At 54.8% G+C, this 56557-nt stretch carries 62 protein-coding genes and 1 pseudogene (2 of these 63 only partly in view); 1 reads left to right on the top strand and 62 read right to left on the bottom strand.

Annotation, left to right across the window (positions count from 1 at the left end):
- The 56 genes and pseudogenes from fliR to NFU03_RS01255 all read right to left on the bottom strand — a co-directional run.
- Positions 1-615, bottom strand: partial view of a flagellar biosynthetic protein FliR gene (gene fliR, locus NFU03_RS01530; protein ID WP_251635510.1) — the 5' portion only. 159 nt of this gene lie to the left of the window's left edge; the window shows 615 of its 774 coding nt (coding positions 1-615); its start codon is at positions 613-615; the stop codon falls past the left edge of the window.
- 5 nt (positions 616-620) lie between these two features.
- Positions 621-890 carry a flagellar biosynthesis protein FliQ gene (fliQ, locus tag NFU03_RS01525; protein ID WP_251635509.1) on the bottom strand — a complete coding sequence of 90 codons (270 nt, stop codon included), beginning with the start codon at positions 888-890 and terminating at the stop codon, positions 621-623.
- 12 nt (positions 891-902) lie between these two features.
- Positions 903-1568 carry a flagellar type III secretion system pore protein FliP gene (fliP, locus tag NFU03_RS01520; protein ID WP_251635508.1) on the bottom strand — a complete coding sequence of 222 codons (666 nt, stop codon included), beginning with the start codon at positions 1566-1568 and terminating at the stop codon, positions 903-905.
- Entirely contained in the window at positions 1565-2269 is a 705-nt protein-coding gene (locus NFU03_RS01515; protein WP_251635505.1) for a flagellar biosynthetic protein FliO, read from the bottom strand. The genes fliP and NFU03_RS01515 overlap by 4 nt, the downstream gene beginning before the upstream one ends.
- Complete coding sequence (locus NFU03_RS01510) at positions 2250-2612, bottom strand: response regulator (protein ID WP_251635503.1); 363 nt, start codon at positions 2610-2612, stop codon at positions 2250-2252. Before NFU03_RS01510 ends, NFU03_RS01515 begins: the two co-directional genes overlap by 20 nt.
- Positions 2613-2630: 18 nt before the next feature.
- Entirely contained in the window at positions 2631-3845 is a 1215-nt protein-coding gene (gene fliY, locus NFU03_RS01505) for a flagellar motor switch phosphatase FliY (RefSeq protein WP_251636203.1), read from the bottom strand.
- Positions 3838-4839, bottom strand: a complete 1002-nt coding sequence (gene fliM, locus NFU03_RS01500; protein ID WP_251635501.1) for a flagellar motor switch protein FliM — start codon at positions 4837-4839, stop codon at positions 3838-3840. The genes fliY and fliM overlap by 8 nt, the downstream gene beginning before the upstream one ends.
- 34 nt (positions 4840-4873) lie before the next feature.
- Positions 4874-5302, bottom strand: coding sequence for a flagellar basal body-associated protein FliL (fliL, locus tag NFU03_RS01495; RefSeq protein ID WP_251635499.1), 429 nt, complete (start codon positions 5300-5302; stop codon positions 4874-4876).
- Entirely contained in the window at positions 5292-5513 is a 222-nt protein-coding gene (locus NFU03_RS01490) for a flagellar FlbD family protein (protein ID WP_251635497.1), read from the bottom strand. The genes fliL and NFU03_RS01490 overlap by 11 nt, the downstream gene beginning before the upstream one ends.
- 83 nt (positions 5514-5596) lie before the next feature.
- Positions 5597-6472 carry a flagellar basal body rod protein FlgG gene (gene flgG / locus NFU03_RS01485; RefSeq protein WP_251635495.1) on the bottom strand — a complete coding sequence of 292 codons (876 nt, stop codon included), beginning with the start codon at positions 6470-6472 and terminating at the stop codon, positions 5597-5599.
- Between the two features lie 96 nt (positions 6473-6568).
- Positions 6569-6943 (bottom strand): TIGR02530 family flagellar biosynthesis protein, encoded by a 375-nt coding sequence (locus NFU03_RS01480; RefSeq protein ID WP_251635493.1) that lies wholly within the window; start codon positions 6941-6943, stop codon positions 6569-6571.
- A gap of 22 nt (positions 6944-6965) precedes the next feature.
- Positions 6966-7613, bottom strand: a complete 648-nt coding sequence (flgD, locus tag NFU03_RS01475; protein WP_251635491.1) for a flagellar hook assembly protein FlgD — start codon at positions 7611-7613, stop codon at positions 6966-6968.
- 3 nt (positions 7614-7616) lie between these two features.
- Complete coding sequence (locus tag NFU03_RS01470; protein ID WP_251635488.1) at positions 7617-9005, bottom strand: flagellar hook-length control protein FliK; 1389 nt, start codon at positions 9003-9005, stop codon at positions 7617-7619.
- Positions 9006-9050: 45 nt separating this feature from the next.
- Complete coding sequence (locus NFU03_RS01465; RefSeq protein ID WP_251635486.1) at positions 9051-9656, bottom strand: MotE family protein; 606 nt, start codon at positions 9654-9656, stop codon at positions 9051-9053.
- 4 nt (positions 9657-9660) lie between these two features.
- Positions 9661-10113 carry a flagellar export protein FliJ gene (gene fliJ / locus NFU03_RS01460; RefSeq protein ID WP_251635485.1) on the bottom strand — a complete coding sequence of 151 codons (453 nt, stop codon included), beginning with the start codon at positions 10111-10113 and terminating at the stop codon, positions 9661-9663.
- Positions 10110-11441 (bottom strand): flagellar protein export ATPase FliI, encoded by a 1332-nt coding sequence (gene fliI / locus NFU03_RS01455; protein WP_251635483.1) that lies wholly within the window; start codon positions 11439-11441, stop codon positions 10110-10112. The genes fliJ and fliI overlap by 4 nt, the downstream gene beginning before the upstream one ends.
- A gap of 2 nt (positions 11442-11443) precedes the next feature.
- Positions 11444-12220 carry a flagellar assembly protein FliH gene (fliH, locus tag NFU03_RS01450; protein WP_251635481.1) on the bottom strand — a complete coding sequence of 259 codons (777 nt, stop codon included), beginning with the start codon at positions 12218-12220 and terminating at the stop codon, positions 11444-11446.
- Positions 12213-13226, bottom strand: coding sequence for a flagellar motor switch protein FliG (gene fliG / locus NFU03_RS01445; RefSeq protein ID WP_251635479.1), 1014 nt, complete (start codon positions 13224-13226; stop codon positions 12213-12215). Before fliG ends, fliH begins: the two co-directional genes overlap by 8 nt.
- Positions 13227-13239: 13 nt before the next feature.
- Positions 13240-14838, bottom strand: coding sequence for a flagellar basal-body MS-ring/collar protein FliF (gene fliF / locus NFU03_RS01440; protein WP_251635476.1), 1599 nt, complete (start codon positions 14836-14838; stop codon positions 13240-13242).
- Between the two features lie 63 nt (positions 14839-14901).
- Complete coding sequence (gene fliE / locus NFU03_RS01435) at positions 14902-15168, bottom strand: flagellar hook-basal body complex protein FliE (RefSeq protein WP_251636201.1); 267 nt, start codon at positions 15166-15168, stop codon at positions 14902-14904.
- Positions 15169-15229: 61 nt separating this feature from the next.
- The gene (flgC, locus tag NFU03_RS01430) at positions 15230-15691 is read right to left on the bottom strand and encodes a flagellar basal body rod protein FlgC (RefSeq protein WP_251635474.1); all 462 of its coding nucleotides are present in this window, start codon (positions 15689-15691) and stop codon (positions 15230-15232) included.
- A gap of 2 nt (positions 15692-15693) precedes the next feature.
- Positions 15694-16086 (bottom strand): flagellar basal body rod protein FlgB, encoded by a 393-nt coding sequence (flgB, locus tag NFU03_RS01425; protein ID WP_251635472.1) that lies wholly within the window; start codon positions 16084-16086, stop codon positions 15694-15696.
- 349 nt (positions 16087-16435) lie between these two features.
- Positions 16436-17212: a GTP-sensing pleiotropic transcriptional regulator CodY gene (gene codY, locus NFU03_RS01420; protein WP_251635470.1), complete on the bottom strand. Its 777-nt coding sequence runs from the start codon at positions 17210-17212 to the stop codon at positions 16436-16438.
- A gap of 80 nt (positions 17213-17292) precedes the next feature.
- Entirely contained in the window at positions 17293-18690 is a 1398-nt protein-coding gene (gene hslU / locus NFU03_RS01415) for an ATP-dependent protease ATPase subunit HslU (RefSeq protein ID WP_251635467.1), read from the bottom strand.
- Positions 18687-19232, bottom strand: coding sequence for an ATP-dependent protease subunit HslV (gene hslV / locus NFU03_RS01410; protein WP_251635466.1), 546 nt, complete (start codon positions 19230-19232; stop codon positions 18687-18689). Before hslV ends, hslU begins: the two co-directional genes overlap by 4 nt.
- A gap of 11 nt (positions 19233-19243) precedes the next feature.
- Positions 19244-20143 carry a tyrosine recombinase XerC gene (xerC, locus tag NFU03_RS01405; RefSeq protein WP_251635463.1) on the bottom strand — a complete coding sequence of 300 codons (900 nt, stop codon included), beginning with the start codon at positions 20141-20143 and terminating at the stop codon, positions 19244-19246.
- A 309-nt stretch (positions 20144-20452) separates the two neighbouring features.
- Positions 20453-21769 carry an FADH(2)-oxidizing methylenetetrahydrofolate--tRNA-(uracil(54)-C(5))-methyltransferase TrmFO gene (gene trmFO / locus NFU03_RS01400; RefSeq protein WP_251635461.1) on the bottom strand — a complete coding sequence of 439 codons (1317 nt, stop codon included), beginning with the start codon at positions 21767-21769 and terminating at the stop codon, positions 20453-20455.
- Between the two features lie 24 nt (positions 21770-21793).
- Complete coding sequence (gene topA, locus NFU03_RS01395) at positions 21794-23872, bottom strand: type I DNA topoisomerase (RefSeq protein WP_251635460.1); 2079 nt, start codon at positions 23870-23872, stop codon at positions 21794-21796.
- Positions 23873-23992: 120 nt separating this feature from the next.
- The gene (gene dprA / locus NFU03_RS01390; protein WP_251635458.1) at positions 23993-24844 is read right to left on the bottom strand and encodes a DNA-processing protein DprA; all 852 of its coding nucleotides are present in this window, start codon (positions 24842-24844) and stop codon (positions 23993-23995) included.
- Between the two features lie 66 nt (positions 24845-24910).
- Positions 24911-25813, bottom strand: coding sequence for a succinate--CoA ligase subunit alpha (gene sucD / locus NFU03_RS01385; RefSeq protein WP_251635456.1), 903 nt, complete (start codon positions 25811-25813; stop codon positions 24911-24913).
- Positions 25814-25831: 18 nt separating this feature from the next.
- The gene (gene sucC, locus NFU03_RS01380; RefSeq protein ID WP_251635454.1) at positions 25832-26992 is read right to left on the bottom strand and encodes an ADP-forming succinate--CoA ligase subunit beta; all 1161 of its coding nucleotides are present in this window, start codon (positions 26990-26992) and stop codon (positions 25832-25834) included.
- Between the two features lie 127 nt (positions 26993-27119).
- Positions 27120-27401 carry an EscU/YscU/HrcU family type III secretion system export apparatus switch protein gene (locus tag NFU03_RS01375; protein WP_251635452.1) on the bottom strand — a complete coding sequence of 94 codons (282 nt, stop codon included), beginning with the start codon at positions 27399-27401 and terminating at the stop codon, positions 27120-27122.
- Positions 27398-29407, bottom strand: a complete 2010-nt coding sequence (locus NFU03_RS01370) for a hypothetical protein (RefSeq protein ID WP_251635449.1) — start codon at positions 29405-29407, stop codon at positions 27398-27400. Before NFU03_RS01370 ends, NFU03_RS01375 begins: the two co-directional genes overlap by 4 nt.
- Complete coding sequence (locus NFU03_RS01365) at positions 29404-30186, bottom strand: ribonuclease HII (RefSeq protein ID WP_251635447.1); 783 nt, start codon at positions 30184-30186, stop codon at positions 29404-29406. Before NFU03_RS01365 ends, NFU03_RS01370 begins: the two co-directional genes overlap by 4 nt.
- A 111-nt stretch (positions 30187-30297) precedes the next feature.
- A complete protein-coding gene (ylqF, locus tag NFU03_RS01360) occupies positions 30298-31152 on the bottom strand; it encodes a ribosome biogenesis GTPase YlqF (RefSeq protein ID WP_251635445.1) in 855 nt (284 codons plus the stop codon).
- A gap of 16 nt (positions 31153-31168) precedes the next feature.
- A complete protein-coding gene (lepB, locus tag NFU03_RS01355) occupies positions 31169-31726 on the bottom strand; it encodes a signal peptidase I (protein WP_251635443.1) in 558 nt (185 codons plus the stop codon).
- A gap of 102 nt (positions 31727-31828) precedes the next feature.
- Complete coding sequence (rplS, locus tag NFU03_RS01350; protein ID WP_251635441.1) at positions 31829-32173, bottom strand: 50S ribosomal protein L19; 345 nt, start codon at positions 32171-32173, stop codon at positions 31829-31831.
- A gap of 124 nt (positions 32174-32297) precedes the next feature.
- Complete coding sequence (trmD, locus tag NFU03_RS01345; protein WP_251636200.1) at positions 32298-33032, bottom strand: tRNA (guanosine(37)-N1)-methyltransferase TrmD; 735 nt, start codon at positions 33030-33032, stop codon at positions 32298-32300.
- Positions 33032-33547, bottom strand: a complete 516-nt coding sequence (gene rimM / locus NFU03_RS01340; RefSeq protein WP_251635439.1) for a ribosome maturation factor RimM — start codon at positions 33545-33547, stop codon at positions 33032-33034. Before rimM ends, trmD begins: the two co-directional genes overlap by 1 nt.
- 92 nt (positions 33548-33639) lie before the next feature.
- The gene (locus NFU03_RS01335; RefSeq protein WP_251635437.1) at positions 33640-33873 is read right to left on the bottom strand and encodes a KH domain-containing protein; all 234 of its coding nucleotides are present in this window, start codon (positions 33871-33873) and stop codon (positions 33640-33642) included.
- 15 nt (positions 33874-33888) lie between these two features.
- Positions 33889-34161, bottom strand: coding sequence for a 30S ribosomal protein S16 (gene rpsP, locus NFU03_RS01330; protein WP_251635435.1), 273 nt, complete (start codon positions 34159-34161; stop codon positions 33889-33891).
- A gap of 102 nt (positions 34162-34263) precedes the next feature.
- Positions 34264-35619, bottom strand: a complete 1356-nt coding sequence (gene ffh / locus NFU03_RS01325) for a signal recognition particle protein (RefSeq protein ID WP_251635433.1) — start codon at positions 35617-35619, stop codon at positions 34264-34266.
- Between the two features lie 79 nt (positions 35620-35698).
- Positions 35699-35965 (bottom strand): annotated as a pseudogene (locus NFU03_RS01320) (putative DNA-binding protein); the annotation flags it as partial.
- Positions 35966-36028: 63 nt separating this feature from the next.
- Positions 36029-37045 (bottom strand): signal recognition particle-docking protein FtsY, encoded by a 1017-nt coding sequence (gene ftsY, locus NFU03_RS01315; RefSeq protein ID WP_251635428.1) that lies wholly within the window; start codon positions 37043-37045, stop codon positions 36029-36031.
- A gap of 24 nt (positions 37046-37069) precedes the next feature.
- Positions 37070-40633 carry a chromosome segregation protein SMC gene (smc, locus tag NFU03_RS01310; RefSeq protein ID WP_251635426.1) on the bottom strand — a complete coding sequence of 1188 codons (3564 nt, stop codon included), beginning with the start codon at positions 40631-40633 and terminating at the stop codon, positions 37070-37072.
- 2 nt (positions 40634-40635) lie between these two features.
- Positions 40636-41403, bottom strand: a complete 768-nt coding sequence (gene rnc / locus NFU03_RS01305) for a ribonuclease III (RefSeq protein WP_251635424.1) — start codon at positions 41401-41403, stop codon at positions 40636-40638.
- Positions 41404-41527: 124 nt separating this feature from the next.
- Positions 41528-41764: an acyl carrier protein gene (locus NFU03_RS01300; RefSeq protein ID WP_251635422.1), complete on the bottom strand. Its 237-nt coding sequence runs from the start codon at positions 41762-41764 to the stop codon at positions 41528-41530.
- Between the two features lie 405 nt (positions 41765-42169).
- The gene (gene fabG, locus NFU03_RS01295) at positions 42170-42916 is read right to left on the bottom strand and encodes a 3-oxoacyl-[acyl-carrier-protein] reductase (protein ID WP_251635421.1); all 747 of its coding nucleotides are present in this window, start codon (positions 42914-42916) and stop codon (positions 42170-42172) included.
- Entirely contained in the window at positions 42916-43857 is a 942-nt protein-coding gene (fabD, locus tag NFU03_RS01290) for an ACP S-malonyltransferase (RefSeq protein ID WP_251635420.1), read from the bottom strand. The genes fabG and fabD overlap by 1 nt, the downstream gene beginning before the upstream one ends.
- Positions 43854-44846 (bottom strand): phosphate acyltransferase PlsX, encoded by a 993-nt coding sequence (gene plsX, locus NFU03_RS01285; protein ID WP_251635419.1) that lies wholly within the window; start codon positions 44844-44846, stop codon positions 43854-43856. Before plsX ends, fabD begins: the two co-directional genes overlap by 4 nt.
- Positions 44843-45421 carry a transcription factor FapR gene (gene fapR / locus NFU03_RS01280; protein ID WP_251635418.1) on the bottom strand — a complete coding sequence of 193 codons (579 nt, stop codon included), beginning with the start codon at positions 45419-45421 and terminating at the stop codon, positions 44843-44845. The genes plsX and fapR overlap by 4 nt, the downstream gene beginning before the upstream one ends.
- A gap of 163 nt (positions 45422-45584) precedes the next feature.
- Positions 45585-47717: an ATP-dependent DNA helicase RecG gene (gene recG / locus NFU03_RS01275; RefSeq protein ID WP_251635417.1), complete on the bottom strand. Its 2133-nt coding sequence runs from the start codon at positions 47715-47717 to the stop codon at positions 45585-45587.
- On the bottom strand, positions 47614-48522 hold the full coding sequence (gene sdaAA, locus NFU03_RS01270) for an L-serine ammonia-lyase, iron-sulfur-dependent, subunit alpha (protein ID WP_251635416.1): 909 nt from the start codon (positions 48520-48522) through the stop codon (positions 47614-47616). The genes recG and sdaAA overlap by 104 nt, the downstream gene beginning before the upstream one ends.
- A 14-nt stretch (positions 48523-48536) precedes the next feature.
- Positions 48537-49199 (bottom strand): L-serine ammonia-lyase, iron-sulfur-dependent subunit beta, encoded by a 663-nt coding sequence (sdaAB, locus tag NFU03_RS01265; RefSeq protein ID WP_251635415.1) that lies wholly within the window; start codon positions 49197-49199, stop codon positions 48537-48539.
- 137 nt (positions 49200-49336) lie between these two features.
- Entirely contained in the window at positions 49337-51001 is a 1665-nt protein-coding gene (locus NFU03_RS01260; RefSeq protein ID WP_251635413.1) for a DAK2 domain-containing protein, read from the bottom strand.
- Positions 51002-51018: 17 nt separating this feature from the next.
- Positions 51019-51381, bottom strand: coding sequence for an Asp23/Gls24 family envelope stress response protein (locus NFU03_RS01255; protein ID WP_251635411.1), 363 nt, complete (start codon positions 51379-51381; stop codon positions 51019-51021).
- 204 nt (positions 51382-51585) lie between these two features.
- On the opposite strand from NFU03_RS01255, the gene rpmB reads away from it, so the two are divergent.
- The gene (gene rpmB / locus NFU03_RS01250; RefSeq protein WP_025785101.1) at positions 51586-51774 is read left to right on the top strand and encodes a 50S ribosomal protein L28; all 189 of its coding nucleotides are present in this window, start codon (positions 51586-51588) and stop codon (positions 51772-51774) included.
- Between the two features lie 35 nt (positions 51775-51809).
- Here rpmB and spoVM read toward each other — a convergent pair whose 3' ends face one another.
- The 6 genes in view from spoVM to NFU03_RS01220 are tightly spaced (at most 14 nt apart) and all read right to left on the bottom strand, a layout consistent with a single transcriptional unit that may run on beyond the window.
- Positions 51810-51968 (bottom strand): stage V sporulation protein SpoVM, encoded by a 159-nt coding sequence (spoVM, locus tag NFU03_RS01245; RefSeq protein ID WP_251635409.1) that lies wholly within the window; start codon positions 51966-51968, stop codon positions 51810-51812.
- 13 nt (positions 51969-51981) lie between these two features.
- Positions 51982-52635 carry a thiamine diphosphokinase gene (locus tag NFU03_RS01240; RefSeq protein WP_251635406.1) on the bottom strand — a complete coding sequence of 218 codons (654 nt, stop codon included), beginning with the start codon at positions 52633-52635 and terminating at the stop codon, positions 51982-51984.
- Complete coding sequence (gene rpe / locus NFU03_RS01235; protein ID WP_251635404.1) at positions 52632-53300, bottom strand: ribulose-phosphate 3-epimerase; 669 nt, start codon at positions 53298-53300, stop codon at positions 52632-52634. Before rpe ends, NFU03_RS01240 begins: the two co-directional genes overlap by 4 nt.
- Positions 53301-53304: 4 nt before the next feature.
- The gene (gene rsgA, locus NFU03_RS01230) at positions 53305-54186 is read right to left on the bottom strand and encodes a ribosome small subunit-dependent GTPase A (RefSeq protein ID WP_251635402.1); all 882 of its coding nucleotides are present in this window, start codon (positions 54184-54186) and stop codon (positions 53305-53307) included.
- Between the two features lie 14 nt (positions 54187-54200).
- Positions 54201-56174, bottom strand: coding sequence for a Stk1 family PASTA domain-containing Ser/Thr kinase (gene pknB / locus NFU03_RS01225; protein ID WP_251635400.1), 1974 nt, complete (start codon positions 56172-56174; stop codon positions 54201-54203).
- Positions 56171-56557, bottom strand: the 3' portion of a protein-coding gene (locus NFU03_RS01220) for a Stp1/IreP family PP2C-type Ser/Thr phosphatase (RefSeq protein WP_251635398.1). It continues 372 nt past the right edge of the window; the window shows 387 of its 759 coding nt (coding positions 373-759); its start codon lies off the right edge, out of view — the gene reads right to left on this strand; the stop codon is at positions 56171-56173. Before NFU03_RS01220 ends, pknB begins: the two co-directional genes overlap by 4 nt.

The following is a 56557-nucleotide window of genomic DNA, read 5'->3' as shown; positions in this document are numbered from 1 at the left end:
CACTGTCCGCGCGGTGATACCGAGCGCCAGGTCGACGAGGAACAATGTCGCAACGATCGGGATCGCCATCTGGAACGAAATCGCAAATACAGCGGCTACCGTCTTCAGCACAAGTTCCGCCGCGTTGCCATTGCCGAAGTGCGGCCATACTTGATCGATCGGCAGGAACTGGTAACTGTAGAACATGCCGTCCAGCAGCACGTGGTGTCCATTGACGGCGAGCAGCAGCAGCAGCGCCAGGGAGTTGAAGAACTGCCCGAGCAGCGGCGACTGGGTGCCCGTCTGCGGATCGATGACGTTCGCGATGGCGAACCCCATCTGGAAGTCGATCAGTCCGCCGGCCACTTGGATTGCCGCCATGACGATGAAAGCGATGACCCCGATCGACAGGCCGATGACCGCTTCCTTCAGGACGAGCAGAATGTACTCCCCGTTTATATCCACGCCCGTCGTGTCCAGCGTGAAGACGATCACCCAGGAAAGCAGGACGGCGATTCCGATCCGCATGACCGGCGGGATCGCCCGGTAGGAGAACAGCGGCATCGTGACGAAGAAGGCCGCGATGCGCGTCAGGACGAGCAGATAGACGGAGACGAAAGGTACGAACGCTTCCATGCCCGTCAGCCTACATACCGTGACAAGTTGTCAAAGATGTCCGCCGCATACGCCGTCACTTTCGACAGCATCCACGGACCGAAAAAGACGATCGCCACCATGACGGCGATGATCTTCGGCACGAACGCGAGTGTCTGCTCCTGGATCTGCGTTGTCGCCTGGAAGATACTGACCGCAAGCCCTGTCACGAGGGCGACGATGAGCAGGGGCCCGGATGCCATCAGAATGACCCAGATGGAACGTTCCGCAATCTCGATTATCAGTTCTCCTGTCAACCTGAACCCCTCCTAGAAGCTTTGCAGCAGTGATTTTACGATCAGATACCAGCCGTCGACGAGCACGAACAGCAGAATTTTGAATGGCAGTGAAATCATGACCGGCGGCAGCATCATCATCCCCATCGACATGAGGACACTGGCCACAATCATGTCAATGACGAGGAAAGGGATGAACACCATGAAGCCCATCTGGAACGCGGTCTTGATCTCGCTCAGGGCGAATGCCGGAACCATCATCGTGAGCGGGATATCCTCCATCGTCTCCGGACGGTCGGCATTGTTGTACCTGAGGAACAGCTCCAGGTCTTTCTGGCGGGTATGCTTACCCATGAATTCCTTGAACGGTACGCTCGCTTTCGCATACGCTTCGTCGAGCGAGATCTCCTCATTGAACAGCGGGGTCAGCGCCTGGTCGTTCACTTGCTGGAACGTCGGCGCCATGATGAAGAACGTCAGGAAAAGTGCTAACCCGACGAGCACCTGGTTCGGCGGCATCTGCTGGGTGGCGAGTGCCGAGCGCACGAACGACAAAACAATAATGATCCTGGCGAACGAAGTCATCAGGATCAGGATCGCAGGCGCCAGCGAAAGGACGGTCAGAAGAAGGAGCATTTTGACGGATGTCGATACGGCACCCGGATCACTATCCGAAAAAAATTGCATGAAGTCAGTCATTCTCGATTGCGCTCCTTCTCCGTCAGCTGATTCAGCTTCCGCTTCCTCTCATTCTCGATTTCAGCCAGCTTGGTTTTGAAAACGTCCCCGAAATCTGCGGGACTTTCTTGTTCCTGGTATGGATTCCGTTTTGCATTTTTCAGCCGGTCCAGAAGAGCGAGGATTGGGCTGTGCTGTCCGCCTTCCTCTTCGTCGGCATAATACGCTGTCAGCGCGGCGATTTCATCCGAATCTGTCAGCTCTTTCAGCAGCCGGACATCTTCCCCGACTCCGACAAGATAATAACGCTCTCCGATCTGGACGAGCTGGATCGATTTCTGCTGGCCGAGCGACAGGCCGCCCATGTTTTTCATGAGCTTGCCATGCCGGGTGATCCGGTTCCGGGTATTGACCACTTTCACCATGCCATAGATGAGCGCAATGACGAACAGCAGGGCAAGACCCGTCTTCAAGTAATCCCAGAATGACAGGCCGACTCCGGGAGCTGCAGCAGGCGGTTCCTCGGATGCCGGCGGCTGCTTGGTCCCTTCAGGTGCCTTGTCCTTCCCGCTGTTCTCCTTCAGATAATCCGTCACCGAGGAGTCCTTTTCCGCATGGGCGGACTCCGCCGGCAGGCAGACTGCAAGAAAGAAGACGGAACAGGCGATCAGCAGGCCGATCAGCCGGGACGCGCGCGCTGGATCAGCTGAGCGCTTTTTCAATGGCTTCTACTACCCGGTCTGCCTGGAACGGCTTGACGATGAAATCCTTCGCGCCTGCCTGGATGGCGTCGATGACCATTGCCTGCTGCCCCATCGCCGAGCACATGATGACTGTTGCGTTCGGATCTTTTTCCTTGATCGCTTTCAAAGCGGCGATGCCGTCCATTTCGGGCATTGTAATATCCATTGTGACGAGGTCGGGCTTGAGTTCGAAGTACTTTTCGACAGCCTGGACACCGTCTGCTGCTTCACCGACGACTTCAAAGTTGTTTTTTGACAGAATATCTTTCACCATCATGCGCATGAATGCAGCATCGTCCACTATGAGAATACGTTTTGACATATCAATGACCTCCAAGTTTTAGCGTAAATTGTTCAGACGTTCTGTTTGGCTTAAAATATCGGTGATGCGCACCCCGAAGTTTTCATCGATGACGACAACTTCCCCTTTGGCGATCCTCCGGTTGTTCACGAGAATGTCGACAGGCTCTCCGGCCAGTTTGTCGAGTTCGATGATCGAACCGCTCGACATCTCCAGGATCTCTTTCACCGAACGCTGGGTCCGTCCGAGTTCAACGGTCACCCGCAGCGGGATATCCAGCAGTAGGTTCAGATTGGAGGCTTCGGACTGAGACAGCGAAGGCGCATCGAAACTCGCGAACTGCGCCTGCTGGACGTCCAGATGCTGAGGTGCCTGCTGGCGCTGCGGCATCTGCTGAGGCGGCTCCGTATAAGCCGGCTGTGCCGCTGCACTCGGCTGCTCGTACGCCGGCTGCCGGTAAACAGGTTCCTCCTGGCGGACGGGTTCCTGCATAGGTGCTGATGACTGGTGCGGCGCCCGCGCTTCCGGTTCCGCAGTGGTCGGCGCTGCCTCTGCTGCTGCATCACCGACAAGCGAGGCGACAAGTTCCTTCCCGAGATTGAGAGGGAACAGCTGCATGATGTTCGAGTCGATGAGCTCTCCGACTTTCAAGTTGAAGGACACCCGGATCAGCAAGTTGTCTTGCGGAATGCTGTCCGTCCCTTCATCCGCCTGCACGTTCAGCAGTTCGATCGTCGGCGGTGAAATGTCGACCTTCTTATTGAAGACGGTGGACATCGATGTCGCCGCCGACCCCATCATCTGGTTCATCGCTTCCTGGACTGCGCTCAAGTGGATCTCGCCGAGGTTCTCATCAGGCGACAGTCCGTCGCCGCCGAGCATGAGGTCCGCGATGATCGCTGCATCGCTCTGCTTGATGACGAGCAGGTTCGTTCCGCTCAGCCCGACAGTGTACTCGACACCGACCGCAACGTACGGATGGACGAATTCCGTCTCGAGGTCATCCCGGTGAATGACCGATATCGTCGGCGTTGTAATTTCCACTTTCTGGCCAAGGAGGCCGGAGAGGGCGGTAGCCGAACTGCCGAACGAGATATTGCCGATCTCGCCGAGAGCATCCTGCTCCATTTCATCCAGATAGTCTTCCGTCCGGATCGGTTGCTTCCCGCCCGGCTCCGCTTCGCCTCCTGTGTTAATGGATTCTCCGCGCAGCAGGGCTTCGATTTCTTCCTGTGAAAGGATATTGTCACTCATCATCTTCGTCATCCCCTCCAATCAGGGTATCTAGTATTTGGACTGCCATCCGGTTCCGTAAATGGCCGGGCTGTGCAGTGAATTTCGGGACGCCGCTCACTTCGATCGTCAGCGGATCATCGTGGGCGGTATCCAGCTGAATGACGTCTCCCTGCTGCAGATACAGCAGATCTTCGACCGTCATCTTCCCTTCCCCGAGCTGCGCTACGACAGGGAGGTTCGCTTTCCTCAGTCGCTGTTCGAGCACGACGCTCTGTTCAGGCGTCGGCTCCTTCTTGTTCGTCTGCATCCAGTATTGAACGGATAAGTTCGGGATGATCGGCTCGAGCACGACATGCGGAATGCATATATTGATCATCCCGCTCGATTCCCCGATAACGATATTGAACGAGATGACGACAACCGTTTCGTTCGGCGAAATCATCTGCAGGAACTGCGGGTTCACTTCCATCTCCGCAAGATACGGGTCGATGTCCGCGATATTCGCCCACGCTTCGCGCAAGTTATCGAAGGACCGCTCGAACAGCCCAGTGAGGATCTTCGTCTCGATTTCGGTCATGTTGTCGATCTTGCCTGAACTCTCGCCGAACCCGCCCATCAGCCGCTCCAGCATGGAGTAGGCGACATTCGGGTTCACTTCCATGATGATGTTGCCTTCGAGCGGCGGAACTTCGAAAATATTGAGGAGTGTCATGTTCGGGATGGAGCGGATGAATTCCTCGAACGGAATCTGGTCGACAGACGCGACGTTGATCTGGATGTACGTCCGCAGCTTCGCCGAGAAGTACGTCGTCAGCAGACGGGCGAAGTTTTCATGGATCCGCGTCAAACTGCGTATCTGGTCTTTCGAAAACCGGAGCGCGCGTTTGAAGTCATACACTTTCACTTTCTTCGTTTCATCTTCTTTTTTCATTTCATCTGCAGTCATCTCGCCTGTCGATATGGCGGACAGCAGTGCATCGATCTCATTTTGCGATAAAATATCTCCCGGCATGGGCCCACCTCCTTGTACCGCTCATCAGGCAGCGTTATTGAATAATGTAGGACGTAATATAGACTTTCACGATCTTGCCCTCTTGCATAAGAGGGTTGAGCTGCGCTTTCAGGCCGTCTTCGAACTGCTGCTTGCCCGCTTTGCCTTCGAAGTCCTTGGCAGTCATCTCGGAGAGCTGCTGGATGACGATGTTGTTCACTTGGAAGTCGCGTTTCGTCAGTTCGGCTGCCGCTTTCTTGTTGTCCGTCTGGATTTTCAGCGAAATGCGGATGAACTGGCGGCCGTTCAGGTTGGTCGTGATCTCCGGTACGTCGACGGACGCCTCGATGATCTCGTCGATGCTCGGCTCCTTCGGTTTGTCGTCCCCTTTGTTGAACTGGAGGACGAGGATCAGGCCGACGATGCCGACGAGCGTGATGGACACCAATATGATCAGGGAGACGGTCAGGACTTTATTCTTCATCTTTTTCACCTCGCAAGTGTGGATTCGACAGCAGCTGTACGGATTTATAGAACTCGGTGATGCGGGCGTTCACGGTCTCGAGCGGGTCGAGGACGACATAGGTCGTTCCGGTGGTCAGCGTGATTTTCGTATCCGGCATCGCTTCAATTTTTTCTATGTAGAGCGCATTCAGATGAAAGGTCGCTCCATTCAGTCGTGTGACTTGTATCATATGTAAAGGGCCGGGCACAAGAGCCGGCCCGGCCCTCCTTTGACTAGTGAAGTAGGTTGCTAGACTTTTTTAAGCTTAAGCGATTATCGTTTCAGGTTGACGAGTTCCTGGAGGATTTCGTCGGAAGTAGTGATGATCCGGGTGTTCGCCTGGAAACCGCGCTGCGCGACGATCATTTCCGTGAATTCTTCGGAAAGATCGACGTTTGACATTTCTAGGGAACCGGATTTGATAGTGCCACGGCCAAGGTCTTGTGAATATCCGATCGAAGGATTGCCTGAGGCAACGTTATTAAGAAAAAGATTCCCCCCGACTTTTTCCAATCCTCCAGGGTTGTTAAAGTTAGCGATTGCTATTCTACCAGCGATTTTCAGCACGCCATTTTGTACATAGTTTACTGTTCCATCTTGGCCAACAGACATATTAGTTGCGTCTGTAGGGATTTCCAGCTGAGTTAAAGTACCATTAGATGTAGTCGTTGGTGCACCTTGAATAACACCATTCGCGTCAGCTTTATAGCCCATTACAAAACGTCCATCACCATCTACCAAACGAGCAGGATTTGAAGTACCAGCTGTTGTTGAAGGCGTACCACTATCTAAATAGAAATTGCCAGCCCTGGTGTACATATTAGTCGTGCCTTCTTTAACAACAAAGAAGCCATCCCCTTCTATAGCCATATCAAGTGTATTTCCAGTAAATTGCGTAGAACCAGCGGTGTGTAAAGTATCAATTGCAGCAAGTTGAGAACCTAGACCAACCTGTTTTGGATTCACACCTCCACGAGCAGCACTTGGAGCACTTGCCCCAGCTACCGTCTGCGAATAGAGATCTTTAAAAATCGTACGGCCTTTTTTAAACCCATAAGTATTGACGTTCGAGATGTTGTTACCGATGACGTCCAGTTTTGTCTGGAAGTTTTTGAGTCCTGAGATTCCTGCGTACATTGAGCGTAACATTGATTATTTTCCCCTCTCGGATTGTAGAGTGCAGCTGCCTCATTCGGTCGGCAGTGCGTCGGCATCCTCACTTCAGGAGGTCCTGCCGGGTGTTGCTTAGCTGAGAACGATTGTTCCGTCGATATTGGTGAATAGCTGATCTTTTGCTTCCGTGCGGTCCATCGCTGTAATGACTGTGGAGTTTTTGGCGCTGACGATCAGTGCCGCCTGGTCCATCAGTACGAGGGAGTCGCGGATTCCTTTCGCTTTCGCCTCGTTTACTTTGTCCGTGACGCGAGCCCATTCGGCTTCGGAGATGGTGATGTTTCGTTCTGTGAGTCGGGCCGATGCGTGTTTGCTGATTTTCAGCGGAGTTGGTGCGAGTGCACTGTTCAGCTGTTCGGCGAAAGACTGCTTCGGTGCCGGTCTCGTCAGTTGTCCGGGGCGCAGCTGCGGTTGCGAATGGAGGCGCTGGAGATTGACTTGTTCCATGCGATCGCTCCGTTCTGTTTTTTTATTTGCTGATGGTCGTGAATTTGCTGCCGTCGACTTTTTCACCGTTTTCGAGGATATAGAGCAGTTTGCCGTCTTTGTTCGATACCGAAGTGACGGTGCCTGTTTTCTCCGTTTCCCCGTCGGTGTAGCCGACTTTCTTTCCGATGAGCATGCTCGCTTCAACTAAGCTGTTTGAACTTGCACCGCCTGAGAGCACTTCGGAAATGTTGCCTGGTGACAGTTCCTGTCCGTCTTTCATCGTGAAAATAACAGAGCCGTTGACGTACTTGATGGATGAAATCGTGCCCGTCCCTTCCGTGATGACTGGTTTCCCGTCAGCGTCAGGTTCTTCAGCGACTTTGTGCCACTTAATGTCTTTGCCGACGAAAGAATTGTACTGGATCAGCTGTCCCTGGTTGGCCGTTTCGGCGAATTTCTCAAACGCTTTTGAAAGGTTCATCGTCTGTTCGAGTGAGGAGAACTGGGCCATCTGTGCGATAAATTCGTTATCTTTCATCGGATTCGTCGGGTCCTGGTTCTGCAGCTGGGCGATCAGCAGTTTCATGAAATCGTCCTTGCCTAACGTTCCCTGTCCGGTTTTCCGTTCATCCCGCTGTTTGTTGATAAGGAACATCGATTCTTTGATCGGCTGTTGTCCGTCTATCAATGATTACACCTCCAAATCGACTAGGAATTCCTGGAATGTCTGCTGCTCTTCCTGCTCGGAATCGCTATGTTCCGACTGTTCTTCGTTCCCTTTGAACTGCTGCTGGCTGAATTGCTGGTTCCGCTCGTTCCGTGACGGATCCTGGACGGCCTGCGTGACATCGATGCGGTCCACTTGGATGTTCTGCTGGCTGAATGACTGTCTCAGCTGATGCAGCTGGCTGTCGAGCATTTCCTTGCCGAGCGCTGTCGAAGCTAAAATCCTGGCGGTCATGACACCGTTCACCTGGACGAGTTCGATACGCACTTGACCGAGATGTTCCGGATACAATTTCACGAGCAGCCGGTTCGTTCCGCCGAGCTGTCCGAAATTCGTCTGCTTGAAGAGCCCTTGAAGTTTCTCGAGCAATGCTTCTGCCTGTCCGGACGGCTTTGCGGCAGGTGTTTCGAGAGTGAAAACGTTCCTAGATACTATCGGCTGACTTGTCGGATTTTGAAGAAGCTGGTTCTGATTTTGTTCAGTTTTCCCATCTGCATCCGAACTGCTGTCACTGCTTTGTGATGAAGCTGCCATTGCCTGGACAAGGGTCCGCGGCTGATCGGCTGTGTTCTTCTCTTGAACAGCGTCACCCGGTACTTGCTGGAATGGCGTAATGCTTTGCGGAGATTTCTTCAGCAGCATTTGAAATCCTGCTGCATTCCCTGCCGGTTTGGTGTCCAGCATCGTGCGCAGCACAGCACTGTCTTTCATGACCGCCAGCTGTTCATTCAATTTCCCGATGCTTTCCTCTTGCCACCCCATCAAATCTTTTGACGGCATGACCGTTGCCAGTGTCTTCAGCAGAGCGACTGCTTTGACTGCCTGCTCCTTGACTTCCTGGCCGTCTTTTCCTGCCAGCATGCTTTCAAGGCGTGCTGCAATCTCTGATGCATGCTCAGCGACTGTGGTGACGAGAGGCCAGACGTCATTTGAGTACGACAGTTCTGCAAGCTGTTCTTTCGTCACTCCTGCTTTTTCCAGCAGCGGACCGAGTACTGCGATCACCTCTGTCACATCTGCGCCGAGTATTTCCGACCAATCGGACAGTTTCGAGCTCGCTTTCAGCTCTCCGAGACCTTCCTGAATTTCTTCTGCAGAGGCTCCCGTCAACTCTTCAAGTGCTTGAGCCAAAGAGCCGATATCTGACGATGCCAGGATATTTACAATCAATTCTGCAGCATCGTCGATTCCGTCGGTTCCGTCGGTTTTCTGAGCATTTTGCGCTTGGGTAGGCTTCGTCATCCCGGCCAGCACCTCGCCGAAAATTCCGCCGCTTTTTCCGCTGGCTGACGCTCCTTTTCCGAGCTGGCTGACCGCCGCGGAAGGGACTTGCTGCACTGAACCTGCGTTCATTTTTTCACCTCCGAAGTTAAAATCTATTACTTTATGATTATATCATCATTTGGCTAAAAGAGCAGTATATTTCGCTGCATCTTCGGGAGACATTTTTTCTAGGACAGCTGCAAGGGTATCGACCTTCATCTGGGAGAGTAATTGGAGCGCTTGCGCTTCCTCCATTTTCGAGATGACGGCTGCTGACGACTTGGCTGACATCTTTTCATACGTGGAGACGATCTGGCCGACATCCTTCTTCTTCTCGTCGCTCGTCCGCTGCAGCACGAGGATCTGGGCTTTCAGTCTCTCTTGCTCAAGTACCAGCTTTTCGTTCTTTTCGTTCGACTTTTTCAAGTCTTCCTGGATATCCAGCAGCTGCTGCTCTTTCTGCTTGACTTCCTCTTTCAGTGCGGCTGCCCGCTCTTCCAGAATCTGTTCGTCCTTTTTCGCTGAATTCTGCTGCTTCTTCTCTTCCAGCGCCGGGATGGATGATGTCCATTCTTTCGCTTTCTCCACAACATCGACGTCGGCCACTTTCGCGATGATCAGCAGAACTGCGACCGCAAAAATCAGCGGGATGAAGAACCATGCCAACAGCAGCTGAAAGATTCCGCCAGCCCGGCGTTCTTCCTTGAACGGATCGTCCTGTTTATCCTTTTTACGTTTCACCGGCTTACCACCCATCTTCATTTTTGCGGAATTTCATCGTGGCCAATTCATCCAGCCGCTCGGCTTCGTCATGCTCCATCTCTTTCCGGTACACTTCCCGATCTTTTTCCCGCATCTTTTCGTATTTCTTCACTTCTATCGTCTTCTGGAGCAGTTGTTCCTCGAACCACGTCATTTTGCTGCGTGCCTGGATCACCTGCTGCTGGACGGAAGAGATTCTCGCTTCCAAACTTTCAATGAAACGGGCATAATGGTGGATCTCGTTCACGGCGAATCCGACAGTCATCTTCTCCTGCTGCTGTTCGAGCACCGTCTCTTTCCGTTTCAGCAGTCCATACAGTTCGGTCGCAATCGTCTCGAAGTCTTCGATCGACTGCTTGTAGGCGGATTCCGTCTCGTTCTTCTCCTGTTCCCGGTACGTCAGCACTTTCTCAAACCGGTATTGATACGGTTTCACGTCTGACCGCCCCCTGGAGCGAGCGCGATGAGCTCTTCGACACTTTCTTCAAGTGTGATGTTGTCTTTGTAGCTCTGCTTCAGGAATTTCGTGATGAGCGGCTCATATTCGATCGCCTGGTCGATTTCCCGTGACGTGCCTTTCTTGTAGGCGCCGATGTTGATCAGATCTTCCGATTTGTCGTACGTATAATACAGCTCGCGAAGTTTTTCCGCTGCCTTCACGTGCTCCGCATCAGCAATATGGTTCATGAGACGGCTGACGCTTTTCAGGACGTTGATGGCCGGGTACTGCCCTTTGTTGGCGAGTGTCCGGTCGAGCACGATGTGGCCGTCCAGTATTCCGCGGACGGCATCGGCGATCGGTTCGTTCATGTCGTCCCCGTCGACCAGAACAGTATAGAACGCCGTGATGGCGCCGAATTCGTTCGTTCCGGACCGTTCAAGTAATTTCGGCAGGATCGCAAAGACGGATGGCGTGTAGCCGCGCGTTGCCGGCGGCTCTCCGACAGCGAGTCCGATTTCACGCTGCGCCATCGCGACCCGCGTCACGGAATCCATCATCAGCATGACGTTCATGCCTCTGTTGCGGAAATACTCGGCGATCGCGGTTGCAGTGAACGCACCCTTGATGCGCATGAGTGCAGGCTGATCGGAGGTCGCTGCCACTACGATCGTCCGGCTCAGCCCTTCAGGACCTAAGTCGCGGTCGATGAATTCACGGACTTCCCGTCCCCGTTCGCCGATCAGCGCGATGACGTTGATATCGGCTGTCGTATTGCGGGCGATCATGCCGAGCAGTGTGCTTTTCCCGACACCGGACCCTGCGAAGATCCCGACTCGCTGACCGGAGCCGACTGTCAGCATCCCGTCGATCGCTTTAACGCCGACGGAAATCTTGTCGTTGATCGTCGGTCTCGTCAGGACGTTCGGCGGGTTCTGTTCTGTACGGACCGTCGCTAGCCCTTTCGGAAGCTGCGTCTGATCGATCGGACGGCCCATCGGATCGAGCACTTTCCCGATCAGGTTCATGCCCACTTTCACTTCGAGCGGCTTGCCCGTCCCTTCGACCAAGCAGCCGCTCGAAATGTCGGTGACATTCGTATACGGCATGAGCATGACGATCTCCTCGCGGAAACCGACAACTTCCGCCATGATTTTTGCGTCATTGTCATCGGACGGGTTCAAGTGGATGATGCACAGGTCACCGATCGAACTTTCGGGCCCTTTCGACTCGATCATCAGTCCGACGACACGTGCCACACGTCCGTACTTTTTCATTGTTTTCAAGGTTGGGATTTTTTTAGAAAGTTCTTCAGCTTTTTTCATGATCAGCCCTCGCTTTCGAGTAATTCCACAAGGCGCTCTTTCAATTCGTTCAGCTGTTCGTCAACACTGACGACGATCCTTCCGTGATTCGTTTCTATATAACATTCATCATTTTCGAATTCATCATTCACAAACAGCAGCATCGGGACATCCGGAGGGAAGATCGAAGCGAGCTCCTCCCGGCTGTCCGAGACGAGTTTGTAGCAGTCCGGAGAAACGTAGACTTTGATATCCCGCATTTCCCGCGCTTCTTTCAGTCCGCGTTTGACGATCGACAGGAACAGTTCCGGCTCGTCCTCTAGCTGATGCCCGAGAATCCGCTCTGCTGATTTCATTGCAATCTCGAGGATCAGCCATTCCTGTGATTCCAAGTAGGCCTCCCCATTCTCCTGCGCGGTCTGCACCGTTTCATTCGCTTTGCGGACCGCTTCCTGCATGTCCGACATACTCTTTTTCGTACCTTCTTCGTAGCCGACCTGGAATGCTTCTTCGTAGGCCCGCTGCTGCAGTTCGGCCTTTTCTGACTCCCACGCGGCATGCATCGCTTCGATGTCATCCTGCGCTGTTGTGCGGAGCCTTTCCAAATCAGCGCGCTCGACTTCGATCTGCGTACGCGCTTCGGCCATGAGCCGGTCGCGTTCCATGATGATTTCCGCAAGACTTGCATGGGATGCCGGTGCGGATGTATCCGTAATGTCAGGCTGGGTGTCGAGACGGCGGATGCCGATCTTCTTCACGCCTGCCGTCTGATTCGGCTGTGGTCTGTAAATGTTAGACAATCACATCATCTCCTCCGCCGCGCGCAATGATGATCTCCCCTGCGTCTTCCAGGCGGCGGATCGTGCCGACGATGCGGGTCTGCGCTTCTTCCACGTCACGCAGCCGTACCGGGCCCATGACGTCCATCTCTTCCTTGAACGATTCCGCCATCCGGGAAGACATGTTCTTGAACAGGATCTCTTTGACTTCCTCGCTCGAAACTTTCATCGACAGGATGAGATCTTCGTTTTCACAATCGCGGATGACACGCTGGATGGAGCGGTTGTCGAGCGTAATGATATCTTCGAAGACGAACATCCGCTTCTTGATCTCTTCTGCGAGTTCCGGATCCTGGATTTCGAGCGCATCGAGGATCGTTTTCTCGGTCGCACGATCGACGCCATTCAGCACTTCGACCACTGCATCGACGCCGCCCGTATCGGTATAATCCTGAGTGACCGTCGAGGACAGTTTGCGTTCGAGGACAGCTTCGATTTCGCTGATCACTTCCGGCGATGTCGAATCCATCGTCGCAATCCGTTTCGCGATATCCGCCTGCACTTCCTGCGGCAGCGAGGACAGGATCATCCCCGCCTGTTCCGGTTCCAGATAGGAAAGGATGAGCGCAATCGTCTGTGGATGCTCGTTCTGGATGAAATTCAGGATCTGGCTCGGTTCCGTGCGGCGCGCAAAGTCGAACGGGCGCACTTGCAGGGACGATGTCAGACGGTTGATGACCGCCTGGGCATGCTCCTTGCCGAGCGCTTTCTCGAGGATCGTCTTCGCGTAGCCGATCCCCCCTTGGGAAATGTAGTCCTGCGCCAGCGCGATATTGTGGAATTCCTCGATGATCTCCTCTTTCACGGAGGACTCGACTTTGCGGACCCCTGAAATCTCAAGGGTCAGACGCTCGATCTCCTCTTCCGTCAAGTGCTTATAGATGGAAGCCGACACTTCAGGACCAAGGGATATCAAAAGAAGTGCAGCCTTTTGCTTTCCCGACATCTCTTTATCTTTTTTCACCATGACTGATCTCTCCTTAGTCCTCAGCTATCCACGTACGGAGCAATTTCGCGAATTCCTCCGGTTTGTCTTTCGCCATCTTTTCAAGCTGTTTTCTGCGTGTTGTAGCTTCCGTCTCGACTTCGTCGTTGATATCGCTCACTTCGATCGCCTGCAGCTGTTCTTCGAGCGCCCTCGCTTCCTGCTCGGCGAGTTCGCTGTCTCTCTTGCGCTTTCTCATATAGAGGACGACGAGCACTACGATGACGATGAGCAGGAGGCCGCCGACGAGGTATATCCACCAAGGGATGACCGTCTGTTTCTCCGAGAAGTCCGCCTGTTTGCCGCGGATCGGCTGGATGGATACGGCGATCTTGTCAGCAAGCTGTTCTTCGGTCAGTTCACCCGCGGACACTTTGTCGATGGACGTCCGGACAATCGTCCCGAGGATCTGTTCGATATCCTGTTGCACACCCGGGTCAAGTGAGTTCGGGTCATCAGCGACCGGCGGCTCCACCATGACCTGCAGACCGATGTCACGGATCTTGTACGGGCTTTCTACAATATCTTTCCGGATGCGGTTCACTTCGTTGTTAATCGTCTCTTCGATTCGTTCATAATCACCGTTCGCGGTGTTCCCTTCAACGACTGTCGTCCGGTTGTCCGTTGGATCTTCAGCTTCCGGTACACCGCCCGGCACTGCTCCGTCACCCGTGAATGTTTCGGTGATGCGCTGGACGCTGAGTGCGATGCCTTCTTTGCTTTCTTCATCGACAGGCGTCACGAGGTTCTCTTCACGCTTTTCCTGCATGAAGTCGATATCGGTCGTAACGGAAACGATGACTTTGTCCTGTCCCATCATCGAGCCTAGCATCATCTGGACCTGACGCTGCAGATCGCGTTCGATCGATTTCTTGATCGCCATCTGGTCGCTGACGTTCGAGCCGAACTGGTTCTTTTCATGGTTCAGGTCGTAGTATTCGAAGTATTGGTTCATGACGACGATGTCTTCAGGAGCGAGATTAGGAATACTTTTGGAAATAAGGTTATAAAGTCCGTTGATCTGCGCATCGCTGAATTGCTGTCCGGGTTCCGTCTTCAAGACGACAGAAGCGGTCGCCGCCTGCGTGTCCTCGTTCACGAAGACTCCCTGCGTCGGCAGCGTGATCATCACTTTTGCATCTTTCACGCCTTCGATCCCTGTGATCAGCTTGGCGAGTTCGTTCTGCATCGTCGCCAGTTTGATCATATTGAATTCGTTATCAGTCGTTCCGAATCCGGCGTTCTCCGAGAAGAACGAGTAGTCGATCCTTCCAGAGTCCGCCAATCCCTGCGATTCGATCGATACGAGCAGTTCGTCGACGCGTTCTTGCGGGACGAGGATCGACGTGCCGCCGGGTGCGATCTGGTTCGGGACGGCCTGCGCATCCAGTTCTTCCTTGATGCGGCCGATATCGGACCGGGAGAGATCTTTGTATAACGGCACGTAGACGGTCCGTGACAGGAAGAACGTCAGCAGGGCAGCTCCGATCAGGACAGCAGCCGTCGTGCTGATATACAGGACTTTCTGTTTTCTCGTCCGGTTCGACCAGAACGTTCGTATGTCGTTTATGAGTTTTGTCAATCTATCTTTCATTCTGATCCTCCGGTCGGCAGACGTTATCCGCATGGCTTTCAGTAGAACAACGCTATATTTTTGTTACACAGGCATCCTCATGACTTCCTGGTATGCCTCGACTACTTTGTTGCGCACTTCCATCGTCGCGCTCAGGGCGACCGATGCTTTCTGTGCGGCGATCATGACGTTATGCAAGTCGACGTCTTCGCCTCTCACCAGTTTGTCCGTCATGACATCCGACTGGACTTGCGCAGTATTCACTTCCTGTATGGCCTCTTTCAGATATGTACCGAATTTCTGCTGGGAATCGAAAGAGGTCGGTGCCGCTTTCGGTGTGCTCGGAGTCATTGCCGGCCCCATGGCCATGATTGAGTGTATCGCCATTTCCATTCACCTGATTTCTATTGGATTATTTGCCGATTTCAAGTGCCTTCATGAGCATCGCCTTGTTGGAGTTCAGCACAGTGATATTTGCTTCGTAGGACCTGGTTGCGGACATCATGTCAATCGTTTCGCGCAGTGGATCGACGTTTGGCATAGATACATAGCCATCCTCGTCCGCATCGGGATGCGTCGGGTCGAACACCTGCTTGAACGGCGTCTCCGTGTCTTCGGTGATTTTCGACACAGCAACGCCATTGCCGATCGCTCCCCGATCCCGGGTCCCCATCGCGATGTTGAGGAAATTGGAGAATTGTCCCTGTCTCGGCTGTAGGGAGACGCTCTTCCTTGCATACGGCTGCCACTCTCCGTCAACAAGCTTGCCGCGTGTCGTATCGATGTTCGCCATGTTGGAGGAAATCACATCCATCCGCAGGCGCTGTGCAGTAAGTGCAGAAGCTGTCGTATTCATTCCGTGGAAAATCGACATGATCAGCGGCCTCCTTTAATGACGTTGTTCAGTGAATTGAACTTGCTGCTCATCCTGTCGACAAGTGCACTATAGTAGATTTGGTTGGCAGCCAGGTCCGCCTGTTCCTTATCCATGTCCACCCCGTTGCCGTTCTGGTTGAACCGGAAATTCGCATACGTCCTGACAGGTGTCCCGGCTGAAGACGGTGAGAACGGGAGATGCCGCTTATCTGTCCGATAGGCTTCGGGCTGGGACGCCTTCGCTTCGTTCAGGTAGCTCTTGAAGTCGACAGTTTTCGCTTTGTAATTCGGTGTGTCAGCATTCGCCACGTTTTGCGCGATAGCTTTCGACTTATCAGCTGAAAAGTTCAGACCTCTTTCAATCATGGAAATCGAACCGCCAAAAAGCTCCATTTTCCTACCTCCTTATATGTCTATTACGAAATATATTAAATTCGACATAATCTATTAAAAGTCAACAATTACTTCCCATTGTATCGGATTGTGAACCATTTTGTCTATACATATCCTTGAAAAAATCGGGTGTGTTTCTATACTTATTCACATGTTTTCCAAACCTTTTCCTTTAAAATTAGTCAAAAGGTCGCATAACATTCTAGTAGTATTCTTTTCACTTTCCCTTATAGACCGGCTGAACCTGTTTAACGGAATACTCAGGAATCAATTATATTTTTCAAAAAGAAATAAATAAAACGGACGAAAAGCAGGAATCGCTTTTCGTCCGTTTTCAATACAAACCGTATTAAGATTTTTGTTTTTCGAGTTCTTCAAGGAATTTGCTGTTCAGCACTTTGATGTACGTCCCTTTCATACCGAGTGAACGTGACTCAATGACGCCCGCGCTTTCCAGTTTGCGGAGCGCGTTGACGATGACGGAACGGGTGATGCCGACACGGTCAGCGATCTTGGACGCGACAAGCAGACCTTCGTTGCCGTCCAGTTCATTGAAAATGTGCTCGATCGCTTCGTGCTCACTATAAGACAGTGAATTGATCGCCATCTGGACGACAGCTTTGCTGCGCGCTTCTTTCTCGATCTCTTCCGATTTTTCACGGAGGATTTCCATACCGACCACTGTAGCCCCGTATTCTGCGAGGATCAAGTCATCTTCTTTGAACTCTTCACTCAGGCGTGCAAGGATCAGCGTGCCGAGACGGTCGCCGCCGCCGATGATCGGAACAATCGTTGTGAGGCCTTCTTTGAACAGATCTTTGTTTTCAACAGGGAATACCGTGTATTCACTGTCGATGCCGATGTTCTGGGAAGTTTCCCGGATGTTGAACAACTGGTTCGTGTACGTTTCAGGGAATTTACGATCCTCGAACATTTGCTTCATCCGCTCGTTTTCAATCTGATGGTGGATTTCGTGGCCCAGCAGTTTCCCTTTACGGCTGACGATGAAGGCGTTACAGTCGATGACTTCACTGAGCTGCTCGGCCATCTGCTTGAAATTCACTTGCTTTCCGGCAGTCGCTTGCAGCATTGCGTTGATCTTTCTCGTTTTGTCTAACAGTGTCATTATGTTTTCCTCCTTGAGTTACGTAACTGATATGAATATTCTAAAGGTTTTCAATTGTTAAATAAACTATTTTGGCTTATTTACAGGATGAAATGTGACAAATCTTTGTCCTTGACGATGCCGGCGAGCTTTTCATCCACATAAGCAGGCGTGATCCGGATGCTGGTCGGCCCGATATCCGATGCTTCAAAGGAAAGTTCTTCGAGCAGCCGCTCCACAATCGTATGGAGACGTCTCGCCCCGATGTTTTCCGTATTGTCATTGACCTCGAACGCAATTTCCGCAATCCGGTCGATTGCATCATCCGTGAACTCCAACTGGACGTCTTCCGTCGCCAGAAGTTTCTCATACTGACGGATCAGTGAGAAGTCCGGTTCTTTCAGGATGCGCACAAATTCTTCTTTCGACAGTTTATCGAGCTCGACGCGTATCGGAAACCGCCCCTGCAGCTCAGGGATGATATCGGATGGCTTAGCGATATGGAAAGCGCCTGCTCCGATGAACAGGATGTAATCGGTCCGAACCGAACCGTGTTTCGTAGTCACAGTGGAGCCTTCGACAATCGGAAGGATATCCCGCTGGACGCCTTCACGGGAGACATCTGCATTGCCGGAACCGCTTTTGCTTGCGATTTTATCCATCTCATCGATGAAGATGATCCCTGACTGTTCGGTCAGTTCCACTGCGAGACGCGCTATTTCGTCGTGGTCGATCAGCTTATCCGCTTCCTCGGCTTCGACAACCCGTCTTGCATCCTTCACTTTCATCTTCCGGGAGACGGTCCGTTTCGGCATCAAGGAAGATAGTGCGTCCTGCATGTTGGATCCCATCTGTTCCATTCCCGAACCTTGCAGAGCGTCAAACATCGACGGCTGCTGCGATTCGACGTCAACAGTGACCATCTCTTCTTCCAGCTTCCCTTCTTTCAGGAGAGCCGCGATTTCACTCCGTTTCAGCTGACGGTCGTTTTCTTCTTCCTGCGTTTCGCCGTCCTGATCGTTCTTCTGGCCGCCGAACAGCATTTCGAATGGATTCTGCATTTGCACTTTCTTCTTTTTCGAAGGGACGAGGAGCTCGACAAGCCTTTCTTCCGCCTGGACAGCTGCCTGGTCCTTCACTTTCGCACGCTGCTGGTCCTTGACGATGCGGACCCCGGTTTCAACCAGGTCGCGGACCATCGATTCCACATCACGTCCGACGTATCCGACTTCCGTGAACTTCGTCGCTTCGACTTTGACGAACGGCGCATCGACGAGTTTAGCGATCCGGCGCGCGATCTCCGTCTTCCCGACGCCCGTCGGTCCGATCATGAGGATGTTTTTCGGGATGACTTCGCTTTTTTCCTCGTCCGTCAGCAAGTTCCGCCGATACCGGTTGCGGATCGCAACTGATACCGCCCGCTTCGCCTTATCCTGCCCGACTATATAACGGTTTAAAAAGGCAATCATCTCTTTTGGTGTCAGTTCTTTCGATTTCATTCGCCGAGCACCTCCACGACTATATTATCGTTCGTGAACACACAAATTTCAGCAGCAGTTTCAAGAGCGGCACGCGCAATCTGCTCAGCCGTCAGTGTACCGCCTGCATGCTTCGCGAGCGCACGGCCTGCCGCGAGCGCATAGTTGCCGCCTGAACCGATCGCAAGGATTCCGTCGTCCGGTTCGATCACTTCGCCGGTGCCCGACACGAGCAGCAGGCTGTCTTCGTTCATGACGAGCAGCATGGCTTCCAGTTTCCGGAGGATCTGGTCACCGCGCCACTGTTTCGCCAGCTCGACAGCCGCACGCTGCAGGTTGCCGTTATATTCCGTCAGTTTATCTTCGAACAGATCGAACAGTGTGAAGGCATCCGCCACTGAACCTGCGAATCCTGCAAGCACCCTGCCGTTGAAAAGGCGCCTCACTTTCCTTGCCGTATGTTTCATGACGACGCTTTCCCCCATCGTCACCTGGCCGTCACCGGACATTGCGCCTACTCCGTCGTGACGGATCGCAAAGATCGTAGTTGCGTGAAATTCCATGTAAACTCCTCCTAAGCTCGCGGATGCGTATTCATGTAAGTTCTTCGTAAGTGCTCTTTCGTCGTATGCGTGTAGATCTGGGTCGAAGACAAGTCGCTGTGGCCGAGCAGTTCCTGGACAGTCCGCATATCGGCTCCCGCAGACAGCAGATGCGTGGCGAACGTGTGACGCAGCATGTGCGGATAGACATTCGCCTGGACGGATGCCCGCCCGACGATGGCGTCGAGCACATGGCGGACGCCGCGATCTGTCAAGGGGCCGCCGCGCAAGTTGACGAACAATCTTTCATGCTTCTCCTTTTTCAGGAGACGCGGCCTGCCGTCCTGCAAATAGTCCCCGATGGCGTCCGCAGCGATACTGCCGAACGGGACGTAACGCTCTTTCCTGCCTTTTCCCATCACCCGCACGATTCCGAGTTCAAGATCCAGATCCGGAAGTTCGATCGACGTCAGTTCGCTGACCCGGATGCCGGTTGCATACAGCAGTTCGAGCAGCGCACTGTCGCGCAGATCACGCGGCAAAACGCCCTGACAGGCAGCGAACATCTTTTCAAGTTCTTCTGCATAAAAAAAAGCCGGCAGCCGTTCTTCCTTTTTCGGATGATGCAGCAGACGGAATGCCGTATCGTCCGTACCATGGCGGGAATTGGCAAAGCGGAAAAACGAGCGGACAGATGAAATTTTTCTGGAGATGGTCGTTCTGGACAAATTCCGGTCATACAGGCGGGACGCGAACAGCCTCGCTTCCTGGTAGGTGATCGATTCGATCGATCCGATCCCCTCACTTGTCAGGAAGTCGAAGAATTCCTGGACGTCGTTTCCATATTCCTGCACAGTGCGGACGGAATAGTTTTTCTCCAGCCGGATATATGTAATATATTCCTTGCACAGCTGCTGGGTCCGATCATCCAACTGCTCCACCTCCGAACTACCGAATATGAACTGTACTGCCCTTATTATAGAAGGACAATTTTACCAAAGTGATTGAAAATGTCGACTACTCGTTAAATTCAAATACATCCACGCTTTACTATACATGATTATGTACCGTCCCATCAACTATCACGTGTTGAGTTGTCTGACCTCTATCAATGATTTTTGAAGACTGTCATTAAAACTTCACAATTTCTTCATATTGCGCTGAAGAAATGACGTAAAAAGAACCAGCAGAGCGGATGTGCTCTGCTGGTCTTGCCTTCCTGCTGAATCGTAAGTCATAGTTCAGTTGACAAGCTGGTGGGTTCCCTTGAACGCTTCCAATGCATCCAATGCCCTGGCAGCGTGCTTTTCCGCGCGTTCCGCTTTCGATCGGACCCGTTCTCCGAGATCGGGGAACAGACCGAAGTTGACATTCATCGGCTGGAAGTTTTTCGAGTCCGCTTCGGTGATGTAACGTGCCATACTTCCGAGTGCCGTCTCTTCAGGCAGGACGATGAGTTCTTCGGCGAGCGCGAGCCGTGCTGCGTTCATACCGGCGACAAGGCCGGATCCCGCTGATTCCACGTAGCCTTCGACACCGGTCATCTGGCCTGCGAAGAACAGGTTCGTGTTTTCACGGAGCTGATAGGTCGGTTTCAGCACACGCGGTGAATTGATGAATGTGTTCCGGTGCATGACTCCGTACCGGACGATTTCCACATTTTCAAGCCCCGGGATCATGCGGAGCACTTCTTTCTGCGCTCCCCACTTCATATGCGTCTGGAAGCCGACGATGTTGTAGAGGGTGCCCGCTGCGTCATCCTGACGAAGCTGGACGACCGCTTTCGGGCGTTTGCCGGTTTTAGGATCCTCGAGTCCGACCGGTTTCATCGGACCGAACAGGAGCGTCTTTTCGCCGCGGGATGCCAGCACTTCCACAGGCATGCAGCTTTCGAAATAGATTTCCTTCTCGAATTCTTTCAGCTCAGCGACTTCCGCGTTGACAAGCGCTTCGTGGAAACGGGCGAATTCCTCTTCGTCCATCGGACAGTTGAGGTAAGCTGCCTCCCCTTTGTCGTAGCGGGATTTCAAGTAGACTTTGTCCATGTCGATGGAATCTTTCTCGACGATTGGCGCAGCTGCATCGTAGAAGTACAAATAGTCTTCTCCGGTCAGTGTCCGGACTTTTTCAGCGAGTGCCGGTGAGGTGAGCGGTCCGGTCGCGATGACAGTGATGCCTTCCGGGATATCCGTCACTTCTTCGTTGACGACTTCAATGAGCGGGTGATTGCGCACTTTGTCCGTGACGTGCTGCGAAAACTCGTGACGGTCGACGGCAAGTGCGCCGCCGGCCGGTACTGAGCAGGCATCCGCCGCGGCAATGATGACCGAATCGAGACGGCGCATCTCTTCTTTGATGACGCCGACTGCATTGGTCAGTGCATTCGCACGCAATGAGTTGCTGCAGACGAGTTCAGCGAATTTGTCCGTATGATGGGCGGGTGTCTGCTGGACCGGCCGCATTTCGTAAAGCCGGACATTCACGCCCCGGTTCGCGATTTGCCAGGCGGCTTCGCTTCCTGCAAGGCCTGCTCCGATTACGTTAACTGTTGGTGTCATACGTACCACTTCTTTCCTGCAAAGTTATTGTTGAGGCTTCTCTTTATAATCGCATTCCGTACACTGGATTTGAAGACCTTTTTTCAGCCGCTTTTCAACTAACGTGCTTTCACATTTCGGACAAGGCCGTGAAATCGGCTTATCCCAGGAAATGTATTCGCAATCAGGATAGCGGTCGCAGCCGTAGAAGATCCGGTTCTTCTTGCTCTTCCGTTCGACCACTTCCCCTTCCTTGCAAAGAGGACACGTTACGCCGATCGGTTTTACGATCGCTTTCGTGTTACGGCAGTCCGGGAAGTTCGAACACGCCATGAATTTGCCGTAGCGTCCCATTTTGTAGACCATCGGAGAGCCGCACTTTTCGCAGTCTTCTCCGGCAGGCTCGTCCTTGATTTCGATTTTCTCCATCTCTTCTTCAGCTACTTGGAGATGCTGTTCGAAGTCTTTGTAGAAATCATCGATGACCTGCACCCAGCTGATATCGCCTTCTTCAATCCGGTCAAGGCTCTGTTCCATGGTGGCTGTGAATTCAGCATTCGTTATATCCGAAAAATATTGGTTCACCGCCGCATTGACGATTTCGCCGAGTTCTGTCGGCACGAAGCGTTTCGCATCGAGCGTCACATAGCCGCGCCGCTGGATCGTATCGAGTGTAGGAGCATAGGTCGACGGCCGGCCGATGCCGAGTTCTTCCAGCGTCTTCACGAGGCGGGCTTCCGAATAACGCGGAGGCGGCTGGGTGAAGTGCTGTTTCGGATCGATCTTGGCACATGTCACGGTCTCGCCTTCTTCAAGCGGCGGCAGGACGTTGTCTTTCTCTTCTTCCTTATCGTCCTGGCTTTCGACATACACTTTCATGAATCCCTGGAACTTCACCTGGGAGCCTGTCGCCCTGAACTGGATTTCCTGATTGCCCAGGTCCGCCGTCACAGTATCGAGTACGGCAGGTGCCATCTGGCTCGCGACGAAGCGCGACCAGATCAGTTTGTAGAGTTTCATCTGGTCTTTCGATAAAAACGCTTTCATGGCTTCAGGTGTCCGCATGACCGAAGTCGGCCGCACGGCTTCGTGGGCATCCTGCGTCTTCGCGGAAGCTGCTTTTGCAGCCGGCTTCGTACTGCGCAGAAACTCCTTCCCATACATCGTTCCGATATGGTCTTTCGCTTCCGACTGGGCCGTCTCCGAGATACGCGTCGAGTCTGTACGCATGTACGTGATCAGCCCGACGATCCCTTCTTTTCCGACTGTGATCCCTTCGTACAGCTGCTGTGCAATCATCATCGTCTTCTTCGCCCGGAAGTTCAGTTTGCGCGCAGCCTCCTGCTGGAGCGAAGACGTCGTGAAAGGCGCTGCCGGATTCCGTTTGCGTTCCTTTTTGACGACCTTCTGCACAGTGAAGTCATCACCGCTCAGCTGGGCGAGGATGTCATCGACCTGCTGTTTGTCGGTCAGCTTCACTTTTTTGCCGGCTTTGCCGTAGAACGAGGCATCGAACTGCCCTTCTTTTTTGCTGAAGTCCGCACCGATCGTCCAGTACTCTTCCGGTTCGAAGCTCTTGATCTCCTCTTCGCGGTCGATGATCAGTTTCAAGGCGACTGACTGAACACGGCCGGCGGACAAGCCTTTCTTCACTTTCTTCCATAGGATCGGACTGATGTTGTAGCCGACCAGCCGGTCCAGTATGCGGCGCGCCTGCTGGGCATCGACAAGATCCGTATTGATCGGTCTCGGATGCTTGAAGGAGTCCTTGATGGCGTCTTTCGTGATTTCGTTGAAGACGACGCGGCAGTCGGTCTGTTCATCGACACCGAGCTGATGCGCCAGGTGCCAGGCGATCGCTTCCCCTTCTCTGTCGGGGTCAGCCGCGAGAAAGATCTTTTTCGCTTTTTTCGCTTCTTTTTTAAGATCCTGCAAGATCGGGCCTTTGCCGCGGATCGTAATATACTTCGGTTCGTAATTGTTTTCCACATCGACGCCCATCTGGCTCCGGGGCAGGTCGCGTAAATGTCCGAGCGAGGCGCGGACTTTGTATTTCTTTCCTAAATATCGTTCTATCGTTTTTGCTTTCGCGGGTGATTCCACGATTACTAAGTAATCTGCCATTCTGCTGGGTCCCCCTTACAGAGGTTCTTTGTATTTGTTCGTCTAAAAGAATATCTGTTGCAAAATGTATAACAGTTTTTGTGGAAAAGCAACTATTTGAATGAAAAGAACTTTTTTCTGTCAGGATTCGACAAGGGATTCCACGATTTGAAAACCGTTCCAGATTCCTTGTGCCCCTTCGTTCAGCAGCTTGTTCGGCCCGAGTGATAATGGCGAATCGATCGGTCCCGGCACGGCGAACACTTCCTTCCCATGATCGAGGGCATGCTCGATCGTGCTCATCGTCCCGCTCTTCTCTGCGGATTCTGTAATGACGAGCGACTTGGACAGCCCGCTGATGATCCGGTTGCGCATCGGGAAGGTCCACTTGGCCGGTGGCTGGTAAGGCGGATATTCGGTGACCAGCAGATGATGGCGCCCGATATGCGCTTCGAGCTCCCGGTTCTCTTTCGGGTACAGATGGAAGAATCCGTTGCCGAGCACGGCGATCGTGTCGCCTCCGTACCGGATCGCCGCTTCGTGGGCCAGTGTATCCGCACCTTTGGCGAGACCTGACACGATTACTGCATTGTACCGGACCAGCGGAGGGACGATCTGCTCCATTGCAAGCACCGAGTAATCCGTCGCTTTCCTGGAACCGACAATCGCGATGAGATGTTCTCTTTTCAGTAAATCCTTATTTCCTTTCGTATAGAGGACGGCAGGCGGATCGATCAGTTGTTTCAGACGGGTTGGATAATCCGGATGGGTATAAGGAATGGGGATGATTCCCTTTTCATACAGCAGGTCCAGCAGGGGGAGGGAGGACAGTTCACGGAGTCTTTCGTTCAGCTTCTTCTGCTTCACGGTTGATGAATGCAGGACGTTTTGGCATCGGGGATTTCCCGACAGATGCTGTTTCAGTACAGGATAGGATGCGGGCCAGGCGTAGTGCAGTTTGAGCAGTTCCAGTTCCTGATCGGACAGGTTCATGACGTTCCTCCTCGATTTGTATAGAAAAAGGCAGCGCATCGTCCGATACGCTGCTTCTTTTCTTGATCAGTGGGTTTTACATTTGTCGTAAAGACCTTTTTCCTTGATGACTTTAATCAGCGTTTCACCGATGACGGAAGGAGTCTCAGCCACTTCCACACCTGCGTTATTCAGCGCTTTAATCTTTTCGTCGGCAGTTCCCTTTCCTCCTGAAATGATGGCGCCAGCGTGGCCCATACGCTTTCCTGGAGGTGCAGTCTGTCCGCCGATGAAGCCGACAACCGGTTTCTTCATGTTGGCTTTGATCCACTCGGCTGCTTCTTCTTCAGCAGTACCGCCGATTTCTCCGATCATGACAACTGCATATGTGTCTTCGTCTTCATTGAATTCCTTCAATACATCGATGAAGTTTGTGCCATTGACCGGGTCTCCGCCGATACCGACAGCTGTCGTCTGACCGATGCCTGCTTCAGAAAGCTGGTGCACCGCTTCATACGTCAGTGTTCCTGAACGTGAGATGACGCCGACGTGGCCTTTTGTATGGATGTAGCCTGGCATGATGCCGATCTTGCACTCTTCCGGTGTGATGACGCCCGGGCAGTTCGGACCGACGAGGCGGGTCTTCTTGCCTTCCATGTAGCGGACAACTTTCACCATATCGAGAACAGGGATGTGTTCCGTGATGCAGATCGCCATATCGAGTTCTGCGTCAACCGCTTCCAGGATCGCATCAGCTGCGAACGGAGCCGGAACATAGATGACGGACACGTTGGCGCCAGTCGCTTTGACGGCTTCTTCCATCGTGTTGAAGACAGGAACGCCTTCCACTTCCGTGCCGCCTTTACCAGGTGTTACACCTGCGACGATCTTCGTGCCGTATTCAAGCATTTGCTGGGTATGAAATTTCGCAGTCCCGCCGGTGATTCCCTGCACGACCACTTTTGTATTTTTGTCGATATAAATACTCATCGTTTGTCCCTGCCTTTCTTAGCCTACGATTTCAACAATCTTCTGTGCGCCGTCCGCCATGGAGCCGGCAGCGATAATATTGAGTCCTGACTCGTTCAGCAGCTCTTTGCCGCGGTCGACGTTCGTACCTTCAAGACGGACAACGAGCGGCACTTCGAGGCCGACTTCCTTAGCCGCCGTGATGACACCTTCAGCGATGACGTCACATTTCATGATGCCGCCGAAAATGTTGACGAAGATCCCTTTCACATTGTCATCGGAAAGGATGATCTTGAACGCTTCCGTAACTTTTTCAGCTGTCGCGCCGCCCCCAACGTCCAGGAAGTTCGCGGGTGATCCGCCGTAGTAGTTGATTGTATCCATTGTAGCCATAGCAAGCCCTGCTCCGTTGACCATGCACCCGATGTTGCCGTCTAGGGAGATGTAGCTCAGGTCGTATTTCGATGCTTCGATCTCTTTCGCATCTTCTTCATCGAAGTCGCGCAGTTCGACAATGTCCTTATGACGGAACAATGCATTGTCGTCGAAGTTGAACTTCGCGTCGAGTGCGAGCACGTTGTCGTCACCAGTCACGACGAGTGGGTTGATCTCTACGATGGAAGCGTCTTTGTCGACGAATACCTGGTAGAGGCCTGTCATGAATTTAGCTGCTTTGTTCACGAGGTGAGCCGGGATATTCATGTTGAATGCCATCCGGCGCGCCTGGAATCCAGTCAGTCCGACAACCGGATCCACGACTTCTTTGAAGATCTTTTCAGGAGTCGCCTCAGCAACTTCCTCGATGTCCATTCCGCCTTCTTCAGAACCCATCAGTGTGACGCGGTCCGTTGCACGGTCGACGACGAGGCTGATGTAGTATTCTTTCTTGATGTCTGCGCCTTCTTCGATCAGGAGACGCTTGACTTCCTTACCTTCAGGGCCTGTCTGATGCGTCACCAGTGTTTTGCCGAGAAGTTCTTTTGCGTACGCACGCACTTCGTCCAGATTCTTGGCAATTTTAACGCCGCCCGCTTTCCCGCGGCCGCCGGCATGGATTTGTGCTTTTACGACAAATACATCGGTGCCAAGTTCTTTTGCTGCGCTGACCGCCTCATCCGGCGAGAACGCTGCAATCCCTTTAGAAGCTGCAACCCCATAATCACGGAGCAGCTGCTTCCCTTGATATTCATGGATATTCATCTTATATCCTCCAATCAAACTGATAACTATAGTTTACTGCGTACTCTATTGTAGTAAACTTGTCATACTATGTCCATATTTGTACTCCTGTGATGCGAAATTTCTGTACTACGACAGGTTTCCCCGCTCATCTGCCGCTTTTCGCCCGGTCGAGCCGGTACACGTATGCAAGCACTTCGGAGACGGCCTGGTAAAGCTGTTCGGGGATCGTCTCGTTCACTTCCAGCTGGCCGAGCAGTTCGACGAGCGACGGGTCTTCCTGGATCGGGACGCCGTGCTCCTTCGCCTTTTCGAGGATGTTATCCGCGATCTGTCCTTTGCCTTTCGCTGTAACCCTCGGAGCATCGTTCTGCTCGGGCATGTAGGACAGCGCCACCGCTTCTTTCCGCTTGTACGGTTTTCCGCTCATACTCTGAAGTCCACCCCTTTCGTCCTGCTGCCGGCGGACGTTCTGACGGACTGTACTGCCTCGTCTTCCCGGAACGGCCGGAATCGCACAGCGGACAGCCTGTAGCCGCCATCCTCAAGTGCTGCTTCCAGCGTTTCCTGCAGCATTTCACCTGCCGATTCGAGCCGGGTGTCCTCATTGAAGATCGTCAACGTGATCACCTTGTTCTGCACTTGCATGTCGACGACGGTCTTTTTCAGCGCCTCGAGATCGAGGTAGAACAGGACACGAGCATGGTCCGGATCGATCTTGCCGTCCTCTTTCATGCGTCCGTTCCATTCAAGTGTCGCATCGATGCGCCGGCCGTGCAGCTGCAGGGGCATCTGCATGATGATCTGCTGCTGCGCCCCGTTCTCCGCCGACTGCAGCAGCGGCCCGTTCAGCCGTGAGACCGCGGACTCCGCAGCCTCACGCAGCGCCGTGCCTACTGTGCCGTCCTGCATGAGGGCGACCAGATGGGGCTTCAGTGAGTGCTGGATCTGCTCGAGATCCGGCTGCCGCGCGGCGAGACCCGCTTCGTAGTTCACGCCTAGCTTTGCAAGAACAGTCTGGATCGACTGTTTCACTTCTGCACCGGTGATTTCCCGGGCAGCGGAATCTTCCGCAGCGGCTGCGAGAGCGCGTACGTCCGGCGAACCGGACTGCAGTGCCTGACGCATCAGTTCCGTCAGTTTTCCCGGTCCTTCTCCGGTTCCGGTAAGTGCCTGGAGCAGCGTCGGCGCTGCAGGCGGACTTGCGGGTGCAGGAGCCGGCTGCACGGCTTCAGCGGCCGGCCGGGCAGGCGCCGGCAGCGCGCTGTCCGTTGGATCGGCTGCTGGTGTGCCGAATAGGACAGCTGCCACTTTGCCGAGCAGCACGGATGCAGGCTCAGCGTTTCTAGTATGCGCGGCCAGCAGGTCCGTAATCCCGGATTTCACCGGCTGCGGCAGATCGGACTGCTGCACGAGGCGCACTGCCTGAGCCGCGGCGGTGGCAGGCAGCTTGGCATCGCCGTCCGCCTGCCGGATGACCGTGAGCAGCTGCTTCACCGGGTCTGCGGCCGCGGCAGCCGGCTGGACAGCACCGGAGGAGCCGGCGGGTGCTGCGGATTGCGCTGTTTCAGCTGCCGCCGTCTGCACGGCGCCGGCTTGCGGGCTGCTGCCCGCCGTCACGAGCTTCGCAAGCGTCTCGGGCAGATTGGCGAGCGACGTCCCGGCCGGCAGCACTCCCGCGGACTTCAGCAGCTGGACGGTCTGGAAACGGACTCCCGGTTCCACTGAAGAGTCGAGTGCCGTCTTCACTGTCAGGGCGAGCATTTTCCCGCCGGCCGTTTCAAGCAGGGGCTGCCTCACCTGCTGCACGATCTGCTGGATTTCTTTTTTCTGCACATCCGGTATGTCCTGATCGGCTGCGAGCGCCTGTTCCAGCTTGCCGAGGACGTCCTGGAGTCCTCCTTTTGTCTCCACACCCATCATTGCACTGAACAGTTGAGGGGTCACCGGCAGTTTCAGGGCGGCCAGTTTTGCGATCGACTGGAGTGCTGCTGCCATTTGGCCGGCCGGCACTTGTTTCAGCAGCGCTTCCCCCGCGAGCAGTGTGTCTTTCGACAGCGGCAGCTGTATCTTCATGAACGACTCGGCGAGCTGGCGCATCTCCGGCGTCTTCGGCAGCTGAAGCGTTTCGAGCAGATTGTCGATTTTGACACCCGGCGTCTCTTTCTGGCCGTACGGTCCCGACACGATCTTCAGCTGCAGCTCGGGATCCGTCGCTTTCACTTGGAAGTAGTACGAGTCGCCGGCTTTCAGCGGCACTTCCAGCTTGGCGTGCAGTTTCTGGTTTCCGATCTGGATCTCCGCCATTTCCCCGGGGAACAGCTGCTGGATCTTCCCCTGGAACACCTGGCCCTCCCGCATCGGCAGTTTCTGGCCGGACTGGACAGCACCGAGCACATTCATCGGCACGCTCTGCCCGATTGTCGGATAGTTCATCGGTCCTCCTCCTTTCCTGCAAGCATCGTTTTGACAGGCTCGAACGTCTTCCTGTGGTGCGGACACGGACCGTGCTGCCGAAGGGCCTCCACGTGCTCCCTAGTGCCGTAGCCTGCATGCTTGTCGAACCCGTACATCGGATACTCGCTATGCAGGTCCGTCATCAGCCGGTCCCGTGTTGTTTTTGCGAGGATCGAGGCAGCAGCGATGGCGAGGCTCTGTGCGTCGCCTTTGACGATGGAGGCCGAGGGGCAGCCGACCGAAAGCGGCATCGCATCCGCCATGACGTAATCCGGTTTGACGGACAGTGTATAGATGGATTGTTCCATCGACTCCCGGGTGGCTGCGTAAATGTTCACTTCGTCGATCCGCTCCGCAGGCTGGATATGGACCGACCATGCGACAGCCGCCTGACGGATCAAGTCTGCCAGACGCTCCCGTTCCCGGATGGAGATCTGTTTCGAATCATCGAGCCCGATGAGCATATCGGTATCCGCCGGCAGGATGACAGCGGCTGTCACGACAGGGCCGGCGAGCGGTCCCCTGCCCGCTTCGTCCGTCCCGGCCCCGAGAGCTCCGGAAAACGGTGCGTATGACAGGTCGAACTGCACTTTGTCCCGGTGGCGGCTGATCTGAACGCATCTCTTTTCGTATGCCCGCCGCCACGATTTCAGCGCCTGCTGCACACCCGATCGCGGATCGTGTTCCAATTCATCCATCCAGTGTGCCGGCTCTGCGGCCGCCTTCAGTTCTTCCTTTATCAGTTGTATCGTCTTCACGCGCTCACCTTCTGTCTGTATTACTTCCATACTGTTGTTATCGGTTCTTTTCCGTTCGTTTCGATATGTAAAAAGCCGGAGCCGGTGTCTCGTGCCGGCTCCGGCCTTCCCTTATTCCTGTTCAGTTGTCCAATCGAATGTCAGACGGCCGAAATTGCCGCTCCTGACGTCCTGGACGATCAACTCTGCCACTTTGTCATAATCGATCTCCCCGCCGGCAGCATACGCTTTCCTGCGGGCACCGACCGTGTCGAACAGCTCACGCGTCTTTTCATCGACCGCTGCGAACCCGTACCGCTCTTCCAGCCGCTCCGGATAATGAGCCGAGAGGAACCGCAGTCCGTACATGGCCAGTTCTTCCATGTTGACGATCGTATCTTTGATGGCGCCGGTCAAGGCGAGTTTCAGACCGGTCTCCGGATCTTCGAATTTCGGCCAGAGGATCCCCGGTGTATCAAGGAGTTCGAGCTCTTTTTCGTATTTGATCCATTGCTGGGCTTTCGTGACGCCCGGCTTATTGCCAGTTTTCGCGATGTTTTTCTTCGCGAGCCGGTTGATGAGCGTCGATTTGCCGACGTTCGGGATGCCGACGATCATCGCACGGATGGCGCCCGGCCGGATACCGCGCTTCTTCATCCGTTCGATTTTAGGGGCCAGCACTTCTTTTGCTGCTTTGGTGACCGCCTGGAGCCCTTTTCCTTCAAAGGAGTTGATGGCGATCGCCTGGATGCCCTTTTCATCGAAATACCGGATCCATCGAGCCGTCTCGTGCTCATCCGCCAAGTCCATCTTGTTGAGGATGAGGAGCCGCGGCTTCTGGTGGATCACTTCGTCGATCATCGGATTCCGCGATGACAACGGAAGCCTGGCATCCACTAATTCGAATACGATATCGACGAGTTTCAGCTGTTCGGTCACTTCTCTTCTTGCTTTTGCCATATGTCCGGGAAACCATTGTATAGCCATTTGTGATCCCTGCCTTCTATTCCACTGGTCCGAAGTCTTTGATCGGCCAGAAAACGAATTTTGTCGTTCCTATGATGTCATCGGTGCTGACTACGCCGATGTGACGGGAATCCCTGCTTTTCCGGCGGTTGTCCCCCATGACGAACACATGCCCTTCCGGTACACTGCGGCTTCCGATCTTCTCTTCAAGCGTGAAGTCCTCCGTCAGTGTCCCTTCTGCAAGTTCCTTTTTGTACGCATCCAGATATGGTTCCTTCTGTGCAACTCCGTTAATATACAGAACGTCATCCGCATACTCGATTTCGTCTCCCGGCAGCCCGATGACGCGTTTGATGTAGTCTTTCTTTTCCGGTGCATGGAATACAACAATGTCGAAGTGATCCGGTTTGCCGACCGTATAGCTGATCTTGTTGACGATCATCTTGTCGCCGTCCACAAGCGTCGGCATCATGGATATACCGTCGACTACAATCGGTGTGAAAACGAACAGCCGAATGATCGCAGCGATTCCAAATGCGATTAGAAGCGCTTTCACCCATTCAAATGTTTCACTTTTCTCCTCTTGCTCGTTCATGCCTCATCCTCCTGCAGTCTAGTACTTCGATTGTATCAGGTAAAGCCGCTTGGAGGCAAAAAGAAAGGAGGCCGTGTGAACGGTCTCCTGATCTTGTTATGCTTATCGAAGTTCTTTGATACGGGCAGCTTTTCCGCGCAGGTTGCGAAGGTAGTACAGTTTCGCACGGCGTACTTTACCACGGCGAGTCACTTCAAGTTTTGCGATTTTCGGTGTGTGTACAGGGAATGTACGCTCTACGCCGACACCGTTGGAGATTTTACGGACTGTGAATGTTTCACTGATTCCGCCTCCGCGGCGTTTGATGACGACACCTTCAAACAGCTGGATACGCTCACGCGTGCCCTCGACGATCTTCACGTGCAGGCGCACAGTGTCTCCCGGACGGAATGCCGGCAGATCGCTTTTCAGCTGGTCTTTTGTAATATCTGCAATAAGTTGTTGCATGATAATCTCTCCTATCCTTAGAGGCTCATACAGCTCGTTCGGCTGCAGCGGAACATCAGTTAAGTATGTGCTCACATAGTAGCACGTATATCATAGTAGCATAACTGCCCGGTTTCCGCAACCGCTAGTTGCGGGATCTGAGCCGGTCCAGCACTTTTTTCTGCTCCGCGGTGAGGGGATACGATTCAAGCAGGTCCGGACGGCGTTCCAATGTGCGCTTCAGGGACTGTTCCGTCCGCCATTTCTCGATTTCGGCATGGTTGCCGGACAGCAGCACATCCGGCACCGCCATGCCTTCATAGACCGCCGGACGGGTGTACTGCGGATGCTCGAGCAGGCCTGTCGAGAACGAATCTTCCACGGGGGAGGCTTCGTTGCCGAGGACGCCCGGAAGCAGGCGGACGACGCTGTCGATCATCGTCATCGCCGCCAGCTCCCCGCCTGTCAGCACGAAGTCGCCGATGGACAGCTCGTCCGTCACCAGGTGCTCACGGATCCGCTCATCGTACCCTTCGTAATGGCCGCAGATGAAGACGAGCTGCTCTTCCGCAGCCAGCTCCTCCGCCTTCGCCTGGCTGAAACGTTCGCCCTGCGGACACATGAGGATGACGCGAGGCGGCTTGCCGGCTGCGCCGGTCACCGCTTGGACAGCATTGAAAAGCGGCTCGGGCTTAAGCACCATGCCGGCACCTCCGCCATACGGATAATCATCGACTTTCCGGTGCTTGTTCTCCGAGTAGTCCCGGAAGTCCGTGACCGAAAGTTCTACAGCGCCGTTCTCCTGTGCTTTTTTCAGCATCGAGGTGTTGAACACCCCTTCGAACATTTCCGGGAACAGGGAGAGGACATGGACGTTCATCATGACAGGAGGCCTTCCATGACGTCGATCGTGATCGTCTTGTTCGGGATGTCGATGTCCTTGACGATGTCTTCGATGTACGGAATGTAGTGCGGCTTGCCCGTTTCCGGGGTGACCGTCCATACGTCGTTCGCGCCGGTCTCGAGGATTTCCGTCACTGTGCCGATCGTCTCGCCTTCAAGTGACACGACCTTGCAGCCGATGATCTCATGGTAATAGAATTCGTTCTCTTCCAGATCACTGAGCTGTTTTTCCGATATCTTCAGCATGCCGCTCTTGTACTTCTCGACATGGCTGAGGTTGAAGTGGTTCTCGAATGTGAGCAGATAGAAATTCTTATGGCGGCGTGAGCTTGCGATCTTCAACTGGACAGGCTTGTTTTCATTCGGCATGAACAGCGACAGTTCGCTGCCGACCGCAAACCGTTCCTCCGGGAAGTCAGTGCGGGAGAGGACACGGACTTCTCCCTGTACGCCGTGTGTGTTGACAAGTTCTCCAACGTTAAACCATTGCATGGGCCAATCCCTTCCTTTGTACGGTAGTCGTTTCCGGCTCTGCCGGCCCTATAGAAAAAAGGAGGAACCGAGGCTCCTCCTTCTGCACAGTGTCAATCGACGATATCGAGGTAAACCCGTTTACCGCGGTGGCTGCCTGCAGCTGATGTCACAATTGTCCGTATCGCACTCGCGACACGGCCCTGCTTTCCGATGATCTTCCCCATATCGTCGGGGTGGACGGAAAGTTTGTAGGCAATCCGGGTGTCCTGCTCATCCTTAGCGATCTGGACCGCTTGCGGATGATCGACCAACGGCTTTACGATTGTCTGGATCAGCTGCTCCATGAGCACACCTCCTGATTACTTACCGTGTTTTGCGTTATGGAATTTCTCCATGATACCTTGTTCAGAGAACAAGTTGCGGACTGTGTCTGACGGCTTCGCGCCTTTTTGCATCCAGTCCAGTACTTTTGCTTCGTCGATTTTGACTTCAGCCGGCTTTGTAAGCGGGTTGTAAGTACCGACTGTTTCGATTTGACGACCGTCACGCGGTGAACGTGAATCGGCAACTACGATACGATAGAAAGGTGTCTTCTTGGCACCCATACGTTTAAGACGAATTTTAACTGACATGTTTTGTTGCACCTCCGAATAGTTTCACACAAGATAGTATATTATCAACCTTCTCGGTGTTTGTAAAGTGTTTTTTCTTAACACCTGAAATTTCCTCGCGGATTACTTGAAAAATGCATCCATTCCCGGGAATTTCATCTTCTTTTTTCCTTTCGACTGCGCGCCTGTCATCTGCTTCACCATTTTCTTCATCTCTTCGAATTGCTTCAGCAGACGGTTCACTTCCTGGATCGACGTCCCCGATCCTTTGGCGATGCGTTTCTTGCGGCTGGCGTTGATCATTTCCGGGGTGGCGCGCTCCTGCGTCGTCATCGAATAGATGACAGCTTCGACTTTCCCCATCTGGCTCTCGTCCACTTGCGCGTTTTCCAGCCCTTTGATCTTGTTGAAGCCGGGCATCATCTTCAGGATTTCGTCGAGCGGGCCCATCTTCTTCACCTGTTGGAGCTGATCGAGGAAATCGTCGAGCGTGAAGGTCTGCGTTCGCAGTTTCTGCTCGAGATCGCGGGCTTTCTCTTCATCGACATTCTCCTGGGCTTTCTCGATGAGGGACATGACATCCCCCATGCCGAGGATCCGTGAAGCCATGCGCTCCGGGTGGAATGGTTCAAGCGCATCCATCTTCTCGCCCATACCGACATACTTGATCGGCTTTTGGGTCACCGAGCGGATCGACAGCGCCGCCCCGCCCCGTGTATCGCCGTCCAGTTTCGTCAAGGCGACCCCTGTGATGCCGATCGCGTCGTCGAAGTTCTTCGCGACGTTGACCGCGTCCTGCCCTGTCATCGCATCGACGACGAGGAAGGTTTCATCCGGCGAAGCGAGTTCGCGGATGTCCTTCAGTTCCTGCATGAGCGTCTCGTCGATGTGCAGACGTCCCGCCGTATCGATGATGACGACGTCGTTATGGTCTTCGTCCGCCTTTTCAAGCGCCTGCCGGACGATTTCGACAGGTGACACGTCGGTGCCGAGGGAGAATACCGGGATCGTCAGCTGCTTGCCGATCGTCTCGAGCTGCTGGACCGCTGCCGGCCGGTAGACGTCCGCTGCAACGAGAAGCGGTTTTTTGTTGTTCCGCTTCCGGAGCGAGTTGGCGAGTTTCCCGGAGGTCGTCGTTTTCCCGGCTCCCTGCAGTCCGACCATCATGATGACGGTCGGTGATTTGCGGGCGAATTGGATGCCCGACTGCTCTTCACCCATCAGTTTCGTCAGTTCGTCCTTGACGATCTTGACGACCTGCTGGCCCGGTGTCAGGCTCTTCATGACGTCCTGCCCGATGGAGCGTTCACTGACCGTCTTGACGAATTCTTTGACGACTTTCAAGTTGACGTCGGCTTCGATGAGAGCGAAACGGACTTCCCTCATCATCTCCTTGACGTCAGCTTCGCTGATCTTGCCCTTGCCTGTAATCTTCTGAAGCGTCCCTTGCAGGCGCTCTGCCAATCCTTCAAATGCCATGCATAGAGCCTCCTTAGTCGTGTTCTTGTATTTGCCGGAGCAGGCTGGCCGCTTCCGCAGTCAGCGCCTGTCCGTCAGACAGATGCTGTTCCAGACGGTCGATCACTTCTGTCCGCTGCTTGAATTTCTCAAACAGCATGAGCTTCGCTTCGTAATCTTCCAGCATCGCTTCCGTCCGGCGCACGTTGTCATACACCGCCTGTCTCGATACATGGTACTCCTCGGCGATCTCCCCGAGGGAAAGGTCATCGAGATAGTATAATTCCATATAGATCCGTTGTTTGTCCGTTAACAGCGATTGATAAAAATCAAAGAGGAAGTTGACACGCGTCGTTTTCTCAAGCAATCGGAACTCCTCCTCTTACCTCTCCTAAATAGTAGCCGCAGCCGGATGGACTGTCAAGGCATTTTACTTGTCTTCTTCCGTGTCCTGCTCTTCCGCCGCTTCCAGTTCCAGGCCGTCCGCAAAGAGGCCGTAGACGTATTTCTCGGGATCGAACGGCTGCAGATCATCGATGCCTTCCCCGAGGCCGACGAACTTGACAGGGATGTTCAGCTTGTTGCGGATGGCAAGGACGATACCGCCTTTCGCAGTGCCGTCGAGCTTCGTCAGGACGATTCCTGTGACGTCCGTCGCTTCCTTGAACGTCTCCGCCTGTATCAACGCGTTCTGGCCGGTCGTCGCATCGAGAGCGAGCAGTACTTCGTGGGGTGCTCCTTCAATTTCGCGTCCGATAACCCGGTGGACTTTCTGCAGTTCGTTCATGAGGTTGACTTTGTTCTGCAGACGCCCTGCAGTATCACAGATCAGGACGTCGACGCCCCGTTTCTTCGCGGCATTGACCGCGTCGAACATGACAGCGGCAGGATCCGAACCTTCGGACTGGCGGATGACTTCGACGCCTGCGCGTTCGCCCCAGACGACGAGCTGTTCGATCGCTCCTGCACGGAATGTATCTCCAGCTGCAAGCATGACGGTTTTGCCTTCTTTCTGCAGACGGGATGCCAGTTTCCCGATCGTCGTCGTCTTGCCGACCCCATTCACACCGACCATGAGGATGACCGTGATGCCGTCTTCCTGGATGTTCAGGGAGTTGTCACTTTCGCCTTGCGCATTGTAGATATCGACGAGTTTCTCGGAAATGACCGTCTGGATTCCGGCAGTGTCCTTGATGTTTTTCCGTTTCACTTCCGCTTTCAGCTGATCGATCAGTTCCATGACTGTTTCGAAACCGACGTCGGCCTGCAGCAGCACCTCTTCCAGTTCTTCGAAGAACTCCTCATCCACTTCGCGGAAACGGGCGACGAGGTCGTTCACTTTCGACGTGAACGAATCGCGTGTCTTGGTCAGCCCTTCCTTGAACTTCCCGGTTACCGCTTCGTTCGTGCCCGTAATTTTTTCTTTCATCTTCTTGAAAAATGACATTCCATTCACATTCCTTCCGTCAAGTTACGTTGCTTGCAGCGCGGCTTCCGGCACTTCTGACAGTTTGACTGACAGCAGACGGGAGACGCCGGATTCCTGCATGGTGATGCCGTACAGGACATCCGCCCCTTCCATCGTCCCTTTCCGGTGGGTGATGACGATGAACTGTGTATCCTCCGAGAATTTCTTCAAATAGCGGCTGTAGCGGGTGACGTTCGCCTCGTCCAGCGCGGCCTCCACTTCGTCCAGGATACAGAACGGGACAGGCCGGACTTCGATGATGGCGAACAGCAGGGTGATCGCGGTCAGCGCCCGTTCCCCTCCGGAGAGCAGGCTCAGGTTCTGCCGTTTCTTGCCCGGAGGCCGAGCGATGATGTCGACACCTGTTTCAAGCAAGTTGTCCGGTTCGGTGAGGACGAGATCAGCTTCCCCGCCGCCGAACATTTCCCGGAATACCGTACGGAAACGCTGCTGGACGGCATCGAATGTCGTGGAGAACCGCATCTTCATCTCGGTATCCATTTCGGACATCGCTTCTTCCAGTGTCGTCTTCGCTTCCATCAGGTCGCTGCGCTGTTCCGACAAGAATGTATGGCGTTCCAGTACCTCCCGATATTCTTCCACGGCGCCCGGATTGACTGGGCCGAGTGAGGATATTTCCTGTTTCAGCTCCTCGACCCGGGCACGTGCTTCCGCTTCCTCGAAGCCGTCCGGCACATCATAGTCAGGGAGGAGGCCATACTCATCCAGCAGCCGCTCGGTGAGTGACTCCAGGCGGACTTCCGACCGGGACAGGAGGACCTGAAGGCGGCTCAGTTCCGTAATAAGAGCTGCCAGCCGGTCCGTTTCCCGTTTACGCGCTTCCTCTTTGCCGGTGCAGTCCCGGTCGACGAGAGCCCGCTCTGAGCGTTTCTCTGAAAGACGGGCCTTCACCTGTTCTACGGCATTGGCTGTTTCGCTGATCTTCATTCCGATTTCTTCAGGCGTAAGAGCTTCCCCCTGCTCCTGCTCCGCTAAAAAGCTACTCTCTTCTTCGAGGCGGGCGAGTTTCTGCTGTGCCTCTTCGAATTCGCGTCCGGCCTCCGCCGAAAGCGCGGACCGATGGGCGGCCTGCTCCCGCAGGATGGCGGTCTGTTCCCGCAGCTCGCTGTAGCGTTCACGCAGCGACTGCTCTTCCGTCCTGCGGTCTGCCGCGAGCCTTTCGAGGGAAGTGACCGAAGCCTGGATGTCCTGCTGTTCCGCCTTCAGCTGCTGCTGCTGTTTCTGCAGCTCGAGCCGTTTGGCCGAAAGCACACTTGCGGTATCTTCCGCTCCTGCACGGCCGCGTTCGATCATGTCGTACTGGGATTCGGCAGACCGGAGCAGGAACGCCGTCTCCCGTAATGTACCCTCAAGCTGAGCAGCAGCTGTCTGCAGTTCGCCCAGTTTACGGTCTGCATCGGATACGGACTGCATGTAGCCCGCCATGGCGGCTTTTACGTCACCAGCCCGTTTCTCAGCAGCATCGATGGACGTGTTGAGCTGGGCGAGCTGGCCCGTCAGCGTCTCGAGTTCCGCTTTCCGGGAGAAGACGGTCGACTGGCCTTTCGATCCGCCGCCGGTAAGGGAGCCGCCCGCATTGACGACATCACCGTCGAGTGTGACGATCCGGTACCGGTAGCCGGCGAGCTTCGCGATTTCTGAGGCGCCGTCCAGACTGCTTGCGACGATGGTGGAACCAAGCAGATTGGAGATTGCGTGACGGTATTTCGGATCGGCGGCCGCAAGCTGTTCCGCGGTGCCGACATAGTGACTGTGTCCGCTGACCCTCGTCAGGACATCCTTCGGAACGTATCTGGCCTTCATGACATCAAGAGGCAGGAACGTCGCCCGTCCGGAATTCCTCTTCTTCAGATGACCGATCGCTGTCCGTGCATGCTGTTCGGTCGCTGTGATGATGTGCTGCATGGCGCCGCCAAGCGCTGTTTCCACAGCTTTCAGGTGCTTGCTGTCAACGGTGATCAGTTCCGCGACCGCCCCTTCGACGCCGTGCAGCGTACCTGCCTGTTTGGCGAGCAGCACTTCCTTCACGCCGGAGTAGAATCCGGAGAAATCGGCTTCCATGCTTTTCAGCGCACGCAGTCGGCCCTGCAGTTCATAACGCTTGTTCACAGCCTGCTGCTGCAGCGATTGGGTTTCCGCAAGCTTCGATTCGCTTTGCTGGAGATCGGAGCGCACTTGCCGGGACTGCTGCCTGATCTGTTCCATCTCTTTCGACAGTCGTCCCAGCTGTGCGGACTGCTCCTCTTCCTGCCGGCGGAGTTCCGCGATCTTCCCTTCCAGTTCCCGTGTCTGCTCAGTGCTCCTTTCGGATGAAAACTGTTCGCCCGTCAGCCGTTCATCGATATGCTTCAGTTCGTTGCGAACAGTCGCTTCTTTGTTCAGGACTTCAATATAAGCGGACTTCAAGTTATCGATTTCCTGTTCCGTTTCGGCAAGCGACCGTTTCAGTTTCTTCGAGATACCGGCCATTTCTTCGGTCTTCTCCTCCAACTGGCGGGTCGTCTGTCCATTCTCTTCGGTCAGGTCAGACTTTTTCGCGGCCAGCAGCTCAAGTGAGCGGCGGACTGCCTGCAGTTCGTCGTCAATGCGCACGGACCGCTCTTTCGCGTTCCGCTGTTTCTCGATGGACAGCAGGCGGCGCCCTTCCCACTTTTCAGCTTCGGAACTTGTTGTGACCTGCTGTTCCTGCAGTTCTGCGATCTCTGCGTCCAGCCGGGAGAGGGATACTTTCGCCTCCGCGACTTCACGTTCGAGCACAGCGGCCGCTTTGTCGAGATCATCGCGTGCTGCCGTTTTCACTGCCGTCTGCTGTTCATAGGATTGCAATTCGGTCCGCATCGACGCGGCTTCTGCATTCAGGAGACGGACGTCCGCTTCCCGGAGTTCCGCTGCGAGCGTGCGGTGGCGTTCTGCTGCACGGGCATTGGCTGCCAGTGGCTCGATCCGGTCGTCCAGTTCTTTCAGGATATCGAGGATCCGGTCCAGATTGTCATCCGTCTCGATGAGCTTGAACTCGGCCTTTTTCTTCCGCATCCTGTATTTCAGGACGCCCGCCGCTTCGTCGAACACACTGCGGCGGTCTTCCGGACGGCTGTTCAGGATCTCGTCGACCCGCCCTTGCGAGATGATGGAGAACGCTTCCTTCCCGAGTCCAGAGTCGACAAACACATCATTTATATCCTTCAGGCGGCACACCTGCCCGTTCAGATGGAAGGAGCTCTCACCAGAACGGAACACCCTCCGGCTGACACTGATTTCCGTGTAATCGAGTGGAAAGAGTCCTGTCGTGTTGTCGAGGACCAATGTCACTTCGGCGAAATTGAGCGGTTTGCGTGAATCACTACCTGCAAAGATGACGTCCTGCATCTTCGAGCCGCGGAGCGACTTGGCGGACTGTTCCCCGAGCACCCAGCGGATTGCATCGATGACGTTGCTCTTGCCGCTGCCGTTCGGGCCGACAACCGCTGTGACGCCCGGAACGAAGTCGATGGAGACTTTGTCGGCAAAAGATTTGAATCCGATAATTTCAAGACGTTTTAAAAACACGTTCAGCTCTCCTCTTTCGTGTGCTCTTCCAATAGCTGCTGGATCGCCTGACGTGCTGCTTCCTGCTCCGCTTCCTTCTTGGAACGGCCGATGCCTTCACCGAGCTTCGTTGCGCCAAGCTCCACGTAGGTTAGAAATTTTTTCGCATGTGCAGGACCTGATTCTTCCACAATCCGGTACTGAAGCTGTCCATGATTCGTCTGCTGGACAATTTCCTGCAGCCGGCTTTTGTAATCCATCACATGCGAAAAAGCTCCAAGACCGATTTTCGGGAATACCGTACGCTCCAGGAAGTCGGTGGCTGTGTCGAATCCCTGATCGAGATACAGGGCGCCGATGAATGCTTCGAACACGTCGGCAAGAAGCGCAGGCCGCGTCCGTCCGCCAGTCAGTTCCTCCCCTTTGCCAAGCAGGATATACTCTCCGAAATTCAGTTCCGTGCTGAACGTCACGAGCGAGGGCTCACAGACGATGGCCGCACGCAGCTTGGTCAGTTCCCCTTCACTTTTGGTCGGCTCCGTGGAATACAGATACTGGGAGACGGCAAGTTCGAGGACAGCATCCCCGAGAAACTCGAGCCGTTCGTTATCGGTGAAACGTTTCCCGCGGTGTTCGTTGACGTAGGACGAGTGGGTGAACGCATTATACAGCAGCAGCGCGTTGCCAAATCGGATATCGAGACGCTGCTGGAGTTCGTCGAATTTCTTCCGGACTGCTGCGGGCAGAACGGTTTTGGATGATTTTCCAGTCGGTCGTTTGTTAGTGGTCATTCAGTCAACCTGCCTTTCTTTGCATACTCTTTATATTCTACCTTGTCGGCAGGCGCAGTGCAAAATGGAAAAGAGACACGTCCGCACTTTCCGGGGAAAGGACGGAGGTGTCTCTGTGCTACACTCATTTTGTTTTTTCTTCGATATATGAGACAGCATCCCCGACAGTGCCGATTTTCTCAGCGTCGTCATCGGAAATTTCCATGTCGAATTCATCTTCCAATTCCATCACGAGCTCAACGACATCCAACGAGTCGGCGCCGAGATCATCACGGAAAGAAGCTTCGGGTTTCACTTCGCTCTCATCAACCCCTAAACGGTCAATAACCACTTTCGTCACACGATCCAATACAGTAGACAATACATTCACCCCCTTTCAAAGTAAAAAGCGCAGGCGGGCGCCTAGGGCGACGGGCGCTGGAGGGGCTGAAGCACAAGGCGCTCTCTGCCTTGTCTTCAGCACCGAAGCGACCCCGAGCCCTGCCCGCCGGAGCTGGATTGCACAGAAAGCGCAGGCGGCCCGGGAGAGGCGACAGGCGCTGGAGGAATTGAAGAACAGGACGCTTTTTGTCCTGTTTTCAATTCCGAAGCGACCCCGAGCCTCTGGACGCCGAAGCTGGATTACACAAAAAGCGCAGGCGGGCGCCTAGGGCGACGGGCGCTGGAGGGGCTAAAGCACAAGGCGCTCTCTGCCTTGTCTTCAGCACCGAAGCGCCCCCGAGCCCTGCCCGCCGGAGCTAGCCTGTACAAAAAGCGCAGGCACAGGTTACATCACCATGCCGCCGTCGACATTGAGCACCTGTCCGGTAATATAGGACGCATCATCCGATAAAAAGAACGCAACAGCTTTCGCCACATCTTCCGGACGCCCGAGGGATCCAAGCGGAATGCTGTTGAGCAGCTGATCCTTGACGTCTCCGCCGAGGGCATCCGTCATATCCGTGGTGATGAACCCCGGAGCAACGGCATTCACGGTGATCCCGCGTGCAGCAAGCTCTTTCGCAGTCGTCTTCGTCAGACCGATGACGCCGGCTTTGGCTGCCACATAGTTGGCCTGCCCCGCATTGCCTGCGATGCCGACGACGGATGCCATGTTGACGATCCGGCCGGCCCGCTGTTTCATCATCTGACGGGAAACGGCTTTCGTACAGAGGAAAACCCCTTTCAGATTCGTATCGATGACAGCATCCCACTCGTCTTCTTTCATGCGCATCAATAGATTGTCCTTCGTGATTCCTGCATTGTTGACGAGCAGATCGATTGATCCGAATGTTTTGAGCGTCTCATCCATCATCGCTTTCACGCTGTCTGGATCGGTGACATTCGCCTGGATGGCGACAGCCCGTCCGCCGCCCGCCTCGATTTCGGTGACGACTTCATCTGCACGATCCTTGCTGCCGCTGTAGTTCACCGCGATACTTGCCCCTTCACGAGCGAGCAGCAGTGCGACTTCCCGGCCGATCCCGCGGGATGCACCGGTCACGACCGCTGTTTTTCCTGTGAATTTCCCCATCATGCCCACTCCTTTGCTGCTTCAATGACGGCTGCCAGCGTCTCTTCGTCGTATACCGGCCAGACGGTCATGGACCTGTCGATCTTGCGTACAAGACCGCTCAGTACTTTGCCCGGTCCGCATTCGATGAACTGCGTGACACCCGACTCGATCATATGGCGCACCAATTCTTCCCAGCGGACAGGCGAGGACAGCTGTTCGATCAGCAGCCGTTTCACTTCACCGCTGTCCGTGACAGGCTGAGCCGTCACGTTTGCGAACACAGGCACTGCCGCATCCTGCATTTCCAGGCTCTCGAGGACTTCCCCGAGTTTCCCGGCTGCCGGGCGCATCAGTTCGGAATGGAACGGTCCGCTGACGTCCAGTACGAGAGCCCGTTTTGCACCGGCTTCCTTCAGGCGGACACACGCTTCCTCGACGCCGGCCTTCGTGCCCGAAATGACGATCTGACCGGGGCAGTTCAAGTTCGCGGGCTGTACCAGCTTCCCTTCCGCAGTGATGGCTGCAGTGACGTCCGAAACAGTTTCTTCATCCAAACCGAGAATCGCGGCCATGCCGCCTTCTCCTGCCGGCATCGCTTCGTTCATGAACAGCCCGCGCTTATGGACGGTCTGCACGGCATCTTCGAATGATAAGGCACCGGCTGCATAGAGCGCCGTGTATTCCCCAAGGCTGTGGCCCGCCGTACAGTCCGGCCGGATGCCTGCCTGTTTCAGGCGGTCCGCCACCATCGCGCCGACCGTCAGCAGCGCCGGCTGGGCGTTATACGTGACAGTCAGTTCTTCCTGAGGCCCTTCTTCCATGAGTTTGCTCAGTGGGAATTCGAGCACACGGTCAGCGGTTTCAAAGAACACGCGCCCGCCGGCTTCCGCGGCCAGTTCCGTTCCCATACCGACTTTCTGTGACCCCTGTCCCGGGAACAAGAATGCTATTTTCGTCATCGTGCTTCCTCCTCAACAATCGTTTCGCGGATCGTTTCGCTCACGTGATGCGCTGCCATCGTCCGTGCCTGCCGCACTGCATTCTTCAGTGCGTTGGCGTTCGATGAACCGTGGGCCTTGATGACGGGGGAGTTCAGTCCGAACAGTCCCGCTCCTCCGTATTCCGTGTAATCCATCTGTTTCTTCAGTCCGCGCAGGTCGTCTTTCACGAGAGCAGCGGCAAGCTTCGTCTTCACGGAAGATGCGAAGACATCTTTCAGCATCGAGAACAGGCCGGCTGCAGTCCCTTCGATCGTCTTCAGCACCATGTTGCCTGTGAAGCCGTCCGTCACGGCGACGTCCGCCACTCCTGTCAGCAGGTCACGCGCTTCGATATTGCCAATGAAGTTCAGCGGCGCCGCCTGCAATGCTTCATAGGCCTCTTTCGTCAGATCGTTCCCTTTTCCCGCTTCCGTGCCGATATTCAGCAGGCCGACACGCGGGTTTCGGATCCCCCGGACTTTATCCGCATAGATGCTGCCCATGATCGCATACTGGACGAGCTGGCTCGGCTTCGCGTCGGCATTCGCACCGACATCGAGCAGTACGAACCCTTCCCCGCCGAGAGTCGGAAGTGTCGGCGCCAAGGCCGGACGTTCGATTCCGTCGATCCGCCCGACGATGAAAAGACCCGCTGCCATGAGGGCTCCCGTATTACCCGCTGAGACGCAGGCATCCGCTTCGCCGTCTTTCACGGCCTGCGCCATCCGCACCATCGAAGCATCCTTTTTCCGGCGCACGGCACGCACAGGTTCGTCCTCCGGCTCGATCTTTTCGCTGCAGTGGACGACTGTCAGTCGGTCATGGTCTGTCAGATAAGGGGCCATCGCCTCCCGGTCGCCATACAGCTGTATATGTATATCACTGAATTCCTCCAGGCTCTGCAGCACGCCTGCTATGATTTCCTTCGGGGCGTGGTCACCGCCCATTCCATCGACTGCAATTCTCATTCCGCTTCCTCCTTGTTGGTCCCGGCAGCGCGGTACATGTGGAACTCACCGCTGAAAACGGGCTCTTCCCCGACGGCTGATGAGACATCGACGATGGACCGGCTGTCCTTCCGTCCGCGGACAACGGCACGGGCGACGACACGGTCCCCCGCCTTGACCGGCTTCACGAAATGCAGGACGCATTTCGCTGTCAGCGCCAGCTCATCGTCGAGTACGGCGACGGCGAGCGAATTGGCCTGGGCGAACAGATGATGACCCCGGGCGATCCCGCTTTTCTGGAACACGTGGGCAGGGGTGATGTCCAGGATGGAAATCGCCTTGCTGTCCAGTTCGATATCAATGATTTCCCCGATCACTTCGTCTTCTTCAAGCGCCTTCACTTTGCCGGCAATCGTTTCGGCCGCTGCCGAACGGAGCCGTTCCCGGAGTTCGGGGATTCCGCACTCGAGCCGATCCAGCCGGATGGTCTGCACACTGACGTCGAAGTGTGCTGCAATTTCTTCATCCGTCAGGAAAGGGGTCGTCTCCAGCAGCTGCTGAAGTTTTTGCTGACGCTCTTTTTTTTGTAATCGCAACGCCGTCCGCCCTCCCTGATTAGCACTTGGTAATAGTAACAGTATATAAAGTAAAAAAAAAGAATGCAAGAGCGGTCTGCTCATTTGCATTCTGCTGTTTGGATTCGGCCGTTCCGCAGGCCGGCTGTAATGGACCCCACGCCGGGTATCAGCCGGCTATCGTCTAGTCGATCCGCTCGCTCTGCAGGACCCCCGATTCTTCCACTGTCCGGCGGAGGCCGTCATATGCGCCATCGTTCCAAAACTCATCGGATTCCAGCAGCCGTTCCGCATCCTGCCTAGCCGTCTCGAGCGCCCGGAAATCGTGGACGAGGTCCGCCATCTTGAATTCCGGAAGCCCACTCTGTTTCTTGCCGAAGAAGTCACCGGACCCGCGCAGTTCCAAGTCTTTTTCGGCGAGCAGGAACCCGTCATTCGTTTCGGACATGGTCATCATGCGCTCTTTTCCTTCTTCGGTTTTCGGGTCCGCAAGCAGGATGCAGTAGGACTGGTCCGCTCCTCGGCCGACCCGTCCCCTGAGCTGATGGAGCTGAGCCAGGCCGAACCGGGTCGCGTCATAGATGAGCATGAACGTCGCATTCGGCACGTTGACACCGACCTCGACGACCGTCGTGGACACAAGGCAGTCGATCCTGCCTTCACTGAAGTCACGCATGACCTGCTCTTTTTCATCGGCATGGAGCCGGCCATGCATCAGACCGACAGTGAACCTGCCTGCGAAGTAAGCCGACAGCTGTCCGAACACGTCGACGGCATTCTGGACATCGAGCGTATCGGACTCTTCGATGAGCGGACAGATGACATATGCCTGGCGTCCTGCCTGCAGTTCCTTCTCCATCCTTCTCAGCACCGGGGCGAGCGAGTCTTCTTTCAGCCAGTGGGTTTCGATCTCTTTGCGGCCGGCTGGCATTTCGTCGAGCAGGGAGACGTCCATCTCCCCGAACGCCGTGATGGCGAGCGTCCGGGGGATCGGGGTCGCGGTCATGAATAGTACGTCCGGATGCTCCCCCTTATCCCGCAGCACACGCCGCTGTTCGACGCCGAACCGGTGCTGTTCGTCCGTGATGACAAGCCCCAGCCTGTGGAAATTCACATCCGGCTGAATGAGTGCGTGTGTGCCGATCAGCAGATCGATCTCCCCCGCTTCCAGACGCTCGATAATTTCCCTGCGCGCTTTCCCTTTCGTCGATCCTGACAGAAAAGCGACCGTCACTCCTGCCGGCTTCAGCCAGCCGGCGAGTGTCTCGGCATGCTGTTCGGCAAGAATTTCCGTCGGTGCCATGAGTGCTCCCTGGAAGCCTGCCGTGATTGCCGCATAGAGCGCGATCGCGGCAACGACCGTCTTCCCCGAGCCGACATCCCCCTGGAGCAGCCGGTTCATGCGCAGCGGGCTCTTCAGTTCTGCACATAATTCGTTGACGACACGCTTCTGGGCGCCCGTCAGTTCAAACGGCAGGGAAGCGATGAATAGTTTCAGTTTCTCGAGATCATAAGGGATGGGCGTCCCTTTCCCCGCTTCTTTGCGATCTTTCTTGAGTGCCGCCATCTTCAGCTGGAAGTGCAGCAGTTCCTCGTAGACGACGCGTCGCCGTGCATGTTTGACGTCGTCGGGTGTATCGGGAAAATGCACCATCTCGAGTGTTTCGGCAAGCGTCGGCAGTTTGTAGGCCGTCAAGATCGACTGCGGCAGTGTCTCCGGTATCTCCCCGGCAGCTTCGTCGAGCGCAAGACGCATCCAGCGCCGGAACGTCGGCTGTTTCACAATGCCTTTCAAGCTGTAGACCGGCTCGAAATCCGCCTGCCCGATCTTCGGCCCATCCTTGAAATTGCTCACGTTGATAAGCTGACGGCCGCGATCCCATTTTCCTGTGATCGTGACGATCTGCCCGGGGTTCAGCCGGTCTTTCAAATAATGCTGGTTGAAGAACACCGCTTTGACGAGATGCTGGCCGACGAGGAGCTGGATCTGCAGACGGGACCGCTTACTCCCGGTGAACAGGACGGATGGAATGCTCTCCACCCGTCCCTCGATCGTGAGCCGTTCCCCGTGAGGCGTCTCCGACAGGTCCTTCAGCCGGAAGTCTTCATGACGGTATGGAAACATCATCACCAGTTCTTCAATTGTATGGATCCCAAGAGTCTCCAGCTGCTCGCCAGCTGTCTTGCCGATCCCTTTCAGCGAGGTGACTGGATCACTTAGTGACAGTGTCACGTGTATCGCTGTCTTTCCCGAAGATTTCAGCTTCCAGCGCTTTGCCTGTCGGCGTCGCCGCCAGACCGCCTTTCGCGGTTTCACGGAGTGCGGACGGCATCGACTGGCCGATCTTGTGCATCGCTTCGATGACTTCGTCGGTAGGGATGACGCTGACGACCCCTGCAAGCGCCATATCCGCACCGACGAGCGCTTTCGCGGCACCCATCGCATTCCGTTTGACGCACGGCACCTCGACGAGCCCTGCGACCGGATCGCAGACGAGGCCGAGCATGTTCTTCATGACGATCGAGAAGGCTTCTGCACTCTGCTGCGGTGTCCCCCCGGCCATTTCGACAATCGCAGCAGCCGCCATCGATGCAGCCGAACCTGTCTCCGCCTGGCAGCCTCCCGCCGCGCCGGAAATCGACGCATTGTTCGCGACGATGAAACCAAAAGCTCCAGTCGTGAACAAGTAGTTCACCATCTGCTCATGTGTCGGATTCAGCTTGTTCTTCACAGCGAACAGCGTACCTGGTACGATGCCTGCAGCACCTGCGGTCGGCGTCGCGCAGATCATGCCCATCGCCGCGTTCACTTCGTTCGTTGCGACCGCTTTGCTCACGGCGTCCAGCAGCAGTTCTCCGGACAGCGCCTTACCGGTCTTCATGTAATTCTGTATCAGTACGGCATCTCCGCCGGTCAGGCCTGACGCCGAATGGACGCCTTTCAGCCCCTCTTCAACCGAATTCTCCATGACTGCGAGATTGTTTTCCATCTGCGCAAATATCTCTTCACGGGAGCGCCGCGTCAGCAGCATTTCCTGACGGATCATGATCTCCGAGATCGGCTGCTGTTCCTTTTCCGCGACCGCCACCAGTTCCTTTACATTTGAAAATAAAATTTCCATAGTTGTCCGCCTCCTTAGTTCGCCAATGTCGAAACTTGTGTGACATTCGGAAGTGCACGCAGCTGTTCGATCAGTCCGTCATTGACCACCTGGTCGACTTCGATCACCATCAGCGCCATTTCCCCTTTTTCTTTCCGTCCGACTTCCATATGTGCAATGTTCATGTCCTGTGCAGCGATCGCGTTCGAAACGTTCGCAATGACGCCTGCACGGTCATCGTGGACAACGAGGAGTGCCGGGAAGTGTCCCGACAGGCGGAGCGGGAAGCCGTTCAGCTCCACAACTTCCATCGTACCTCCGCCGATTGAAATCCCGACCAGTTCCATGACGCCGTCATCGTCTCCGATGACGAGCTTCGCTGTATTCGGGTGATCCGCTTCCTCTTCTTCCGGGATGAACTCAAATGTCATGCCGAGTGCTTCCGCGTCTTCGAATGCGGTCCGGATGCGTTCGTCGAATGTATCATAACCGAGAAGGCCGCCGACGATCGCCACGTCGGTGCCGTGCCCTTTGTACGTTTCCGCGAATGAACCATACAGATGGATCCGCGCCCAGTCCGGCTGCCTGCCGAACAAGTCGCGCGCGACGAGACCGATCCTTGCAGCACCAGCAGTGTGGGATGATGACGGACCGATCATGACGGGACCGATGATTTCGAAAACGGATCTATATTTCAATGAAAACTCCCCCTTTTTTGCACATCTTCCTATATAGTATTCTACACGATAACCGGCCGGAAAACAAAAATAGCGAACGTCCATGCCCCTTGAAAAAAGCGTCTGCAGCAAGGCTGCGACGCTTTTTTCGTACTCTGTCATTCGACAGATAGTATATAAGGGTACAACGGCTGTTTTCCATTGTACAATTCAATTTCGACATTCTCGAACTGGCCTTCGATGTACGCGGACATCGCTTCGGCATCTTCAGCTGAAACGCCTTCCCCGTAAATGACCGTTACGATCTCATCATCTTCCGTGACGAGGCTGTCGATCAGCGATTTCATTGTCGTTTCAAGTGACGGCGTCGCAATCGTGATCTTGCCGTCAGCAATTGCCATGTAGTCATCTTTGCGGATTGAAATGTTATCGATCGACGTGTCACGCACAGCGGTCGTCACCTGACCCGTTTTCACGCCCGCCGCAGCAGCAGCCATCGACTTCGCATTGGCCGCCACGCCGGCTTCCGGATTGAATGCAAGAATGGCTGCAAGCCCTTCCGGCACCGACTTCGTCGGCACGACAGCGGCTTCGATACCGAGCAGTTCCGCTGCCTGTTCCGCTGCAAGCACGATATTCTTATTGTTCGGCAGGATGAGCACACGCTCCGCGCCGACTTCGTTGATTGCCTTCACGATGTCTTCCGTCGACGGGTTCATCGTCTGGCCGCCTTCGATCACGTACGACGCTCCGAGGCTTCTCAGCAGATCCGCAATCCCTTCACCCATCGCCACTGTGACGACGGCATATGGATGCTTTGCAGCAGGCTCTTTCGCCGTCTTATGTGCAGACGGACTGCCGACGATGTCCATATGCTGCTGCCGCATGTTCTCGATCTTGATGTTGATGAGAGAGCCGAACGTCTGACCGTAGGACAATGCATCGCCCGGATCTTCCGTATGGATATGTACTTTGGCGATCTCATCGTCCGAGATGACGAGCAGGGAATCACCGAGCCCGCTCAGATGCTGTCTGAACTCCGTTTCATCGAACGGATGGTTTCCTGTTTTTTCGTCTTCGAAACGGACCATGAATTCCGTGCAATAGCCGAATTCGATATCAGCCGTGTCCATGAACCCCTGCACATTGCGGTGGTGTTCTGCGCTGACAAGCTCGTCCATCGACTGGACGACCGTGCGTTCAGGCAGTTCTTCGCCTTTCAGGGAAGCGAGGAAGCCTTCGTACACATAGACAAGCCCCTGGCCGCCGCTGTCCACGACACCCACTTCTTTCAAGACAGGCAGCAGATCGGGTGTCCGCTTCAATGAGGCTTTCGCTTCTCCGACTGTCGCCTCCATCACTTGGATGAGATCGTCCGTGACTGCTGCCTCTTTCACAGCTGCATCCGACGCTTCTCGGGCAACTGTCAAAATCGTCCCTTCCACCGGCTTCATGACAGCTTTGTAAGCCGTTTCGACCCCGTATTGGAGAGCCGCTGCGAATTCGCCCGCAGTAAGCGACGCCTTGTCCTCCACCGCTTTCCCGAAACCGCGGAACAGCTGGGACAGGATGACGCCGGAATTGCCGCGCGCGCCCATCAGCAGGCCTTTTGACAGTCCTTGTGACGTCTTGCCCAGATGCTCGGAGACGTGTGCTTCCGTTTCCTTCGCACCTGACGTCATCGACAGGTTCATATTCGTCCCGGTATCGCCGTCAGGCACCGGGAATACGTTTAAAGAATCTACATAATCTGCATTCTGTTTGAGGTGATGTGCACCCATCTGCACCATTTCCGCAAACTTCTGTCCATCGATCGACTTCATTGAACTGGGTTCCTCCTTCACAGGTTCGTTACACGAACGCCCTGTACGTAAATATTGACGGCACCGATCGTCAATCCGAGTGTTTTCTTCAGTGTATACTGTACTTTGGATTGTACTTGGTAGGCGACTTCCGTGATCTTCGTTCCGTAACCGACAATAATGTACAGATCGATCTGCAGATCAGCCCCTGCGTTTCTCACGATGATCCCGCGGCTGTAATTCTCTTTTCTCAAGATCTCCGTCAGTCCGTCGCGGATCTGGTGTTTCGATGCCATACCGACCACGCCGTAACATTCGACTGCAGCTTCACCGACGACCCGGGCGATCACATCATTCGTTATATCAATTTTCCCATGATCGTTTTCCAATTGAATTGACATGCCACGATCCCTCCTGCATCCAGTTTCACTGTTCACATTGTACTATATAGACCGCTATAAGAAAAGAAAGCAAGCGTTTTCTTGCCGGTGTAAAGGAAAAGCCCTTGAAAGAACGACGAAAAAAGCTTGCAAGCATCCAGCGGATATGATAAATTGTTCTAGTATGCGAATTATATTAATCATCATTCGCGAGGAGGTTATAAAATGGCTAAAGAATGTGTAATTACAGGTCGCAAAGCACGAGCAGGGAATAACCGTTCCCACGCAATGAACTCCAGCAAACGTACTTGGGGTGCAAACCTTCAAAAAGTCCGTATTCTTGTTAATGGTAAGCCGAAGCGTGTATGGGTTTCTGCCCGCGCACTCAAATCAGGTAAAGTTCAACGCGTTTAATAGACCGTACAAAAAGAAAACGCCGGGCTGGTTGTTCAGCCGGGCGTTTTTTCATTGCGCTTTTTCCGTTTCTTCGCTGCAGAGGCTGCAGGCTTCGTCTTCGCTTTCGCCGTTTCCTCTTTCGAGAACACCACCATGCACTTCCGGACGATCCCGCTTACAAACTTAGGCAATGTGAAAGTATAAATCCGCAAGTTCCCACTCCTTTCAGGAATCTGAGCTCCTTACCATTAAACATATGCCCGTACGGATCGTGATAGTACAGAAGGGGGCCGTGATTTCGTTGCTCGTGAAGCGGGTGTCCCCGAAATGGATCGTCTCCTCCTCCACTTCGTACTTCACACCAGCCAGCGACAGCCCTTCAGCGGTCATCGTCATCGGGAACAGCGACAGATAGGGAAAGGCCCCGCTGCGCTCCACACGCGTGACGCCGGGCGGCAGCACCCTCATCTCATTCTGCCGGTTCGCGAGCACCCATTCCGTCCCCCGATACCTGAGTGTATACCTGCCGAGCAGCTGCAGCGCGGAATACATATGATCCAGCCGTCCGCCTGTCACGCCGGTGATGATGACGCGGTCCGGCGCAAGGCTGAGCGCCGCCTCGAGGGCGAGTTCCGTGTCGGTCTCGTCTTTCTCAGCGGGCCAGCGCTCGATCCGGCAGCCGGCATCCTCGATCGCTTTCATCTCCTCGGTACTGACTGAGTCGAAGTCACCGATGGCGGCAGCCGGGATGATCCCCGCTTTCAGCAGATGCACCGTCCCTCTGTCCGCCCCGATGAACTGGACGCCTTCATCCGCAAAAGAAGCCAGAGGAATCAGTTCTTCCTCCGGCCCCCCTGCACATATGATGACCGTCTTCACTTGGCCAATGCCTGCTCGCCTGCCGACCGGATGTCTGAGATGGCGGCAGCTCGGTCTTCTTTGTTGTATACTGCGGATCCTGCTACAAATACGGTCGCACCTGCTTCGACACATGGTCCGATCGTCTCGGGCGTGATGCCGCCGTCGATTTCGATGTCGACGGAAAGGCCGCGTTCCTTCAGCATGTCGGACAGCTGCTTCACTTTCGGAACGACCGACGGAATGAATTTCTGACCGCCGAACCCGGGATTCACGGTCATGAAGAGCACGAGGTCGATGTCTTCGAGTACATGCTGGATGCTCTCCACAGGTGTATGCGGATTCAGGACGACGCCCGGCTTGACACCGAACGACCGGATAAGCTGGATTGTCCGGTGCAGGTGGCGGCATGCTTCGACGTGCACGGTTATATAATCAGCGCCCGCTTTTGCGAATTGTTCGATGTAGCGGTCGGGCTCTTCGATCATCAGGTGCACATCGAGGGGCAGCTCCGTCACCGGACGGATCGCTTCGACGATCAGCGGTCCGATCGTGATGTTCGGGACGAAATGGCCGTCCATCACATCGACATGGATCCAGTCCGCGCCTCCGCGTTCCACGTCTTTGATCTCTTCGCCGAGTCTGGCGAAGTCGGCTGATAGAATAGAAGGGGCTATTTTAATCATTCGGTTAATACCTCGGCTTTCTGTCAGTGATTTCCTGTAGGAATTGAAGATAGTGATCGTACCGGCTCTGCAGGATCTCCCCGCTCTCCACTTGCCGTTTCACTTCACAGGACGGCTCCTTCAAATGGAGGCATCCTCTGAACTTGCACTGTTCGGACGCTTTCGCGAATTCCGGGAAACAGCTGCTGAGCTCCTCTTTTTCCAGTGTATCGAACTCGAGCGAACTGAAGCCCGGCGTGTCCGCCACAAGCCCCCCCGCCACTTCATGCAGCTCGACGTGGCGGGTCGTATGCTTGCCGCGTCCGAGGGATTCCGAGATTTTTCCGGTTTCCAGGAGCAGACCGGGCAGCAGCGTGTTCAGCAGGGTCGATTTCCCGACACCGGACTGGCCTGCGAGCACCGTCGTCTTCCCTTCCAGGTACGGCTGCAGCGCGGGCAGGATTCCCGGATCGTCGATCGATGTCAGCAGGACGGTGTAGCCGATGGATCGGTAATAGGCGGCCCATTCCTCTGCACGCTGCAGACCGGGCACCGATGCCTTGTCCTTCTTTGTCAGGCAGATAAGCGGCTCGATGCCGTGCGATTCGACGAGAACGAGGAACCTGTCCAGCAGTCCGGGGCTGAACTCCGGCTCGACAATCGAGACGGCAAGCAGCGCCGTATCGATATTGGAGACAGGCGGGCGGACGAGTTCGTTTTTCCGCGGGTGAACCTCCGTGACGGTGGCGTCTTCCTCCCCCTCTTGGACAATCGTCACCCAGTCGCCGACGAGCGGCGTGATCTTCCGCTTCCGGAACACGCCGCGTCCGCGCGAACGGATCATTCCATCTTCTGTCTTGACGTAGTAATAACCGCTGAGAGCTTTTCGAATTTGTCCTTCCGGCATCCTATCCCTCTTCCTTATTGAATGTCTTTGTAGTCGAATGTCTTTTCGTCGATGATCGTCGTCCCGCGGAGCACTTTATAGCCGCCCCGCTGGCCTTCTTCCAGTTCAACGGTGATCTGTTTCTCGGTGTCTTCAGTAATTTCGAATTCCTCCACCGGATCAGTCATGGAATGCGACCGGTCCTGGATATAGATCCGCACTGTCTGCGGAGCTCTCTCTTCATCCCCGCCGTCTTCCGATGAATCATCGGTGTCTTCGGCTTCGTATGGGATTTTGATACGCTTCGCGTACAGTTTGACCGGCTTCTGAGCAGGGCCTTTCGAGACGATGACACTGATCTCGGCACCGATCGGCAGTGACTGCCCGGCAGACGGATCCTGGCTCATGACCTGGCCGGCCGGAATGCTGTCCGAGTGCGTCCGTTTCTTGACGGTGATATTGAAGCCGGATGACTTCGCATATTTGGTGAGCTGGTCATCGGTATAGCCGATCAGGCTTTCCAGCGTCACCAGTTCAGGGCCTTTGCTCACCGTGAAGATGACATCGGTCTCGCTCGGCACGACTTCCGATTCAGGTTCCGGGTCCTGGTCCAGGATGGTCCCTGCCGGTTTGTCGTCGTATACTTCCTCCGGCACGACGGAACGGAATCCGTACGTATCCAGCCGTTCTTTCACGGATTTGAATTCCCTTCCTTTGTAATCGCTGAAGGTCATCGTTTCCTTGCCGGTGCTGACGTACAGTTTCACCGCACTGCCTTTGTCGCGCTCTTTGCCCGCTTCCGGGATTGTCCGGAACACTTCTCCGGATTCGTACTCTTCGGACGGCTGTTCGAGCTTATCATCGATGGTGAATCCGCTGTCTTCCAGAAGCGCGATCGCATCGGCTTCGCTTTTTCCGAGTACGTTCGGCACCGTCACTTTGCGGTCGAATACGCCCGTCAAGTAGAGGACGGCGCCTGCCGCGATGAGCAGCAGGACAACGAGAAGCCATGGCCACTTTTTGCGTTTTTTCTTCGCCGGTTTTGCGGCAGGCTGTACCGGAGCCGGTTTCACCGGCTCGATTTTCACCGTATCTTCCGGATCGATCAGGTGCGGGACGTCTTTGATGACGGGCAGTGCCCGTGTTTCGTCCTCGTCGAACGGCAGGGCGAACTTCGTTTCATCATGACGCGACGGGTCGAGCGACGTCTGAAGATCGTCATACATCTCGTCCGCCGAAACGTAGCGGTGCCTTGGGTCTTTGGCAGTCGCCTTCAGGATGATGTTTTCAACACTTTGCGGGATGGCCGGAAACTCCGCCCGGACGGACGGTGTTTCTTCCTGAAGATGTTTCAAGGCGACTGCGACAGCGGATTCTGCAGAAAACGGCAGTTTCCCTGTGAGCAGTTCATAGAAGACGATCCCGAGTGAGTAGATATCGGATTTCTTCGTCGCCATGCCGCCTCGCGCCTGTTCCGGCGACAGATAATGGACCGTGCCGAGGACGGAATTCGTTTTCGTATGTGACGTGGCGGTGAGTGCCATCGCGATTCCGAAGTCCGTGATCTTCACATTGCCTTCCTCGTCCATCAGGATGTTCTGCGGTTTGACATCGCGGTGAACGATGCCGTTATGGTGCGCGTTCGAAATCGCCGCCACCAGCTGAAGCATGATCGGGATCGCTTTTTCGGGCGGGAGCGGTCCGTTCTCTAGTATGTACCGCTTCAGCGTCATCCCTTTCACATATTCCATCACGAGATAATGGAGCTCATCCTCTTCACCGACGTCGAAAATGTTGACGATGTTCGGGTGGGTGAGGCTCGTTGCCGAGAGGGCTTCCCGCTGGAACCTGCGCTTCAGTTCCTCTTCGTGGGCGAAGTCGTAATTCAGCACTTTGATGGCGACGTCCCGGTCGAGGATCAGGTCGTGCGCCAAATAGACTTTTGACATGCCGCCTTCGCCGATCGTGCCGATGATGTCATAGCGGTCCCCAATACGATTTCCGATCATAGGGCACCCGCCCCGGACGCCGGATGGGCAAGCAGGACAGCAGTTATATTGTCTTCGCCGCCGCGCTCATTTGCCAGATCGATCAGCTGGGCGACTTTGCCGTCCAGTGTACCGCCGCCGCTGATGAGCACCCGCATCGTCTCCGGTTCCACTTTGTTGCTCAGCCCATCCGTACACATGAGCAGATAATCTCCCGGATGGAACCGAAAATGGTAAAAATCAGATGTTATGCTTTTCTCGGATCCCACCGCACGCATGATCCAATTGCGCTGCGGATGCACTTCCGCTTCCGCTTCAGTGATTTCACCGCTTGCGAGAAGCGCATTGACATACGAATGGTCTTTTGTGATCTGGGTTATTTCGCCGGATCGGACCAAATACAC

Origin of the sequence: Sporosarcina sp. NCCP-2716, assembly GCF_023707985.1 — a bacterium.
GTDB lineage: Bacteria > Bacillota > Bacilli > Bacillales_A > Planococcaceae > Sporosarcina.
The sequence above is the reverse complement of the archived record's forward strand: the minus strand, read 5'-3'. Positions and strand labels throughout refer to the sequence as shown.

Excerpts from the sequence above, each read along its gene's own strand:
- fliP (WP_251635508.1), bottom strand. The coding sequence starts at position 1,568 with ATGACTGACTTCATGCAATTTTTTTCGGATAGTGATCCGGGTGCCGTA.
- NFU03_RS01510 (WP_251635503.1), bottom strand. The coding sequence starts at position 2,612 with ATGTCAAAACGTATTCTCATAGTGGACGATGCTGCATTCATGCGCATG.
- fliY (WP_251636203.1), bottom strand. The coding sequence starts at position 3,845 with ATGAGTGACAATATCCTTTCACAGGAAGAAATCGAAGCCCTGCTGCGC.
- fliM (WP_251635501.1), bottom strand. The coding sequence starts at position 4,839 with ATGCCGGGAGATATTTTATCGCAAAATGAGATCGATGCACTGCTGTCC.
- fliL (WP_251635499.1), bottom strand. The coding sequence starts at position 5,302 with ATGAAGAATAAAGTCCTGACCGTCTCCCTGATCATATTGGTGTCCATC.
- NFU03_RS01490 (WP_251635497.1), bottom strand. The coding sequence starts at position 5,513 with ATGATACAAGTCACACGACTGAATGGAGCGACCTTTCATCTGAATGCG.
- flgG (WP_251635495.1), bottom strand. The coding sequence starts at position 6,472 with ATGTTACGCTCAATGTACGCAGGAATCTCAGGACTCAAAAACTTCCAG.
- NFU03_RS01480 (WP_251635493.1), bottom strand. The coding sequence starts at position 6,943 with ATGGAACAAGTCAATCTCCAGCGCCTCCATTCGCAACCGCAGCTGCGC.
- NFU03_RS01470 (WP_251635488.1), bottom strand. The coding sequence starts at position 9,005 with ATGAACGCAGGTTCAGTGCAGCAAGTCCCTTCCGCGGCGGTCAGCCAG.
- fliI (WP_251635483.1), bottom strand. The coding sequence starts at position 11,441 with ATGAAAAAAGCTGAAGAACTTTCTAAAAAAATCCCAACCTTGAAAACA.
- fliG (WP_251635479.1), bottom strand. The coding sequence starts at position 13,226 with ATGGTGAAAAAAGATAAAGAGATGTCGGGAAAGCAAAAGGCTGCACTT.
- fliF (WP_251635476.1), bottom strand. The coding sequence starts at position 14,838 with ATGAAAGATAGATTGACAAAACTCATAAACGACATACGAACGTTCTGG.
- fliE (WP_251636201.1), bottom strand. The coding sequence starts at position 15,168 with ATGACTCCGAGCACACCGAAAGCGGCACCGACCTCTTTCGATTCCCAG.
- flgC (WP_251635474.1), bottom strand. The coding sequence starts at position 15,691 with ATGTCGATTTTCCACGGAATGAATACGACAGCTTCTGCACTTACTGCA.
- flgB (WP_251635472.1), bottom strand. The coding sequence starts at position 16,086 with ATGGAGCTTTTTGGCGGTTCGATTTCCATGATTGAAAGAGGTCTGAAC.
- codY (WP_251635470.1), bottom strand. The coding sequence starts at position 17,212 with ATGACACTGTTAGACAAAACGAGAAAGATCAACGCAATGCTGCAAGCG.
- hslU (WP_251635467.1), bottom strand. The coding sequence starts at position 18,690 with ATGAAATCGAAAGAACTGACACCAAAAGAGATGATTGCCTTTTTAAAC.
- hslV (WP_251635466.1), bottom strand. The coding sequence starts at position 19,232 with ATGGAATTTCACGCAACTACGATCTTTGCGATCCGTCACGACGGAGTA.
- trmFO (WP_251635461.1), bottom strand. The coding sequence starts at position 21,769 with ATGACACCAACAGTTAACGTAATCGGAGCAGGCCTTGCAGGAAGCGAA.
- topA (WP_251635460.1), bottom strand. The coding sequence starts at position 23,872 with ATGGCAGATTACTTAGTAATCGTGGAATCACCCGCGAAAGCAAAAACG.
- dprA (WP_251635458.1), bottom strand. The coding sequence starts at position 24,844 with ATGAACCTGTCCGATCAGGAACTGGAACTGCTCAAACTGCACTACGCC.
- sucD (WP_251635456.1), bottom strand. The coding sequence starts at position 25,813 with ATGAGTATTTATATCGACAAAAATACAAAAGTGGTCGTGCAGGGAATC.
- sucC (WP_251635454.1), bottom strand. The coding sequence starts at position 26,992 with ATGAATATCCATGAATATCAAGGGAAGCAGCTGCTCCGTGATTATGGG.
- NFU03_RS01375 (WP_251635452.1), bottom strand. The coding sequence starts at position 27,401 with ATGAGCGGAAAACCGTACAAGCGGAAAGAAGCGGTGGCGCTGTCCTAC.
- NFU03_RS01370 (WP_251635449.1), bottom strand. The coding sequence starts at position 29,407 with ATGAACTATCCGACAATCGGGCAGAGCGTGCCGATGAATGTGCTCGGT.
- ylqF (WP_251635445.1), bottom strand. The coding sequence starts at position 31,152 with ATGGCTATACAATGGTTTCCCGGACATATGGCAAAAGCAAGAAGAGAA.
- lepB (WP_251635443.1), bottom strand. The coding sequence starts at position 31,726 with ATGAACGAGCAAGAGGAGAAAAGTGAAACATTTGAATGGGTGAAAGCG.
- rplS (WP_251635441.1), bottom strand. The coding sequence starts at position 32,173 with ATGCAACAACTTATTGCAGATATTACAAAAGACCAGCTGAAAAGCGAT.
- trmD (WP_251636200.1), bottom strand. The coding sequence starts at position 33,032 with ATGAACGTCCATGTCCTCTCCCTGTTCCCGGAAATGTTCGAAGGGGTG.
- rimM (WP_251635439.1), bottom strand. The coding sequence starts at position 33,547 with ATGCAATGGTTTAACGTTGGAGAACTTGTCAACACACACGGCGTACAG.
- NFU03_RS01335 (WP_251635437.1), bottom strand. The coding sequence starts at position 33,873 with ATGGAGCAGCTGATCCAGACAATCGTAAAGCCGTTGGTCGATCATCCG.
- rpsP (WP_251635435.1), bottom strand. The coding sequence starts at position 34,161 with ATGTCAGTTAAAATTCGTCTTAAACGTATGGGTGCCAAGAAGACACCT.
- ffh (WP_251635433.1), bottom strand. The coding sequence starts at position 35,619 with ATGGCATTTGAAGGATTGGCAGAGCGCCTGCAAGGGACGCTTCAGAAG.
- ftsY (WP_251635428.1), bottom strand. The coding sequence starts at position 37,045 with ATGTCATTTTTCAAGAAGATGAAAGAAAAAATTACGGGCACGAACGAA.
- rnc (WP_251635424.1), bottom strand. The coding sequence starts at position 41,403 with ATGACCACTAACAAACGACCGACTGGAAAATCATCCAAAACCGTTCTG.
- fabG (WP_251635421.1), bottom strand. The coding sequence starts at position 42,916 with ATGGGGAAATTCACAGGAAAAACAGCGGTCGTGACCGGTGCATCCCGC.
- fabD (WP_251635420.1), bottom strand. The coding sequence starts at position 43,857 with ATGACGAAAATAGCATTCTTGTTCCCGGGACAGGGGTCACAGAAAGTC.
- plsX (WP_251635419.1), bottom strand. The coding sequence starts at position 44,846 with ATGAGAATTGCAGTCGATGGAATGGGCGGTGACCACGCCCCGAAGGAA.
- sdaAA (WP_251635416.1), bottom strand. The coding sequence starts at position 48,522 with ATGGAAATTTTATTTTCAAATGTAAAGGAACTGGTGGCGGTCGCGGAA.
- NFU03_RS01260 (WP_251635413.1), bottom strand. The coding sequence starts at position 51,001 with ATGAAGTCGATCGATGGACAGAAGTTTGCGGAAATGGTGCAGATGGGT.
- NFU03_RS01255 (WP_251635411.1), bottom strand. The coding sequence starts at position 51,381 with ATGTCAATTCAATTGGAAAACGATCATGGGAAAATTGATATAACGAAT.
- rpmB (WP_025785101.1), top strand. The coding sequence starts at position 51,586 with ATGGCTAAAGAATGTGTAATTACAGGTCGCAAAGCACGAGCAGGGAAT.
- rpe (WP_251635404.1), bottom strand. The coding sequence starts at position 53,300 with ATGATTAAAATAGCCCCTTCTATTCTATCAGCCGACTTCGCCAGACTC.
- rsgA (WP_251635402.1), bottom strand. The coding sequence starts at position 54,186 with ATGCCGGAAGGACAAATTCGAAAAGCTCTCAGCGGTTATTACTACGTC.
- pknB (WP_251635400.1), bottom strand. The coding sequence starts at position 56,174 with ATGATCGGAAATCGTATTGGGGACCGCTATGACATCATCGGCACGATC.